The organism is Candidatus Zixiibacteriota bacterium (genome assembly GCA_035574315.1).
In the GTDB taxonomy this organism is placed as follows: Bacteria; Desulfobacterota; Binatia; order UBA9968; family UBA9968; genus DATLYW01.
The window spans coordinates 1-56,828 of record DATLYW010000042.1 but is presented as its reverse complement, the minus strand read 5'-3'; the positions used below and the strand labels follow the sequence as shown (position 1 = coordinate 56,828).

Annotated in this window: 53 protein-coding genes and 1 pseudogene (1 of these 54 running past the window's edge); 9 read left to right on the top strand and 45 right to left on the bottom strand. The window is 65.2% G+C overall.

Features of this window, described 5'->3' with window-relative positions; genetic code table 11:
* The 6 genes in view from msrB to VNN77_14765 are tightly spaced (at most 46 nt apart) and all read right to left on the bottom strand, a layout consistent with a single transcriptional unit that may run on beyond the window.
* Positions 1-380 carry the 5' portion of a peptide-methionine (R)-S-oxide reductase MsrB gene (gene msrB / locus VNN77_14790; GenBank protein HXG52660.1) on the bottom strand. It extends 16 nt beyond the left edge of the window, so 380 of the gene's 396 nt are visible here — the first part of the coding sequence; the start codon lies at positions 378-380; its stop codon lies beyond the left edge, outside the window.
* A 37-nt stretch (positions 381-417) separates the two neighbouring features.
* A complete protein-coding gene (locus VNN77_14785) occupies positions 418-909 on the bottom strand; it encodes a YajQ family cyclic di-GMP-binding protein (protein ID HXG52659.1) in 492 nt (163 codons plus the stop codon).
* Between the two features lie 24 nt (positions 910-933).
* Positions 934-1,437, bottom strand: a complete 504-nt coding sequence (locus VNN77_14780; GenBank protein ID HXG52658.1) for a CBS domain-containing protein — start codon at positions 1,435-1,437, stop codon at positions 934-936.
* Positions 1,434-2,339, bottom strand: coding sequence for a TraB/GumN family protein (locus VNN77_14775; protein ID HXG52657.1), 906 nt, complete (start codon positions 2,337-2,339; stop codon positions 1,434-1,436). Before VNN77_14775 ends, VNN77_14780 begins: the two co-directional genes overlap by 4 nt.
* Positions 2,340-2,385: 46 nt before the next feature.
* A complete protein-coding gene (locus VNN77_14770) occupies positions 2,386-2,709 on the bottom strand; it encodes a Rieske 2Fe-2S domain-containing protein (protein HXG52656.1) in 324 nt (107 codons plus the stop codon).
* 3 nt (positions 2,710-2,712) lie between these two features.
* Positions 2,713-4,410, bottom strand: a complete 1,698-nt coding sequence (locus VNN77_14765; protein HXG52655.1) for an amidohydrolase family protein — start codon at positions 4,408-4,410, stop codon at positions 2,713-2,715.
* 299 nt (positions 4,411-4,709) lie between these two features.
* On the opposite strand from VNN77_14765, the gene VNN77_14760 reads away from it, so the two are divergent.
* Entirely contained in the window at positions 4,710-5,327 is a 618-nt protein-coding gene (locus VNN77_14760) for an ABC transporter substrate-binding protein (protein ID HXG52654.1), read from the top strand.
* A gap of 79 nt (positions 5,328-5,406) precedes the next feature.
* Here the strand turns inward: VNN77_14760 and VNN77_14755 are convergent, their stop codons facing one another.
* Complete coding sequence (locus VNN77_14755; GenBank protein HXG52653.1) at positions 5,407-6,429, bottom strand: class I fructose-bisphosphate aldolase; 1,023 nt, start codon at positions 6,427-6,429, stop codon at positions 5,407-5,409.
* Positions 6,430-6,543: 114 nt separating this feature from the next.
* Between VNN77_14755 and VNN77_14750 the strand changes: the two genes are divergently transcribed.
* Positions 6,544-6,882: a phage holin family protein gene (locus tag VNN77_14750; protein ID HXG52652.1), complete on the top strand. Its 339-nt coding sequence runs from the start codon at positions 6,544-6,546 to the stop codon at positions 6,880-6,882.
* Here VNN77_14750 and VNN77_14745 read toward each other — a convergent pair.
* Both VNN77_14745 and VNN77_14740 read right to left on the bottom strand, forming a co-directional pair.
* Positions 6,879-7,763 carry an ABC transporter substrate-binding protein gene (locus tag VNN77_14745; protein HXG52651.1) on the bottom strand — a complete coding sequence of 295 codons (885 nt, stop codon included), beginning with the start codon at positions 7,761-7,763 and terminating at the stop codon, positions 6,879-6,881. The two genes, VNN77_14750 and VNN77_14745, sit on opposite strands and share 4 nt — an antisense overlap.
* A 113-nt stretch (positions 7,764-7,876) precedes the next feature.
* A pseudogene (locus VNN77_14740) lies at positions 7,877-8,056 on the bottom strand (glutaredoxin family protein).
* Between the two features lie 207 nt (positions 8,057-8,263).
* Between VNN77_14740 and VNN77_14735 the strand changes: the two are divergent.
* The 3 genes from VNN77_14735 (at position 8,264) to VNN77_14725 (ending at position 11,459) form a co-directional block, all read left to right on the top strand.
* Positions 8,264-10,033, top strand: a complete 1,770-nt coding sequence (locus VNN77_14735; protein ID HXG52650.1) for a M20/M25/M40 family metallo-hydrolase — start codon at positions 8,264-8,266, stop codon at positions 10,031-10,033.
* 98 nt (positions 10,034-10,131) lie between these two features.
* Entirely contained in the window at positions 10,132-10,737 is a 606-nt protein-coding gene (locus VNN77_14730) for a glutathione S-transferase family protein (GenBank protein HXG52649.1), read from the top strand.
* 8 nt (positions 10,738-10,745) lie between these two features.
* Positions 10,746-11,459 (top strand): CDP-diacylglycerol O-phosphatidyltransferase, encoded by a 714-nt coding sequence (locus tag VNN77_14725; protein HXG52648.1) that lies wholly within the window; start codon positions 10,746-10,748, stop codon positions 11,457-11,459.
* Positions 11,460-11,575: 116 nt separating this feature from the next.
* On the opposite strand, the gene VNN77_14720 is transcribed toward VNN77_14725, so the two are convergent.
* From VNN77_14720 to VNN77_14645, 16 genes are all read right to left on the bottom strand, one after another.
* Positions 11,576-11,908 (bottom strand): c-type cytochrome, encoded by a 333-nt coding sequence (locus VNN77_14720; GenBank protein ID HXG52647.1) that lies wholly within the window; start codon positions 11,906-11,908, stop codon positions 11,576-11,578.
* A gap of 81 nt (positions 11,909-11,989) precedes the next feature.
* Positions 11,990-13,732: a NapC/NirT family cytochrome c gene (locus VNN77_14715; GenBank protein ID HXG52646.1), complete on the bottom strand. Its 1,743-nt coding sequence runs from the start codon at positions 13,730-13,732 to the stop codon at positions 11,990-11,992.
* A 20-nt stretch (positions 13,733-13,752) separates the two neighbouring features.
* The gene (locus VNN77_14710; GenBank protein HXG52645.1) at positions 13,753-15,681 is read right to left on the bottom strand and encodes a cytochrome b/b6 domain-containing protein; all 1,929 of its coding nucleotides are present in this window, start codon (positions 15,679-15,681) and stop codon (positions 13,753-13,755) included.
* Between the two features lie 86 nt (positions 15,682-15,767).
* Positions 15,768-16,850 carry a cytochrome bc complex cytochrome b subunit gene (locus tag VNN77_14705; GenBank protein ID HXG52644.1) on the bottom strand — a complete coding sequence of 361 codons (1,083 nt, stop codon included), beginning with the start codon at positions 16,848-16,850 and terminating at the stop codon, positions 15,768-15,770.
* A 2-nt stretch (positions 16,851-16,852) separates the two neighbouring features.
* The gene (locus VNN77_14700) at positions 16,853-17,314 is read right to left on the bottom strand and encodes a ubiquinol-cytochrome c reductase iron-sulfur subunit (GenBank protein ID HXG52643.1); all 462 of its coding nucleotides are present in this window, start codon (positions 17,312-17,314) and stop codon (positions 16,853-16,855) included.
* A 26-nt stretch (positions 17,315-17,340) separates the two neighbouring features.
* Positions 17,341-18,606 carry a cytochrome c3 family protein gene (locus VNN77_14695; GenBank protein ID HXG52642.1) on the bottom strand — a complete coding sequence of 422 codons (1,266 nt, stop codon included), beginning with the start codon at positions 18,604-18,606 and terminating at the stop codon, positions 17,341-17,343.
* A complete protein-coding gene (locus VNN77_14690; protein ID HXG52641.1) occupies positions 18,603-19,802 on the bottom strand; it encodes a c-type cytochrome in 1,200 nt (399 codons plus the stop codon). Before VNN77_14690 ends, VNN77_14695 begins: the two co-directional genes overlap by 4 nt.
* 132 nt (positions 19,803-19,934) lie before the next feature.
* The gene (locus tag VNN77_14685) at positions 19,935-21,116 is read right to left on the bottom strand and encodes a c-type cytochrome (protein ID HXG52640.1); all 1,182 of its coding nucleotides are present in this window, start codon (positions 21,114-21,116) and stop codon (positions 19,935-19,937) included.
* Positions 21,106-21,363, bottom strand: coding sequence for a hypothetical protein (locus VNN77_14680; GenBank protein HXG52639.1), 258 nt, complete (start codon positions 21,361-21,363; stop codon positions 21,106-21,108). The genes VNN77_14685 and VNN77_14680 overlap by 11 nt, the downstream gene beginning before the upstream one ends.
* An 18-nt stretch (positions 21,364-21,381) precedes the next feature.
* Positions 21,382-22,716, bottom strand: a complete 1,335-nt coding sequence (gene nrfD / locus VNN77_14675; GenBank protein ID HXG52638.1) for an NrfD/PsrC family molybdoenzyme membrane anchor subunit — start codon at positions 22,714-22,716, stop codon at positions 21,382-21,384.
* Positions 22,709-23,392, bottom strand: coding sequence for a 4Fe-4S dicluster domain-containing protein (locus VNN77_14670; protein ID HXG52637.1), 684 nt, complete (start codon positions 23,390-23,392; stop codon positions 22,709-22,711). Before VNN77_14670 ends, nrfD begins: the two co-directional genes overlap by 8 nt.
* 1 nt (position 23,393) lies before the next feature.
* Positions 23,394-25,808 (bottom strand): molybdopterin-dependent oxidoreductase, encoded by a 2,415-nt coding sequence (locus tag VNN77_14665; protein HXG52636.1) that lies wholly within the window; start codon positions 25,806-25,808, stop codon positions 23,394-23,396.
* Positions 25,809-25,815: 7 nt separating this feature from the next.
* Entirely contained in the window at positions 25,816-26,310 is a 495-nt protein-coding gene (locus VNN77_14660) for a cytochrome c3 family protein (protein HXG52635.1), read from the bottom strand.
* Between the two features lie 495 nt (positions 26,311-26,805).
* The gene (locus tag VNN77_14655; GenBank protein HXG52634.1) at positions 26,806-27,186 is read right to left on the bottom strand and encodes a cytochrome c; all 381 of its coding nucleotides are present in this window, start codon (positions 27,184-27,186) and stop codon (positions 26,806-26,808) included.
* Between the two features lie 122 nt (positions 27,187-27,308).
* On the bottom strand, positions 27,309-29,417 hold the full coding sequence (locus tag VNN77_14650) for an MtrB/PioB family decaheme-associated outer membrane protein (protein ID HXG52633.1): 2,109 nt from the start codon (positions 29,415-29,417) through the stop codon (positions 27,309-27,311).
* 141 nt (positions 29,418-29,558) lie between these two features.
* On the bottom strand, positions 29,559-30,509 hold the full coding sequence (locus VNN77_14645; protein ID HXG52632.1) for a DmsE family decaheme c-type cytochrome: 951 nt from the start codon (positions 30,507-30,509) through the stop codon (positions 29,559-29,561).
* Positions 30,510-30,739: 230 nt separating this feature from the next.
* Here VNN77_14645 and VNN77_14640 point away from each other — a divergent pair, with 230 nt between their 5' ends.
* Together VNN77_14640 and VNN77_14635 are read left to right on the top strand one after the other, a co-directional pair.
* The gene (locus tag VNN77_14640) at positions 30,740-32,026 is read left to right on the top strand and encodes an anaerobic sulfatase maturase (protein HXG52631.1); all 1,287 of its coding nucleotides are present in this window, start codon (positions 30,740-30,742) and stop codon (positions 32,024-32,026) included.
* Positions 32,027-32,128: 102 nt separating this feature from the next.
* On the top strand, positions 32,129-33,016 hold the full coding sequence (locus VNN77_14635; protein HXG52630.1) for a DUF6282 family protein: 888 nt from the start codon (positions 32,129-32,131) through the stop codon (positions 33,014-33,016).
* 7 nt (positions 33,017-33,023) lie between these two features.
* On the opposite strand, the gene VNN77_14630 is transcribed toward VNN77_14635, so the two are convergent.
* The 19 genes from VNN77_14630 to VNN77_14540 all read right to left on the bottom strand — a co-directional run bounded on the left by VNN77_14630 (position 33,024) and on the right by VNN77_14540 (position 54,633).
* A complete protein-coding gene (locus VNN77_14630) occupies positions 33,024-33,434 on the bottom strand; it encodes a DUF393 domain-containing protein (GenBank protein ID HXG52629.1) in 411 nt (136 codons plus the stop codon).
* Entirely contained in the window at positions 33,431-33,811 is a 381-nt protein-coding gene (locus tag VNN77_14625; GenBank protein ID HXG52628.1) for a 2Fe-2S iron-sulfur cluster-binding protein, read from the bottom strand. Before VNN77_14625 ends, VNN77_14630 begins: the two co-directional genes overlap by 4 nt.
* A complete protein-coding gene (locus VNN77_14620) occupies positions 33,804-35,504 on the bottom strand; it encodes an FAD-binding protein (protein ID HXG52627.1) in 1,701 nt (566 codons plus the stop codon). Before VNN77_14620 ends, VNN77_14625 begins: the two co-directional genes overlap by 8 nt.
* A gap of 27 nt (positions 35,505-35,531) precedes the next feature.
* Positions 35,532-36,230: a ribonuclease III gene (rnc, locus tag VNN77_14615; protein HXG52626.1), complete on the bottom strand. Its 699-nt coding sequence runs from the start codon at positions 36,228-36,230 to the stop codon at positions 35,532-35,534.
* A gap of 194 nt (positions 36,231-36,424) precedes the next feature.
* Complete coding sequence (gene mtaB / locus VNN77_14610; GenBank protein HXG52625.1) at positions 36,425-37,840, bottom strand: tRNA (N(6)-L-threonylcarbamoyladenosine(37)-C(2))-methylthiotransferase MtaB; 1,416 nt, start codon at positions 37,838-37,840, stop codon at positions 36,425-36,427.
* A 1-nt stretch (position 37,841) separates the two neighbouring features.
* Positions 37,842-38,942 (bottom strand): tRNA 2-thiouridine(34) synthase MnmA, encoded by a 1,101-nt coding sequence (gene mnmA / locus VNN77_14605; GenBank protein ID HXG52624.1) that lies wholly within the window; start codon positions 38,940-38,942, stop codon positions 37,842-37,844.
* 22 nt (positions 38,943-38,964) lie between these two features.
* Positions 38,965-39,735, bottom strand: a complete 771-nt coding sequence (gene cysE, locus VNN77_14600; GenBank protein HXG52623.1) for a serine O-acetyltransferase — start codon at positions 39,733-39,735, stop codon at positions 38,965-38,967.
* A gap of 39 nt (positions 39,736-39,774) precedes the next feature.
* A complete protein-coding gene (gene cimA / locus VNN77_14595) occupies positions 39,775-41,355 on the bottom strand; it encodes a citramalate synthase (protein ID HXG52622.1) in 1,581 nt (526 codons plus the stop codon).
* Positions 41,352-42,575, bottom strand: coding sequence for an aspartate kinase (locus VNN77_14590; GenBank protein ID HXG52621.1), 1,224 nt, complete (start codon positions 42,573-42,575; stop codon positions 41,352-41,354). The genes cimA and VNN77_14590 overlap by 4 nt, the downstream gene beginning before the upstream one ends.
* 22 nt (positions 42,576-42,597) lie before the next feature.
* Positions 42,598-43,116, bottom strand: a complete 519-nt coding sequence (gene tsaE / locus VNN77_14585) for a tRNA (adenosine(37)-N6)-threonylcarbamoyltransferase complex ATPase subunit type 1 TsaE (protein ID HXG52620.1) — start codon at positions 43,114-43,116, stop codon at positions 42,598-42,600.
* 53 nt (positions 43,117-43,169) lie between these two features.
* On the bottom strand, positions 43,170-44,726 hold the full coding sequence (locus tag VNN77_14580) for an NAD(P)H-hydrate dehydratase (protein HXG52619.1): 1,557 nt from the start codon (positions 44,724-44,726) through the stop codon (positions 43,170-43,172).
* A 234-nt stretch (positions 44,727-44,960) separates the two neighbouring features.
* Positions 44,961-45,689, bottom strand: a complete 729-nt coding sequence (locus VNN77_14575; GenBank protein HXG52618.1) for a pyridoxine 5'-phosphate synthase — start codon at positions 45,687-45,689, stop codon at positions 44,961-44,963.
* The gene (gene glmM / locus VNN77_14570) at positions 45,686-47,140 is read right to left on the bottom strand and encodes a phosphoglucosamine mutase (protein HXG52617.1); all 1,455 of its coding nucleotides are present in this window, start codon (positions 47,138-47,140) and stop codon (positions 45,686-45,688) included. The genes VNN77_14575 and glmM overlap by 4 nt, the downstream gene beginning before the upstream one ends.
* A 31-nt stretch (positions 47,141-47,171) precedes the next feature.
* Positions 47,172-48,101, bottom strand: coding sequence for a CdaR family protein (locus VNN77_14565; protein HXG52616.1), 930 nt, complete (start codon positions 48,099-48,101; stop codon positions 47,172-47,174).
* A complete protein-coding gene (gene cdaA / locus VNN77_14560) occupies positions 48,101-48,856 on the bottom strand; it encodes a diadenylate cyclase CdaA (protein HXG52615.1) in 756 nt (251 codons plus the stop codon). Before cdaA ends, VNN77_14565 begins: the two co-directional genes overlap by 1 nt.
* A gap of 7 nt (positions 48,857-48,863) precedes the next feature.
* Positions 48,864-49,754 carry a dihydropteroate synthase gene (gene folP / locus VNN77_14555; protein ID HXG52614.1) on the bottom strand — a complete coding sequence of 297 codons (891 nt, stop codon included), beginning with the start codon at positions 49,752-49,754 and terminating at the stop codon, positions 48,864-48,866.
* Between the two features lie 157 nt (positions 49,755-49,911).
* Positions 49,912-51,753 carry an ATP-dependent zinc metalloprotease FtsH gene (ftsH, locus tag VNN77_14550; protein ID HXG52613.1) on the bottom strand — a complete coding sequence of 614 codons (1,842 nt, stop codon included), beginning with the start codon at positions 51,751-51,753 and terminating at the stop codon, positions 49,912-49,914.
* A gap of 66 nt (positions 51,754-51,819) precedes the next feature.
* A complete protein-coding gene (tilS, locus tag VNN77_14545; protein ID HXG52612.1) occupies positions 51,820-53,244 on the bottom strand; it encodes a tRNA lysidine(34) synthetase TilS in 1,425 nt (474 codons plus the stop codon).
* Positions 53,245-53,493: 249 nt separating this feature from the next.
* Positions 53,494-54,633 (bottom strand): lipocalin-like domain-containing protein, encoded by a 1,140-nt coding sequence (locus tag VNN77_14540; GenBank protein ID HXG52611.1) that lies wholly within the window; start codon positions 54,631-54,633, stop codon positions 53,494-53,496.
* A gap of 22 nt (positions 54,634-54,655) precedes the next feature.
* Between VNN77_14540 and VNN77_14535 the strand changes: the two genes are divergently transcribed.
* Positions 54,656-55,507: a sulfurtransferase gene (locus VNN77_14535; GenBank protein ID HXG52610.1), complete on the top strand. Its 852-nt coding sequence runs from the start codon at positions 54,656-54,658 to the stop codon at positions 55,505-55,507.
* Between the two features lie 17 nt (positions 55,508-55,524).
* A complete protein-coding gene (locus VNN77_14530) occupies positions 55,525-56,079 on the top strand; it encodes a YbhB/YbcL family Raf kinase inhibitor-like protein (protein ID HXG52609.1) in 555 nt (184 codons plus the stop codon).
* An 85-nt stretch (positions 56,080-56,164) separates the two neighbouring features.
* On the opposite strand, the gene VNN77_14525 is transcribed toward VNN77_14530, so the two are convergent.
* The coding region (locus tag VNN77_14525) for a methyltransferase domain-containing protein (protein ID HXG52608.1) at positions 56,165-56,828 on the bottom strand (664 nt) is incomplete at its 5' end.

Sequence of the window (56,828 nt, the reverse complement as noted above, 5' to 3'; positions counted from 1 at the left end):
AGCTTCAGAGCGGCCGAGTTGATGCAGTAGCGAAGCCGCGTCGGCGCCGGCCCATCGGGAAACACGTGTCCTAGGTGCGCGTCGCACCGGCTGCACAGAACCTCGATCCGGCGCATGAACAGGCTGTTGTCCTCTTCCGTTTTGACGTTCTCTTCGGCGACGGGGGCCCAGAAGCTCGGCCACCCGGTGCCCGAATCGAACTTCGTCTCCGAGCTGAAAAGCTCGTTGCCGCAGCAGATGCAGCGGTAAATCCCCTTTGCGTGGCAGTTCCAGTAAGCGCCGGTAAAGGCCCTCTCCGTCCCTTTCCTGCGGGTGACCTCGAACTGCTCGGGCGTCAATTGCTTGCGCCACTCCTCCTCGGATTTCCGTATCTTCTCCATGCTCGCCTCTCTTGCGCCGCGGCGCACGACGCTCCCGCTAGCGCTGCAGATTGACGAATTGCAGGGGTACCGGCAGACCGGCGCCCCGCAAAAGCCGGATGATCGCCTGGAGATCGTCGATGTTCTTGCCGCTCACGCGCACCTGGTTTCCCTGAATCGCCGCCTGCACCTTGAGCTTTTGTTCCTTGATCATCTTGACGATCGCCCGGGCGGTCTCGTCGTCGATGCCTTCCCTGATGTCGATTTCTTGCTGGATCATCCCGCCCCCGGCCGCGCGAGCCGGCTTCGGATCCAGGCATCGGCGGTCGACCTTGCGCCGGACCAGATTTTCCACCAGGGTCTCCCGGACCGCCCTCAACTTCATGTCGTCCTCGGTAGCGATCCGGATTTTCTTTTCTTTCTTGTCGAGGAGGACCTCGGTCCTGGACTGGCGGAAGTCGTAGCGTGCGAGAATCGCCTTACGGGTGATGTTCACGGCGTTGTCGACCTCCTGGAGATCGACGCGACTCACGATGTCGAACGAAGCCATGGTTCCGGGTTGCGAGCCGCGGCGTCATCGGTGGGGCTCGCGCTTTGAGGACTTGCGTGGCGCAGCCCGCTGCCGGCTGCGATCCCGGACCGACCCGCCGCTCAGGACGAAATCGAGGATATCGCTGCGGGTGATGATTCCCACGAGCTTTCCGGCCTTGACCACCGGGAGCGAGCCGATGCGGTGGCGCCGCAGCAGCTCGACCGCGGTCAGCAGCGGCGTCTCCGGCTGGACGGTGAGAATGTTGTGGGTCATGACCTCCTCGACCGTGTACCTTTCCGCGAACCGATCGATCTCCCGCGCCCGCCCGATGAGCATGCTGGTCGGGTAGGCGTCCCGGATATCCCGGTCGGTGACGATGCCGACCAGCCGGTCATTGTCGAGCACCGGCAGCTGGTTGATGCGGTGCTTCGCCATCAGCTGGCGCGCGGTGTTGAGGCTGTCGAAAACCTCGACCGCGAGCACCTGCTCGCTCATCCAGTCCGCCACCCGAATGGTCTTGCGGGATTTCCAGCCGTCGTCCGTCACTTTTGCTCCACCCGGTAGCCCCGAGCCCTCAACAGCTCCAGCACGCCGGCCTCGCCGACGAGATGAGCCGCCCCGACGACGACGAGAGCATCGTCTCCCTCCGCCAGCAGCCGCTCGATCTGCGGTACCCACCGCCGGTTGCGGTCCTCGATGAGCTTACGATGCACCTCGGGGTACTGCCGCATGCTCGCCAGCATGAGGTCCGCCAGCGCCGCGGCGTCTCCGGTACGCCACGATTGTACGATCCGCTCCACGCTTTTGTCGAGCAGGTCCATTTCCCTCAGCGTCTGCAGCAGCATCTGCTCCTGTTCGCGCGCGGAAAACCCGTCGAACAGGGCAATCTGGAACTCGGCCGTCTCCAGCCCCGCAAGCGGTTTGTTCGCTTCCTTCGCCCGCCGCGCCAGGTAGCGGTCGACGCCCAGGCTCGGGTCGTAACCGAGCTTCTTGAGCTTCAAGCTGGCAAGGGTCAAAGCCACCACCCACGGTTTGAACGGCTCCAGCGTTTCCACATCGACGCCCAGCTCCTTCGCCCGGCTACGCGCCAGCTCGTAGGTTTCCGGGGCGACGCTCTGCCGGAGAGTCTTGCCGTTCCGGAAGAGCCCCTTTTCCAGCGTGAGCTGCTGGATCCTCTCGGGAGCCGCGCCGTCGAGTTCGATCTCCAGCACGACCTTCTTCGCGCGCGCGAAGCTTTCCTCGATCGTCTGCTGCAGCGGGTAGTCTTCCCCCCTGAGGAAATGGATCGAGCCCAGCAGGAAAACGCGGCTGCGGTCCGAGCGCACCTCCCAGAGAAAACTCTTCCCGGAGCTCGCGGGGGCCTGGGCCCCGGCGAGCGCCGGCAACAGGAAGAGAAGACAGAGAAGCCGGGCCGCCGCCGGGAGCCGGACGATCCGGTTTGTCCTCATCCCGAAGCACCCGCGCCGCATGCCGGCTCCGCCAACGAGCCTCCCGCTACCATTCCAGGCGAATGCAGACCTCCTCCCCGCGCTCCTCGACGGCCAGCACCGTCAGCGGCGGACCGCCCTGCGGCACCAGGCAGTCTCCGGAGTTGAGGTCGAAGCAGTAGCCGTGATTGTTGCATCTGAGCTTCTCGCCTTCCAGCAGCTCTCCTCCGTTTTTCAGATCCGCACCTTCGTGCGGGCATTCCCTGGCGAACGCGAAGTAGCGGCTGGCGGTGCGCGCGATCACGACGGCCCGGCCTCCGAGATCCACCTCCTTCATCGCGCCGACGGCCAGCTCGCCGGCGCGGGCCACCGGAACGTAGGCGACCCCCATGGCTCAGGCGGCCGCCCTTTGCTCGCGGTAGAGCGCTCCCCGGAGCACGTGCCCCGGAAGCTCCCCGGTCATCCGTCCTTCTTCGTGGATGACCCTGCCGTTGACGATCGTGTAGTGGACACCCCGCGAGCGTTGAATGAGACGTTTCGAATTCGCGGGATAGTCGTTCGCCCACTCGGGCTCGTCCGCACCGACCGTTTCGGGATCGAAGATCGCGAGATCGGCCGCGTATCCCGGCCGCAGCAGCCCTCTCCTGCCGAGCCCGAAAATCGAGGCTACGTGGAACGTCAGCTTGTAGACCGCCTGCTCCAGGCTCATGATCTGCCGCTCGCGCACCCAGAGGCCGAGCAGGGTGGTACCGTACCCGAAATCCGCGCCGAACTGCACGTGGGCGCCCGCATCCGAGGTTCCTACCAGGACGTAGGGGCTGCGCAAGATCTCGCCCATCGCACGGGGGTCGCCGCCGTTGTTCGCGTTCCAGAACACGGTGGAAAGATCCTCTTCCAGCGAGAGATCGAGGAACGCGTCGAGAGGGTCCTGCCCGCGCATCGCCGCCACCTCGGCGATGGTTCTTCCGTTGTAGCCGCGGTTTTCGGGCCGGGCGGTCTTCTCGACCCGGAGAATGTCCCAGCGACGGTGGAAATTCGTCGGGCGCGGATCGGCGAGATCGGCCCGCAGCTTCGCGCGGGTCTCCGGATCACGCAGCGCCTGCTTGCGGACCTCCACGGGGAGGAACATCAGGCTTTTCCAGGTCGGAAACTCGTCGAAGACCTGACAGTTCTTCAGGTCGAAATGGCGCACCAGCGGAACCGTGTGCGACAGGCCGTAGGCCTGGTAGCCGTCGCGAAAGATCCCTTCCACCGCGTCGAGCTGCTCGCGCCAGAGGTTCGGCTCGGCCCAGCGGTGCTGCAGGCTTTGCCACAGAATCGGTCTCTGCGTCCGGCGCGCGAGCTGATGGTAGAACTGGAAATGCTCGATTTTGTTCCGCCCCAGGATCGTCTCGATCACGCCGGCGTTGTGCTCGGCCAGCACGTCGCAGAGCGCGAACAGCTCCTCGTCGTCCGCCAGCCGGCTGGCCACGGGCTTGCCATCCTCGCGCATGTGCCGTTCGTTACGGTTCGTGGAGATCCCGAGCGCGCCGCCCTGCATCGCCTCGAGCACCGCCGCCCGCATCCGCTGAACTTCTTTCGGCGTCGCGGCGCGCTCCACCGCCTCTTCGCCCATGACGTCGTGCCGGAGGGCGATATGGCCCACCAGCCCGCCGACGTTGATCCCGACCTTGCCTTCGAAATTGTCGAGATAGTCGCCGTAGCTGCGCCACGCCCACTTCACTCCCTGCTCCAGCGCGAACCGCGGGATCGCCTCCACGCGCACGAAGCTCTTGACCAGCGCGTCCTCACCCCCCGCGCTCACCGGGGCCAGCGTGAGGCCGCAGTTTCCCATGATGACGGTGGTGATCCCATGCTGCGGCTCGCAGGTCCCGTAGGGGTCCCATAGCATCTGGGCGTCGAGATGCGTGTGATGATCGATGAAGCCCGGCGCTACCGCGAGACCTTCAGCGTCGATGGTCCTGGCCGCGGCGCCCGTCAGACGCCCGATCTCGACGATCTTCCCGTCCCTGACACCGAGATCGGCCACGAAGGAAGGCAGTCCTGAACCGTCGACGATCCGGCCGCGCCGCACGAGCAGGTCGTATTCCATGGGGAGCTCCTCCTTCCCGGATATGCTCCGGTTGACAATACGCAAAGGCGTGGATCAAGTCAAAGCCATTTCGCCGCCGCCCTGAGGCCGTCCGGATTGTCCGTGTTCGGCCTACTTCGGCCGGAGTGTCGGCGAATTCCTACAGGCCGACTTTCTGGACGTTTCCGCACGGCCGTAAAAGCCTTCGGCTTCCGCGCGCTTCATGAATGTCGCCGTCGGTGGCATGAGCGTTGCGTCGTCCGGCCGTGACCGCGCTGCTCTGGCGGCGCGGACCTTCGAAGGGAGGAAGAAAGAGCGTTATGACACCGAACAGATCGATTCTCCGGCTTTTAATGATCGCCGTAATCCTCGTGCGGCCGGCTTCCGCAACGGCTGGCAGCGCCGCGGATCGGCTCAGGCAATCGATCGACAAGATTCTCGCCGTCCTCGCGGACCCGTCGCTCAAAGGGGAAGCGCAAAACCAGCGCCGGCGGGAAAAGCTGCGGCAGATCGTTTACGAGCGGTTCGACTTCACCGAGATGGCCAAGCGCTCGCTCGGACCTCAGTGGCAGAAGCGAACCCCCGACGAGCAGAAAGAATTCGTCAGGCTCTTCAGCGACCTCCTCGAGAGCGCTTACCTGGACCGGATCGAATCCTACAGCGGCGAGAAGGTCCGGTTCGTCTCCGAGCGGCAGGAGAGCGGATTCGCCGAGGTGAAGACCAGGATCGTCAATCCCAAGGGCGAGGAGCTATCCCTCGACTACCGGTTGCATGAAGTAGGCGGTGACTGGAAGGTCTCCGACGTCGTGATCGAAAACATCAGCCTCGTGAACAACTACCGCTCGCAGTTCAGCCGCGTGCTGGCCAGATCGTCCTACGAGGGCTTGATCCAGGCGATGCGGCAGAAGAAACTGAGCGCGCCGGGAACGAGCACCTGAAGCGGACCCGAGCCGGTTCGGCTGTCCTTCCTCCCGGGGGAAGGACAGCCGCTTTATTGACGGCGCAGGTGCCCGGCCCTCACGCCGCTTGAGCTTCCATCTGCTTGGAATACGTCCCGCTTCGCGCCGCGCTGTTGCACTTGGCGCGGTGGTAGAAAATCCTCTGTGCCGCGGGAACGTTGGCCGGCTCGCCCTTCCACGCTTTCAGCGCCGGGTCCTGCAAGGCGCGGGCGTAAGAAAAGCTTACCTGCCAGGGGTGCGGGCCCATGGCGTTCATGGCGTTGAGATGCTCGGTTGCGCGCTCGGCGCTCTGGCCGCCGGAGAGGAAAGCGACGCCGGGGACGGCCGCGGGCACCGTTCGCCTGAGGCACCGAATCGTTCGCTCCGCCACCTCTTCCACTCCGGCCTGCTTCGGGCAATCCTTGCCCGAAACCACCATGCTCGGCTTGAGAATCATCCCTTCGAGAACCACCCGCTGCTCGAACAGCTCGGCGAAAGTCGCTTTCAGTGTCGCTTCCGTCACCTCCTGGCATCGCTCCACCGTGTGCGAGCCGTCGAGGAGCACCTCGGGCTCGACGATCGGCACGAGCCCGCCTTCCTGGCACAGCGCCGCGTAGCGACCGAGCGCGTGGGCGTTGGCCTGCAGACAGGCGGCCGTGGGTATGCCGTCGCCGATGCTGATCACGGCGCGCCACTTCGCGAATTTCGCCCCCAGCTCGCGGTATTCCTTGATCCGGGCGCGAAGACCGTCCAGCCCTTCGGTGACGACCTCTCCCGGGAAGCCCGGCAGGTCGACGGTTCCCTTGTCGACCTTGATCCCGGGAATGACGCCCTTGCGCGCGAGCAGCTGGGGAAACGGCGTGCCGTCGCTCGCCGACTGGCGCAGCGTCTCGTCGAAGAGGATCACTCCGCTGATCGCCTCCTCGATGCCCTTCGTGGTAAAAAGCATCTCCCGATACGCGCGGCGGGTGTTCTCGTTGGACTCGATCTTGATGCTGTCGAACCGTCTCTTGATCGTGCCCAGGCTCTCGTCGGCGGCGAGGATGCCCTTGCCGGCGGCGACCAGGGCCTGAGCGATGGACTCGAGTTCTCCCCTGGACATGGCTTCGTACCTCCTTTCCTTCGACCCCGGTCATTTTACACCGGTCGAGACCGCTCGCAAGCGGGCGGGCTTGCCGGAGTCGACCGCGTCGTGGTATCGGTCGCGTGGGTTGCGATGTCCGCCCTAATCCTTCACTGGCTGATCAGCGCGGCGAGCCTGATGATCGTCGCCTACCTCTTTCCCGGCATCCGGTTGAGCGGCTGGGCCGCGGCGTTGATCGCCCCGATCGTGATCGGCCTGGTCAATGCGACCCTCGGGCTGGCGCTCAAGATACTCACGCTTCCGCTCAGTCTCCTCACGTTCGGGATATTCCTGCTGGTGATCAACGCCTTGATGCTGCAGCTCGCCGCGGCGCTCGTGCCGGGTTTCTCGGTCGCGGGTTTCTGGTCGGCGTTTTTCGGCTCGATCGTGCTCAGCCTGGTCGGCTTGCTGCTGCGTTCGCTGCTCGGCTAGACAGGCGCAAGCCCGGTCGCTTCCGACCAGTAGCTCGAGTCGTAAAAGCGCTGCGGCGGGTCGTAGGGCGGCTTGTAGACTCCCATTTCCTTTCTGAGCTCCAGCACCGCCGCGAGCCCCTCCGGATCGATCCGCGCCTTGGGCACCACCTTGCCATAGGCCTGCTCGGCGCTCGCGCGGCCGAGCTTTTCTTTTTCCATGATCAGCTCGATTGTCTCCTCGCGGTTTTCCGGAGCGAGCAGCCAGTCCGTCGCCGACGCCCACGCGCGGATGAACCGCACGACGAGGGAACGGTGCTCCAGGAGCCAGCGCCGCAGCGCCCATCCGCAGGTCAGCGGCCACCGCGGAACGTAATCTTCCGCCGAAGCGAGCAGCACCGCTCCCGCCCGCAGAGCGGCTTCCGAATGAGGCGGCGTCAGCATGGCCGCGGCGACACGCCCGCGGGAAAAAGCCTCGAAACGTTTCGGCGAGCTGCCGATGATCTCCACCCGGTACTCGCTTTCCGCCACGCCGTGAACCGAAAGAATCTTCTTGCGGATCAGGTCGAGGTTGGAGTCTCCGGGGTCGCCCGCGAGCAGCTTGCCCCGCAGCTGCTCGATGGAGCGAATCTCGGGCTGAGCCACGAGATAAGCGCTCAGCCCTTTCTCGGCCTGCATGAAGAGCAGGTAGTCGACTCCGTCCGTGGTCGTGCGCGCGATCATCGTGTCGGCGCTGCTCAGCGTGAAATCCCAGCGCCCTTCCGCCATTCCGCGGTTGTGGTCGGGCGCATAAGTAGCCTCATGAAAGGCCACCTGTAGATTTTCGCGCGCGAAAAATCCTTTGTATTCGGCAACCAGATGGGCCGGCCGGCGATGATAACCGGTCGTGTTCAGCAGCTCCATGGTGCTTTCTCCTCGTTCCGTCCGGCGTCCCGGGTTCGAGGTCCAGGGTTGTGACGACAGACCCCGGACGCTGGACCCGGGACATCGGGATGCCGGACATCGGATTCCATGCGCTACAGTCCCAGGAGCTCCTCGATCTTCGCTTGATCGAATCCGACCACCGCTTGGCCGTCGATTAGAGTCACGGGTGTGCTTCGATAGCCCATCGCCAGCAACTCCTTCAAGGCCTCCGGGTCGGCCCGGACGTTCTTATCGATGAATTCCACGCCCTTTTGAGAAAGAAACTCCTTCTCTTTGTGGCACGGGCCTCAACCCGGCTGTGTGTAGACGATCACGCTCTTAGCCATGCGCTTACCTCCTGAACGAGTTGCTGCCGATCATACTAGCATGGACGCAAACCCGGCTTCAAAAGAGCGGGGGCATCTGTTACGTTGAGCCGCATGCCGAATCGAACGGGTCCTTTTCTGCGGCGGCCGGCGGTTTCCGCTCTCGCAGCGGCTATGATCCTCGTTGCCGCGTTTTCCGGCCGGGCGCCCGGTGCGGCACGACCCGCTCCCGCCGAGGTTCTCGAGGCGCACGTCCGCTATCTGGCGTCCGACCGACTTGCCGGCCGCGCGGTGGGAACCCCCGGTATCGAGCTGGCGCGCGACTACATCGCGGCGAGCTTCGCCCGTTTCGGGCTCCTCCCCGGCGGCGATCACGGGACTTACTTCCAGAGGTTCGAGGTCGGCGCCGGAGTCGCGGTCAAAGAACCGGCCTTCCTGCGAATCGGCGAGGCGAGCCTTCGGCTCGACGACGACTGGTTTCCGCTGCCGTTTTCCGCTTCGGGCCACGTCAACGGCGAGCTGGTTTTCGCGGGATACGGCATCACTGCAAAAGAGTACGGCTACGATGACTACGAGGGCCTGGACGCAAGAGGCAAGATCGCCATCGTCCTGCGCTACGAGCCCGCGGGACACCCGTTCCCCGGCTCGCCGCGCTACTCCCCGCACGCGGCTCTGCGCGCCAAGGTCGCCAACGCGCGCGAGCACGGGGCGACCGGGGTGATCCTGGTCGACTTGAGCCGTTCCGCCGACGCCCTGGAGGGATTCCCGGTTCCCGGAATGCCGGGGCGGGGGGCCTCCGGGACCGTGGCGGTCCAGGTCAGGGCCGCCGCGATCGAACCCTGGCTTCGGCGGCGGGGGATCTCGCTCCGGGCCCTGAAGGAGCGGATCGACCGCGAAGGGAAACCGGCCTCGCTTTCCCTCGGCCTGACCGCTTCCATTGCGGCGGCACTGCAAGAAATTCGCGCTCCGGCCGAAAACGTGATCGGCATCCTGCCCGGCGCCAGCGACCGGATGAAGGACGAGGCGATCGTGATCGGAGCCCATTACGACCACATCGGCACCGGTCGCTACGGCACGCGAGATGCCGGCGCCCGGGGACAAATCCACCATGGCGCCGACGACAACGCCTCGGGAACGGCGGTTCTCCTGGAGGCGGCGCGACGTTTGGCCGGGACGGCGCCGCGACTTCCGCGGACGATCGTTTTCGTGGCTTTTTCCGGGGAGGAGCTGGGCCTTCACGGGTCGCGGCGCTACGCGGAGAACCCTCCGATGCCTCTGTCCTCGACGGTCGCGATGATCAACCTCGACATGGTCGGCCGCCTGCGCGACGGCCGCCTCACCGCGTACGGAGCCCGCTCGTCGGCGCAGCTGCGCGATGCGGTGTGGAAGGTTGCCCGCCGGTTGGGGCTGGATCTCAACGAGCGCGACGGCGTCGGCCGAAGCGACCATCTATGGTTCTACAACGGCCACGTCCCCGTGGTCCACTTCACGACCGGAGTTCATGCCGACTATCACCGGCCGGGCGATACCTGGGACAAGCTCGATTTCGCCGGCATGGAGCGCCTAACGGGCCTCGTGGTCTCGACCGCCTCGACGCTGGCGGTCCGGCCCGAGCGGCCGGTTTTCGCGAGCTTGCCGGCGGCGCGCCCGGGGTCCGGCAACGCACCGGCGTCCCGGACCGACGTCTATCTGGGCGGCGTCCCGGCCTACGGAGACGACGCCCCGGGCGTCAGGCTCGCGGCCGTCTCTCCCGGGAGCCCGGCCGCCGCCGCCGGTCTGCGCGCCGGGGACGTGATCGTGCGGTTTGCCGGAGCGAAAATAGAGTCCGTCGAGGACCTGGCGGCGCAACTCGCAGGGCGGAGCGCCGGCGACGAGGTCGAGATCGTAGTGCTCCGCGGGAACCGGCCCCTGGCCCTGAAAGCGGTCCTGCGCGAGCGCACGTGATCCCGGGAGCTCTCGCAGCCGGCGAAAATTACCGAGAACTGTTAGCGGCGGCGCATCGCTTGTGTTAAGATGTGGCCAATTTTGCGGAGGCCGCCATCATGATCAAACTTTACACCTTTCCCCTCTCAAGCAACTCGCGCAAGGTGCGGATCGCGCTGATCGAGAAGGGCCTGGAGTTCGAGCGCATCAACATCGATCTGACGAAGCGCGAGCAGAAGAGCCCGGAATATTTGAAGATCCACCCCTTCGGCCAGGTTCCCGCCCTGGACGACGAAGGCTTCATTGTCTACGACTCGACGATCATCAACGAATATCTCGAGGACGAATACCCCTATCCGCCCCTGTTGCCGAAGGACTCGGAAGGGAGAGCCCGGGCCCGAATGTTCGAAGATCTGAGGGACAGCTATTTCAATCCCTACTGCGTCCAGCTCATTCGCGAGATACGCAAGCCGGAAGCCGAGCGCGACGCCCGGGTGATCGAGCAGGCGAAAGCCGATATCGCAAAGTGTTTCGAGCGGATCGAAGCCCAGCTCCAGGGCCGCGAATATCTGGTAGGCGCTTTCAGCCTGGCGGACATAGCGTTCATGCCCAACATCGACGCGCTGGAGCGGCTCCAGATTCAGGTCGATCCTAAAAACACCAATACCCTCGCATGGATAGCGCGCTTGAAAGCGCGTCCCAGCTTCGCCGCCTCCGTTACCTGAACCCCTGAATGGGCCGCGTTGCTCTCGCCTGGCTGGTGCACCTCTACACCGCCTCGGGCGCCGTCATCGCTCTGCTCTCCATCCTCTACCTCGAGCAGCTCAAGTTTCAGGCGGTTCTCTGGCTGATGTTCCTGGCGCTTGCGATCGACGCCACCGACGGCGTGCTGGCTCGGGGCGCCCGGGTAAAGGAGCTGATTCCGTGGTTCGACGGCGCCCGTCTGGACGACATCGTCGACTATCTGAATTACGTGCTCGTGCCGGCGCTTTTCATGCTCAAGGCGGAGCTGCTCCCGCCGCGCGACGCCCTCTGGCTGGCTGCGGTCCCGCTCGTCGCCAGCGGATACGGGTTTGCCCACAAGGAAGCGAAAACGGCCGACCACTTCTTTCTCGGTTTCCCCTCGTACTGGAACATCGTGGCCTTTTATCAGTTCGTGCTGGCAACGCCCACATGGGTCAACGGCTTCGCCGTGCTCGGGTTCGCGCTGCTGGTGTTCGTCCCCATCCGCTATGTCTACCCCAGCCGGACCCCCTGCTATTCCTTCCTAACCAATGCGTTCGGCACCCTCTGGGTCCTTTCAGCCGTCTCGATCGTCTATCTGCTCCCGAGACCGCCCCGACCTTTGGTGCTGGCCTCGCTGTCGTTTCCGGTCTACTACGTAGCGCTTTCGCTGTGGCTGGAGTTACAGCGCAGACGCGGCTTTCATCCCGGAACCGGCCGCTAGGAAGCCCGAAAATCGCCGATCGCGGGAGCGGGTTCGAAACAAAAAGAGCGGGAAACAGCGCGGACCGGGCGGCAATTGCTCGAACGGAAGCAACCGCCCGGCCCGCGCAAAAAAGCCTACTTTGCGAGCGAGCGGACGTGGCTTAGGACCTCTTTGACATCTTTTTCGCTCAGCCCCTTGGTCGCGGGCATCTTGCCGGAGCCCTCGATGATGATCTTCGTCAGCTCCTTGTCGGACTTTTGCTTGGTCTCCTTGGTCGTGATGTTGAGCCCTTTCTCCCCCAGGACCTTGGCCATGGCCGGGTTGCCTTTGCCGTCTTTGCCATGACAGCTGGCGCAGGATTTCTCGAACAGGGCCTTGCCCCCGCCGGCGTCGGCCGCCAGCGCCGGCACGGCCCAGCCGACGGCGATTCCCATTCCGAGCGCGATTGCCATTGCTTTCGTTTTCATCCTCGATTCTCCTTTCCGCGGTTTCTGCCTCGCATCTTCCCTTGGTTTGACGATTTCCGAGCTCGTTTCCTTCACTCTACGTCAACCGTTTTTCCCTGGAGCGGGCAAAGCGCCGGCCGGCTTTGCCGGAGCCACCTTGGCCGTCGCGCGAAAGGCGTGGCAGGTCTGGCAGGTCAGGGGATCGTGATGTGCCGACTTGTCCTGGTGGCAGCCGAGACACGTGCTCCGCTCCGCCGCGGCCAGCCTGGCGCCGTGACAGGTCTCGCAAGGCACCGCGCCATGGGCGGGTCGCTGGTGCAGCTCGGCCCTGGCTTCGTGGCACGAAGCGCAGTCGCCCTCCAGTCCGCGTCCCCGGAAGTGACACTGGTTGCACCTCAGCTCGGCGTGCTTTCCCGCGAGCGGCCAGGGATGCTCGAACTTTTCGGCCATCTCGACTTCGGGCGAGGCGACCGCGCGCGCTTCCTGGCCGATGATCGTGTGGCACAGAGAGCACTCGTTGCGGATCACCTTTCCCTCGGGGCTCACGTGCTTGCCATCGTGACACCGAAAACAGCCCGGAAACAGCGTGTGCCCGATGTTGTCCGGGTGGGTCCGCCAGTCGACCTTCATTTCGGGAAAAATGTTCGTCAGATAGATCTTTTGCACCTCCGCGATCGCCTTTTTGATCGATTCGCGCTTCGCCGGGTAGAGCTTCGGATAACTCGTGAGATAAAAGCGGTCCAGCGCCGTCGCGATCCCTTCCCGGGCTTTTTCCTTGCTCGGGTAAGCCGCGCTCAAAGCGCGCACGGCTTCTCGCTTGATGAAGGGGAGCTCCCCGTCGATCAAGCCTGTCAGCAGCGCCAGATCCACCGCGCCGTCCGGGTCGCGGAAGATATGGCTCGGACGGTTGTGGCAGTCCATGCAGTCCATCCTGCGGATCTCGAGCTTTTTGGCTTGCTCCGGCGTGAGCGGCGCCGTGCGGTCGAAATACTCGGTCACTCTGCCCTGAGTGTCCTTGATCCGTACCCAGGGGATCCTTTGCCGCTGCCGGTCCGCGGCGCCGTAGAAGACCTCGTTGGCAATGTTCATGTGCCAGTGGATTCCCGCCGTGATACCGGTCGTCGGGCTGCCGCCGCCGGTCCGCAGCAAGGTGCGGATCTGCCGCGCGCTGTTCTTTTCGTCGTGCGCGAACCGGGTGATGACCTTCAGTTGCGCGCCGAAAAACTTCTCCGGCCAGTGGCACTGCTCGCAGGTCTCCTGAGCGGGGCGGAGGCTGTGGACGGGCGTGGGGATGGGTCTCGGGTATTTTTCGAACAGCACCGAGTAGATCTGGTAGGCACCGGCGAGCTTGGAGCGGACGTACCAGCCGGCCCCCGGTCCGACGTGGCACTCCGCACAGGTCACGCGGGCATGGGGCGAGGCCTGATAGGCGGTGTACTCCGGCTCCATGACCGAGTGGCAAAGCTCGCCGCAGAAGACGACCGAGTCGGTGAAGTGATAGGCCTGATAGGCCAACGTGGAGATGAACCCCATCAGGAACAGCCCTGAAACGACGATGAAGAACAGCGCGCCGCGGGTCCGGGCGTCGTTGAGATTGATCACAGGATAAGGCGGCAGCCCCTCCCCGCGGGCGCGGCGCCGGCGCTGCAGCGCGGCGCCGACCGGGATCATCACCATTCCGAGCAACAGAAGCGCTGGATAGATCATGTAAATGAACACGCCGATATAGGGGTTGGACCTTCCGGTGATCACCTCGATCACGAACAGGATGGCGATGGAGGCGGCGCTCAGAAGAACCACGCCCGCGCCCGACAGGCTGAGCGGATGGCGCAGCAGGTCACGCATCGGATACTCCTCGCTCGAAGTCAGCGCCCGTCACTTTCCCCTCCATCACCCGTCGGCTCGCCCGCGCCTTCCGCCCGTTCCTTCAGGCGCGCGGCCGGAGAGCGCCCGTGCCACCAAGCGCCGTCCATCGGGTAGACGTCCGGATCGAAAATCACCCAATAAAGATGCCAGACGACGATCGCGAGCGTGGCCAGAACGGCTTCGTAGAAATGCACCGCCGTCGCGATGTCCGCGGCGACTTTCGGCAGGTAGCGCAAGGTCACGTTTTCGAACCAGAGGAGCAAGCCGGTGATCGTCATCACCCCCATGCCCCACAGGAACGCCCAGTACTCGATCTTCTCCGCGTAGCTGAACTCGCCCATTCGCGGCTTCTGCGGCGCCACACCGAGGTTGTAGCGCACCACGAGCCACGCGTCGCGGAGATCCTTCCAGCGAAGCTTCTGCTTTTCGAACCTCGCCCGGCGTGCGGGGCTGACGGCCAGCTCGACCAGATGCCAGGCGAGCGCCGCCACGAGAACCGTCGCCGCCGCACGGTGCAGATAACGGCGCAAGCCGAGCGCTGTTTCCCAGTGCACCAGCGGCGCCGCCCACCAGGCTTCCGGATAGGTCAACGCAAAGCCCGTGTAGGCGAGCAGCGGGAAGCTCACCATGATCAGGCCGTGCTGCCAGCGCAGCGATCGGGACATGCGCTCGGGAACGACGCCCGGCGGCTCGAAGGGCGCCTCCTCGCGCCGCCGCGCCTTTCGGACCAGGTCGAGCGCGTTGTGCAGCGCCATCAGGCCGATGGTCACTCCGATCACCCAGAGATAGATCAGGCGGATCCAGTAAAGGACCGGCGGCCCTCCTGACTGCGGCAGGACGTGGACGGGACCGAGCGCGAAACGCTGGCCGGCTCCTGGATGGCACTTGCCGCAGGTCCGCGCCAGGTTGGCGGAATGAACGTGCGACCGCGGATCCGAAGACGGCCGGATGTCGTGCACTCCGTGGCAGCTCGCGCAGTTCGCCGCGGTGAGCTGGCCCGCGCGCAGCGCCAGCCCGTGAAAGCTGTCCTGGAACGCGGGGACCTTGTCCGGCGGCAGGCCGAAGCGCTCGCTCATGCGCGCGTCTCCATGGCAGCGCCCGCACGTATGCCCGGGAATGTTCGCCGTGAAAACCGGAGAATCGGGCTCCGCCGGGCCGAGGATGCGGTGCTCCCCGTGGCAGTCCGTGCACACCGGGGCGCCGCGCACGCCGCGCGCCGCCGCCTCGCCGTGCACGCTCTCGCGATACAGCGCAACGACCGAGCCGTGGCACTTGCCGCAGGTCTCGGGGATCTTGGCGTGCGAAATCGGCGACGCCGCGTCGCTCGCCGGCAGAATACCGTGCGAGCCGTGGCAGTCCGAGCAGACGGCGCCGGCTTTCCCGCGCGCGACGGCGCGGGCATGCACGCTCTGGAGGTAAGCCTCGACGGGGCGCACCACCGGGATGCGGAACTTCTCCGCCAGGGCGGTGTCGGCGTGGCAGCGTGCACAGGTCCTGGCGATGTTCTGCCGGTTCGTGGGCGCGGCCGGATCGGCCGCGCGCGCCAGGCGATGGACGTTTCCATGGCACGCGAAGCACGACGCCGCCTCCGGCAGCCGGTCCTTCAGCTTCGCGTGGACGCCGGCCGCGTGCGCGCCCGCTTGCGGGGCATGGCAGGTCGAGCAGGGTGCGGTCCCGGCCTTCGGCGGATGCGGGAACTGCGCCATCGCGGCGTGACAGGCCGCGCAGCCGAGCGGGCCGTGCGGAGTGGCGGCGAACGCTTCCGCGTCGACGTGCAGCGAAACCGTTTTTCCCCCGCGCTCTTTTTCCAGCCCGGGCACTCCATGACACGATTCGCACGGCGCCGCCGAAGGAGCCGCGCCGGCAAGCGTGGCCACGAGCCACCCGCAGGCCGGGAGCAGGGCGAGTATTCGCGGTGCGCGTGCCATTGGAATCGAATCGCTGTCAACCGGGGCCGTTCATGCGTCGAGCTCGGGCCTCGACCTTCGCCTCGTGCTCCAAACGCGGCAGAAGGTCATTTCGTCGGACTCATGGTGTAGCCCAGAAAAGTGAGAACCACCATGTAGACGAGGAGCGTGATCCCGAAAACGGCAGGAAAGCGGCTCGGCCGCTCGCCGGCGCGAGTGTCCAGGAAAGGCAATGCGATCAACAGCAGGCCGACGACTCCGAACCCGAGCACGCCCAGCAGCTCCCCTTCGATTCCGAGAATATGGCCCGGCAGGAGCTTCAGCGTTTGAAACATCGCCATGAAGTACCATTCGGGCTTGATCCCCGCCGGAGCGGGCTGGAACGGGTCCGCTTTCTTGCCCAGCTCCGCCGGAAAGTAGGCCGCCAGGGCCGCGAGCACCGCGAGCGCTGACAGCCATCCCACCAGATCGCGCAGGAGAAAATTCGGGAAAAAGGGCATTGAGCGCTTCGGCCCCTCGCGCTCGACTCCCGGGGGAGAGCTCATCCCGTGCTTCTGGACCATGAAAAGATGGACGGCGAGAACCACGGTCGTGAGCGCCGGCAGGACGGCGACGTGGATCCCGTAGAAGCGGGTGAGCGTGGCGCCGGTCACGTCGTCGCCCCCGCGCAGCAGCCGACGCAGGAAAGGGCCGACGAGGGGAAGCACCCCGGGAATTTCCGTTCCGACGCGGGTGGCGAAGAAAGCCAGCTCGTTCCACGGCAGCAGATACCCGGTGAAGCCAAACGCCAGCGTCAGACCCAGGAGCCCGCTCCCCGACAGCCAGGTGATCTCCCGCGGCGCGCGGTACGCTCGCAGCAGCAACGTGCTGAAGAGATGGATGAACATGGAGAAGACCATCAGGTTGGCCGACCACGCGTGGATCGAGCGCACGAGCCAGCCGAACTCTACCTCCGTCATCAGGAACTGGATGGACTCGAACGCCTCGTTCGCGCTCGGACGGTAGTAGAGCAGCAGCAGGATGCCGGTGACGACCTGGATCGCGAACAGAAAGAGCGTCATTCCCCCGAAGTAATACCACACGGTGTGGCGGTGCACCGGCACCTCTTTTTTCTTCGCGAGCCTCGCCAGATCCTCGAGCCCGATCCGCTCGTCGAGCCACCGCCAGAGCCTTTCGCGCGCGCGCTCCACCGTCAGCTCCTCTTGCTCACCACGATCTGATCGCCCTTGGCGTTCACCGCGTACTCCTCGAGCGGCTTCGGAGGAGGACCTTCGATGTTTTTTCCGTTCAGATCGAAGTGCCCGTTGTGGCACGCGCACCAGATATGGCTGATGTCCGAACGGTACTGGACGATGCACGCCAGGTGGGTGCATACCGCCGAGAACGCCTTCAGCTCGCCCGCCGGCGTCTTCACCAGGATCGCCGGCTGGCTGCCGAAGCGAAAAATCTGACCGCTGTTGGGTTTCAGCTCCTGGGGCTTGATCGAGAGCGTCACCGTGTGAGCCGTCGACTCCTCGACCTTGGGGGGAACGAGATAGCGGCTCACGGGATAGAGGACCGACGCCGCGAACGCTCCGGCGGCTGTTCCGAGAAACCAGTTGAGAAAGTCTCTCCGTGCTCGATTTTCACCGGGGGACAAAACGTCGTTGGCCATCGCGTTATTCCGTCCTGAGCCGCTGGCTACCGCCCTCGCTCCATGCGGCGAATTTTTACCACCAGCCCGCCGATCAACGCCAGGATGATCGCGACCGACACGGCCAGCCCCCGCCGGCGGAACCGGATCTCCTCGAGCGCGCTCGTCCCCCGCGCCTGGGCTTTACGGGCGATCTCCAGCCCGGGCTGGATTTCCTTTTTTACGCTTTCGAGGTCGAAGCCGTGCACGGACGCGCGCGCTTTGACGAGCGCGGTTTTCGCTCCGTTCAGCTCGAAGAAAGCCTGGCTCACCTCCATTCCGGCATGCTCGGCCTTGGACAGCGTGGCACGGGCCTGGTCGTACAGCCTGGCGAGCTGTTCGATAGCGTCGCGCATGGCGGCTGCGGCCCGGCCCCCGGTATCGTCGGCGGAATGGCATCCCGCGCACACGGCTCCCTCGCCGACGCCGAGCATCGCGTCTCCGGTCGCGGCGATCTCGTGGTTGCTGTGGCAGCTTGCGCATCCCGGAATTCCCATCTGCACGAAGATCTTGCCGTGCCGACTCTTGTTGAACAGCTCGGCGTTGATCGGATGGCACTGGCCGCAAACGTTGCCCACCCACGAAATTCCCGGCGGCGCGGCGCCGTGATTGCCGTGGCAGTCGTTGCAGGTGGGCGCCGAGAGGTCGCCTTTGACGCTCAACAGATTCCAGTGAATGCTGCGCTTGTACTTTTCGACCTGGTCCGTGGCGATCTTGTACGGAGCCATCCGCTTGGCGTCGGCGTGGCACGCGCCGCACGTGTCGGCGACGTTCAGCGGATAGACCGAGGAGCGCGGGTCGGTGGGGGGGCGGATCGAATGCGGCGTGTGACAGCTGGCGCAGGTCGCGACGTTGGCATCCTTCTGCTCCCGGAGCCGTCGGCCGTGGACCGAGGTGAAATACTCCGCGACCTGATCGACCCGCATCGCGGGATTGTACCGGCGCATGAACTGCGGGTCCGAATGACACCGGCCGCACACCTCGATGACCTGTGCCGGGGACGGCTTGCCGATGTAGCCCTTGGCGCGATCCATCGCCTCCATTCCCGCGGCGGTGCCGTCCCCGCCGTGGCAGGAGACGCAGCCAAAGCCTTTCCTCGAATGGATATCCTGGCTGTATGTCTGGGCCGGCCGCCCGAGCGGGGTATCGCCTAACGCCTGATGGCAGGTCACGCAGCTTTCGGCTTGTGGCTGCGCACGGAGCCCTGCGGGCGCGAGCAAAAGAAAAAAGAGGAGCAGACAGACACGGACAACCGGGCGGCCGATCGCGCTCATCGCCGGCCGCTCCCCACGGATGCGAGAAAAGCAACGATCTGCGCCATTTCGTCGCCTTTCAAGATCGGCCAGGCCAGCTGCTGCTCGCGGGTCTTCTGCGCCATGGCTGCGCCGTGGTTCCACATGGCCGAAACCACGTTGGCTGGTTGCTCCAGGCCTCGAATCCTGGCGAAATCAGGAGCCGTGCGAGCGCCTTTTCCTCGAACGGAGTGGCAGAGCAAGCACCCTTTCGCGCTGATGACCTCTTCGCCGCGGCGCGGGTCGCCACGCCCTGCGAAGTAATCCACGGAGTACAAGAAACCCACGATGTCCGCCAGCTCGTTGGCCTGAAGCGCCGGAACCGCCACGCTCCGTCTTTTCATCTCGCGCTCCATGACAGGGCCCTTGTTCCACATGGCCGCCGCGAAATCAAACAAGCTTGCATATCGGTTTTGGCCTGCGAGCGGCGGCCCGACCGGCCCCCCGGTGCCTTTGATTCCGTGGCAATCCACACACCCGCGAGCGGCAAATAATCTCTCGCCCTCGGCCGCCGTGCCCGGGAGCACGCGGATCGGCTGGTCGCCGCGCGCACGCGAGACCGATTTGATGTAGGCGGCCAGATCCCGCAGTTCCCGGCCGGTGAAAACGGGCCTCGTGATTCCACGCGACCGCATCGCTTCGGCCATGGCCGGCCCGTGGTTCCACATCGTGGCAGCGAAAAAAATCGGCCCGAACTGGACCACCGAATCGAGACTCGGTCCGAACACGCCGCCGACCCGCTCGATTTGGTGACAGACCACGCATCGCTTTTCGGCGAAAACCCTTTTCCCGACCCCGGGATCTCCGGCCGGATCAAAGTAATCGACCGCGGCGAGAAACGCGATCAAATCGCCTGCCTCACGCGGGCTCAACTGGGGCGGGGTCCTGCCCTTTTTGCGCAATTGGGCCGACATTTCGGGGATGTGGTTCCACATGGCGGTGGCAAGATCGTAGAAACTCCGCGCTCCCGGGACGCGGCCCAAATCAGGGGCCGATTTGCCGCCGACCCCGTTCACGGCATGACAGCCCGAGCACCCTTTGGCCCCGAATACGCGGGAGCCGGCAAGCGGATCCTGGGGGAAAACCGCCGGCGGACGGAACAACCCCGCTGGAGACGAAAACAGCGGGATCACGACCCCGAAGACGACGATCATGAGTTTCTTTGCGGCGCGTTTCATCGTCCGTCCCCTCGACCGACCCACGTCACAGCACTTGACCGGCAGCCAGGCGCGACCGCGTACGGTCCCGGTTCGCAGTCTCGTGCGGCTCTGCAAGACCGAGCCGTCCTGATCCGCCTGCGGGCTTGCAATTCACGGGGTGGCCCGAAGAGAGAGCAAGTAGGCAATCAGATCCGCCATCTCGCGTCCTCTAAAGACCGGCCATTCGACGGCTTCCTCCAGCATCTTCCGCTCCATGGTGCTCGCATGATTCCACATTTCCGTAACCACCGCCAGGGGAGTGGCGAGCGTCTCGGCCTTCGCGAGATCCACGGCGGCTCGCGCTCGTTTCCGGTCCGCCGACCCGTGGCAATTGGCGCATTTTTTTTCCTGGAAAACCACGCGACCCCTGGCCGCCGTGCCGGGCGCATCGACGAACTGAACGAAGTACAGATAGCTGACGAGATCGGACATCTCGTCGGCTGTGAGCGACGGCACTTGGATTCCGCGCTCGGCCATCTTTTTCCACATCCCCGGGCCGTGGTTCCACATCGCGCCGGCGATTCGCATCAGGCTCCCCTTGAGCCTCCCTCTCAGATTCGGCCCGATCCGCCCCCCCTGGCCGTCGACGGAATGGCACTGGATACATCGCTTCTCCGAAAAGAGCTTTTCGCCCCGCTGCGGGCTTCCCGGTTGCAGATAGACGCGTTCCACGCTGCCGCCGACGCTTCGTATATAGGCGAAAAGATCGACGATATCGTTCTTTTCGAAAGTCGGGCGCGGGATTCCCAATGCCTGCATGATCCCCGCCATTGCTTTCCCGTGGTTCCAGAGCCCGACCGTCAGGTAAATCGGAGACGCGTACCGCGCATAACCGTCGAGCCTGGGGCCATACCGCCCGCCCTTGCCGCCCAGCGAATGGCAGGTTCGGCAGGATTTCTCTCGGAAAACACGCTCGCCTGCGGCCGCATCTCCGGGAGGATCCAGGGAGCCGATGTAATACAGAAAGGACAGCAGGCTCGCCATCTCCGGCGGTTTGAAAAGCGGTCGCGCCGCGCGCCGTTCCGCCAGCAGATGAGCCATCCCCGGCGAATGATTCCACATCACCCCGGCTATATCCAGGAGCGAACGCTTCAGGATTCCCTGGCCCAAATCCGGTCCGCCAACCCCCCCGACTCCGTTGATCGCGTGGCAGCGCAGGCACCCCTTCTCGGCAAAGAGCCGGCTTCCCTCCAGCGGGTTGCCCGGCAGGACCGGCGAAGCGACTTCGGCATGGAGGGGCTTGGCAAAAGCGCCCGCCAGCGCCAGGGCGATCAAGGCCGCCTTAACGTTCACGACGATCCCCGCGAAGCGCGACGCCCCAGAAGACGTAAAAAACCACGCCCATAAAAACCAGGAAAATGGGTATCGCGACGATCGATATCCCGATCGAAGCCGACGGAACGTCCCCCAGGGTCCAGGCCGTGAGGATCAAATGAACGATCCACAGGATGATCCCGCCGACCAGGACAAAAGCGCCTCCCAACCACACCCATTGCAGCGCCTTCACGAGCCTGTCCGACACCTCGGGTCCATGATCCATGCGATTTCCCTCTGGCCGTCAGGATTCTCCTTCGGCTCCTCCGGGAAGGTAGCTCGCGATCCTTTCTTCGACTTCCCTGAGCGCCATCTCGCGGCCTTCGCGAATCTCCCAGATCGAGACGATCGGGAAAAACTTCGTGAAAAGAAGGTAGAAAAGCGCGAACAAACCGAAACTGCCCGCGGTTTCACCCCACTCGACCCAGGTAGGCCAGTAAATGCCTTCGGGGAACGGCAGGCGGGGCAGGGACAACGTCGGGACAACAATGATGAAGCGTTCCAGCCACATGCCCAAGAGCACGGAGAGGGAAGCGACCAGTACCTTTCCCACGGTGTGCCGCTTGAGATTGACCAGGCAGAGAAGTGGAATCGCGAAATTGCACAGCACCATGGTCCAGAAGAACGGCCAGAACGGTCCGCTGAACTTGGCCCAAAACACCTTCAGCTCCTCCGGCTCCGCTCCATAGTAGCCCGTGAGATATTCGGCGAACGTGAAATAAAACCAGAGAAGCGCCATGATCAGCAGGAGCTGCCCCAGATACCGGAAGTGGATCGGTTTGAGGTAGTAGTGGAGCCGGTAGGCTCTGCGAAAAATAATCATCGTGACGATCAGCCCGGCGATGCCCGAAAAAATGGCGCCGACGACGAAATACGGCCCGAAAATCGTCGAGTGCCACGACGGTTGCAGCGTCATCGAAAAGACGAAAGATACCACCGAGTGAACCGAGACGGCGATCGGAATCACCAGCACCGCCATGACGGCGATGGCGCGGTTGAGAACCCGCTGCTGATGTTCCGTTCCTGTCCACCCCAGCGCTAGAACGCTGTAAAGCAGCTTCCGTTTTCCGAGCCGGTCTCGCAAAATGGCGATGTCCGGAATCATCGGCAGGTAGAGGTAAGTCAGGCTCGCCGTCAGGTACGCGCTGATGCTCGTGGCGTCCCACAGGAGGGGCGACTGATAGCGCCCATGGCGAATCACGTTCATGATCCGGTCGGGCCGCCCCAAGTCCACCAGGATCTGGCCGGCTCCGATGAAAATCACCATGCAGGTGATCACCTCGGCCATGCGAGTGATCGGCCTCCTCCATTCGGCCTTGGAGAGTCGGAGGATGGCGGAGATGAGCGTGCCGGCGTGGCTGATGCCGATAAAGAAGACGAAGTTGGTGACGTAAAAGCCCCAGCCGACAGGTTGGTGGAGACCCGTCACCCCCAGACCGCTCGTGAACTGAGCCCAGTAAGCGACCGCTCCCCAGGCAATCAGGACGCCGAGCAGGGCGACCGCCCAGTAGAAGCCCGGCCCGGTTCGTTCGATCGGGGCGAGAAGAATTTCCTCGTGGGGATCGCCCGCGTCAGCCACCGGCTTCTCCCTCCGTCAGATAAAAGACCTTGGGTTTCGTCCCGAGCTCTTCGAGCAGCCTGAAGGCGCGCGGGCTGTGCGCGAGTTTCGCGACTTCGCTCGCCGGATCGGAAAGATCCCCGAAAACGATGGCCTGCGCGGGGCACGCCTCGGCACAGGCGGGAACATACTCCGCCGGATCGAATTCGCGTTTTTCCGCTGAGGCCCGCTCGCGTGCACGCTGCAAGCGGTGATGGCAGAACGTGCACTTCTCGACAACCCCCTTTTCGCGCAACGACACATCGGGGTTCTGGCCGGGTGCCTCTTTTTGGTACGTGTGCCAGTTGAAGTACTTGGCGTTATAGGGACAGGCCGCCATACAAAAGCGGCAACCGATGCAGCGAGCATAGATCTGGGCGACGATCCCTTCGGGGTTGCGGTAAGTCGCGTAAACCGGACAGACTTTGGTGCAGGGCGGGTCATCGCACTGGAGACAGGGACGTGGAATAAATCGCATTTTCGCGCCGTGCTGGTCCTCGCCGGTCTCGGTAAGCACCTGCATCCAACTGATGACGCGCTCCTTGTGCGCTTCTTTCATGCCGACGGCCGGAATATTGTTTTCCGCTTTGCACGCCATAACGCAGGCCTGGCATCCGGTGCAACGGTCCAAATCGATGACCATGCCCCACAGCGCCACGTCACGCCCTCCTGACCCTTACTTGAGTATGGTTGAGCACGCCGAACCCCCTCGAGACGTCCTTCTCGTTCGCTATCAGATCGTTGGGATTCGGCCCGTTGCCCCCGAACAGTGGAATGTGAACGACGTCGCGGACCGTACCGGCGTAGAGCCGGGCACGCAGCTTGATCCGTCCTTTGCTCGACTCGACCCAGACCCAGTCGCCTTCCGCGACTCCCAAGGCAGCGGCGGTCTCGGGGTGTATTTCGACCCACGTCTCCCAGGACGCGCGGACGTGAACGGCTGGCTGCTCGAGAAGCCACGGCTGGTTTCTACCGCCGCCTACGGGTCGGCTGATCAGCCGGTAAGTGTTGAGGCGAAGGGGGAAGGATTCGCTTTTCCTGGGACCTGGAACCCTCGCGGCGGGCATGGCGAGCGAGTCTTCGGCCTTTTCGCCGCCGATCGACGAGAGAACGGCTCTCCGCCCCGCTTCCGTGGTAATCGCACGATCGATCAAATCCTTGAGCCTGAAGGAGTAAAACTCGAACTTTCCCGAGGGCGTCCCCAGCAGCGCCTTTCGGCTCAGCGGAAGGCCGCTGGGGTCCCACCAGGCGCCGCGTTCGAGCAGAGCTTTCCAGAACGCCTCGTAGTCCGGAAATTCCGGTACCCAGTAGCCTTGGCGCTCCATCACTTTGCGCAAGGCTTCCTGGGCATGGGTCGACACGATGTAGCCTCGCCGCGACGCGTAGAGCCCCTCGGCCCCGCTGCGGATGATGTCTTCGAATGTCTTCCAGGGCAGACTTTTCGCTACGGAGCCGCCGAGCGCTTCGGCCAGCTGAAGCACGACGTCGGCGCTGTTGCGCGTCTGGTGAAGAGGCCTGGAGGCCGGCCTGGCGACGCTGAAGCAAGTGAAGCCGGCCACGTGGTTGACCGGGTCGTCCTGCCATCGCTCGAGATAGGTATGATCCGGCAATACAAGGTCGGCCATCGCGCTCGATTCATCGAGAAAAGGTGAAAAGCTGACAACCAGCGGAACCTTTTTCATCGCCGCGATGAACGCCTCTTTCGCCGGATGATTCGCCGCCGGGTTGGTCGCGAACAGAAACAAGGCATTCACGGGATACGGTTTCCCGCTGAGAATTCGCTCCGGGAGAGCCTGAGGTACATCAGTGGCCAGGAAATATTCCCCTTCGCCCGCCCCGTCGATCCTCGGTTGAGCCAGGCCTCTTCTTGCCGCGGCATCCTCGACGATCGCCGGCAAAGATGCCAGCGGAAGTTCGCCCTGGATTCGCAGCCCGCCCGCGACCCCGATACTGCCCGCCAGAGCGTTCAGGCTGTGAATCGCCATGCGGCTGTGCAGATCGTCCGGACCGTAAGCCGGACCGCGCTCGCCGATGACGACCGCCGGTTTCACCGCGGCAAGATTTCTTGCGATTTCGATGATGTCCTTGACCGGGACTCCGGTGATCGCGGAAACGCTGAAAAGCCCGTAGTCTCTCAAGACCAGATTCTTGAATCCCAAGTGAAACCGGCCCGAACTATCCACCCAATCCTCGAATCCCGACGTGTACTCCTCCACGAAGCTCTCGTCGTACAGGCCTTCCCGGATCATGGCATTCGCGATGCCGAGCGCCAGGACACCGTCGGTTCCGGGGACGATGGGAATCCATCGATCGGCCTTGACCGCGGTCGGTGAACGTCGCGGATCGACATGAAAGAACAACCCCCTGGGCCGATCCGGGCTTCGGCGCAGGCGCGCGTACGCCTGCGCCGCGTGCACCGGCCCCAGCCAGGATTCCAAAAGGCCGGCGCCAAATGAAAGGATGAACTGAGCGTCCGCCAGATCGTAGGAAACCGGAACGGCCACGCCCTGCATGAGCCGGTGAGCCGGAGCCGGTCTTTCCGGAGAGAAGCAGCGGAATCGAATATAGTTCGGCGTTCCGAAAGCCTGCGCGAACCGGCTCCACAAGACGTCGCGATAACCCCGGTACTGCCCCCCCAGGATCACGAGCGTATGCGCGAGGCCTTTTGTCCGCAGATCCGACAACCTCGTCGCCAGCGTCCTCAAGGCCTCGTCCCAACCGATGGCGCGGAAACCTCCGGCCTCGCGGGACCGAATCATGGGGCCTCGAATTCGCCTCGGGTCGTAAAGCAATTGAAGCCCGCCGAAGGCCTTGGGACACAGGGCTCCGCGATTGATCGGATGAAGCGGGTTTCCCGAGATCCCGGCCACTTCTCCGTCGAGCGTGCGCACCAGCAAACCGCAGCCGCCCGGGCACTGCTGACAGATCGAAGGAACCGGCACCTCTTCGGGTCTTGCCCAACGCTGAACATCGCTGCTTACCTGGCCAACCGCTGAGAGCTGATTCCTAGCCAGGGCAGCCGCCCCGGCGGCCCCGCCTAACGCTTGAATGAACTCTCTTCGCGTAAAACGCATTGGCTCTTCACCGATGGCAGACAATACAATCGCTGCTAAGCTGCTGCGCGCGCACCTTGGACAGCTTCGCTCCTGCTGCCCTGTCTGTCGCCAACTTCCGCTCTGTGTGGCAGGCGATGCAATCGCTCATCGTGAGTATCTTGAGCGGCCGCGGCGGTGGGCGATCGAGATTTTCCATCGGACCGTGGCAGGTTTGGCAGCTTATCTTGGCTATGGCTACGTGAATGCGGTGGGGGAAGAAAACGTGGGAAGGCAAACGCCAAACGCGCCGCCAGGGGATTTCCTCCCCCTTCTCGGCATAGGCTTTGAGCTTCGCGATTTCGGGGTCTTTGGTGTCGCTGGCCGCGTGACAAGCCGCACACAAGGCCGTAGGCGGCCGCCCGGCAGCCGATCCTTTCTCGGCTTGCTGATGGCATCCGGTGCACGGAACCTTCAGCGCAATATGAGTCTTGTGGGGAAAGGCGATCGGCTGTTCGACCCCCGGACTGACCCACCCTGCCATATGCATTCCGGACAGCGCTACAGTTGCCGCTACAACAGCCGGAACAAGCCGCCTCACCCGTGATCCCCAGTGCTATTGCTGTAAACCGGCCATCCAATCACGTCCTGATCTGAAGTCACAGCACGCGTCGCCTGTGAAGAGTTACTGACGGTGGTAAGGCAATATGTATGCCATGGGTTTTCCGGCTTCCCGGGCGAAAAAGAAAGGCCAATTCGCAGGGACGAGAATAAGTTCCCGCCGGCCGTCCTAAAAATCAGAATTGCCGGGAGGCAGAGAAATCCGAAATCCCGGAGGCCGTGTCTTCGAGCAGTCCGGCGCACTCGTTCGTGGGCAGGAGCACCCGCGGCGGTTCCGTGCATTTACCACGCGACCAACGGACGAGGGCCCCATCGCGGAAAAGCCCCACGGATCTCCAGAGGCGGTCAAGCCCCCTACCGCTCGAGCCTGTCGTCCCTGCTAACGAAGCTCGTTTTGGCGGGCGGGTTGTGAGCTCTACTATTTCGCCGGCTTGTAAGGCGGCTTGGCGAGACTGCGAATGTAAGCGACCAGGTCCCAGATCTCCTGGTCGGTCAGCGTTTTGGAGGCAGGCATAACCGGGGATTTCTTCACTGCGGCGCCGCCGTTTTTGATGATATCGAACAGGTACTTGTCGCTGAGGGAATTCATGATCTTGCCGTCGGTGTGATCTTGCGGCTTCGGGTTCAATGCGGCGGCCGCCGGACCGTCGCCTTTACCGCTCGTGCCGTGGCATCCGGCGCAACTGGCATCGTATCTTTTCTTCCCTGCTTTTGCGTCCCCTTTGGTCTGAGCAGAGCCCGAACCGGAAACCAGGAGGAAAAGAAGCATACCGGAACCGACTAGCAATCCAGATTTCATCCTTGTGTCTCCGTTGTTCGCCGGAAATCACTTGTCCGTCTCTCGGCCCGGCCGAGAGCAAAGAGCCGCTCTCGAACTGCCGCTGACTTTGTCTCCGCTTCTCAGGTGATTTACGCGTTTCGCTAAAATTTCACCCTCAGCCCCAAAAATCCGATGTGGGCGGTGTACGGGCTTTTGACTTTGTCGCCCAGAAAGATCGACCGCTGGACGTTGGCTCCCGTGTCCACGTCGCCCATCCACGGCTTCATGATGTCGACTCCGAAATCCTTTCCGTTGAAGCGGTTGTAGTAATAACCGAACCTCAACCCCAGATTTTTGTGAATGTCGTACTCGAAACGCGCCAGAAATTCGTGCCAGCGATTGGTGAGCGCGGGATAGTTCGTGGCGGCGGTCCCCACCGGATTGCCGCTGGCCCGGACGAAGCTTCGCGCGTCGGAGAACGTGTACTGGAGCCGAAGACCCAACAACTCCTTGATCAGTTTGACGTCACTGCCGAGACTGAACGTATGTATCTGATCCCTCCCTCTGCTGGTCCAGAGTCTGCCGGGGCTGTTCGCCGGATCCTGGGTGACGGCCGACCGCTCCATTGCGCGCATCTTCCAGTCGAACCTTTCCCAGTTGTAGTCGCCGAAGATGCTCAACCAATCGATCGGGGCGTAGACGAATCCCACCGACGGGCTGTAGTTGACGTCGTCCTTGACGCCGACGACCGAGCGGGGGAAGCGATCGTTGACGAACTCGAATCCTCCGTGAAGCGTCAGGTTGGGCAGAACGCTGATCTGTGTAAAAACACTAAATTTGTCCCGGTTTCTTGCCGCCTCGTCGAACTTTCTCAGGTCCTCGAGAAGCTCCTCGCGCAGGGCCTCCGGGGTCTCGCCGGGGTGCAAAACCACCTGCCTGCCGGCATCGTAGTCATGAGCGTCTCGGATCTGGCGCCGGTAGCTCATGCGCAGAAGAAGCCATGAAGCGGGAGTGATATCCAACGTCGGGCCGAAGATGTGTTCGTTGGAGTCGAGAACTTCCCTGCGCTCGCGGTGCATGTTTTCCCACACGTACCCGACTTTCAGGCTCGCCCAGCGGGCGAACCTGTACCCCGCATCGAAGCCGATGTTTTGCTTGGAATAAGCGTAAGGGAAAGATTTGAACTCGCCGGACACGACCGACGAATCGTTGGCGACATAGCCCGTCGGGAGATCGACTTTCTTGCTACGGTTGTCCAGATCGTAGAGCCGGTAATAAGCCTTGAGATCCACACGGTCGATAAAATGATTGACGACCGTTGCATTCACCATCAAGGGCCGCACATCGCCGTCCAGGTTCCGGCGTGTGAGCGTCGGCGCGGAAATTGCGCCGTTGATGGTGAACGGGAGGAAGGGATCGTTCTGGAACCGCCAGCCGTAGGAGACGGTCCCCAGGAAGCGGCTCTTGAGCGGCAGCGCGGCCGTCCCCGAGAGCGTGATCGAATGGGCGTGATTGCTCGGGTAGAGATCGAACCGGCCGCGGCAGGGCCCCGTGCCGGCGGCGCCGTTGTAGGTTGCTTCTTCGGTGCAGGCTCCGCCGATGCCCGGATTGAGAGGATTGTCCCAGACCAACGTGCTCACGTTGTTGTGGAACAGCGAGCCGTTGTATTTGAGACCCAGCGACCAGCCGTTGCCGGCATACTCGCCGCCCAGCTCGATGTTGTGCGTTTGATAGTCCAGGGGCTCGGCCAGCTCGGTGATGTTGTAGCTTCCGGGCGAAGGGCCGAACAGGGCCCCGAACGCTCTCTTGCCCGTCACGTTCTGCGACCAGTAGTTGCCCGTGAAGCTCCAGTTGGGCGTCGGTGTGTACCGCAGCTTGAAGCGTCCGATTCCCTGGAGGAGCTTGAGATCCAGCGGCGCGGCGTTCGCGTTGACCCAGTCGCGCACGGCGGTTCCCGTCGTCGAGGCGGGCTTGCTCGGCAGCGTGTAGGTGCCGCCTCCTCCGTCGCGAGCGAAGGGCGTGCGGGCGACGTTGTGGCTGAAAAGGTGGGGGATCTGATCCCACTCGAATTCCATGTCCAGAAGTCCGTACCGCCCCACGCGCAGCCTGTAGTTCTGGTCGTCGAGCCCGAGCTTGCTGGAGTCGAATTCCAGGAAGAAGTCTTCCTTCTTCCCCCCGATCATGAGCTGAAGCTGCGGGACGATGACGCTCTCCGGAAGGTCGCGGTACTCCTGGAACTTGGAGTCCTGGCCCTCCTTGTGCCGGGGCATTCCGCTGATTTCGGCCTCGCCCCGAATGGTAAAATTGCCGAGCTCAATCTGAGCCCGACCCGGCGAAGCCGACAGGATGGTCAAAACCAGACTCGCAGTCCAAACGAAACAAGTTCCGGTGCGTTTCATCTTGGACCTCCCCTATCGCTGAAAGCGACGTCCTGACGGATGGTTCGACCCGTGCACCTGGCTGTGGCAGTTCGTACAGCTCCGGTTGAAGAAAAAGACCGAGGTGCTGCCGCGCGGCGTGCCCGGGTGACGCGTGGCGATGTGACATTGCGTGCAGAGCCGAGGATCGGTCACCTTGAGAAGCCGATCATTGACCGAGCCGTGAGGCTCGTGGCAGTTGGCGCAGTTCTCGAGCACCGGAGGATGCTCCCAGAGAAACGGACCGCGGCGCTCCGCGTGGCAGGTGTAGCAATTTTCGTTTACGCTTGCCTGCTTGAGTTGGGCGGGATTAGGAGTCCCGTGCGGATTGTGGCAATCGGTACAGGTTATCTTCCCTTCCCTCACAGGCATGTGCGAAGAGCGCATGAGCTGCGCCTTTCTCTGCAGATGACACTGGCCGCAAACCTCGGTCTGCGCGCGCTTGTTGAAAAAAGGTGTCCGGTCGCCGACCTTCGCCAGTTGGAAGCGATCGGTCGTCTTCTCCATGAGGGTGTGGCAGTTGACGCAGGCGATTCCTCGGCTGGCGTGAGGGCTTGCCTCCCAGTAGGTTTGCACTCCGCGCTGATGGCAGGTGAGACAGGGCTGGTTCTGGACCTCGGCCGATTCCCCCGAATCCTTTCGGAACGTGATCAGCCCGCCGACCCCCTTGCCGCCGCCGGCCGCGACATGGGCGCTTCCCGGACCGTGGCAGTTCTCACAGGCTTGTTTTTCGGTTTCGTTGCGCGCGTTGAAGAGAAAAATTTTCCCCATCATCGTGTGGGAAAACTTCTCGAACGCGGGGGCGTGGCAGGCTTTGCAGACCTCGGTGCCGACGTAGGTGGGAGCGGCGGGTTTCGCCGCCTCAGGCTGCGCCGCCGAAGCGGCGGAGGTGCGGACCAAAAGGAAGCCAGCGCCAACCAAAACGACGAGCATCGAGCGCCTCATACGTCCTCCCTCTCGTTCGCACGAGCCTTCGGCTACCGAGGGTGCTTATATCATCCTCGCTCCGGGCCTGTCCATCGGCCATTTGGCCCATTTTTCGAGCCCTGCCGAAACGCGGGCGCCCCGGGGAACCCGGGGACGGCCGCTGCGGCCGGGGGCGCAGGGTAGTGACTTCGCTCGGTTTTTTAAGTACAGTCCCGGAAAACGAGCTCGGTCGGGTACAGGAAAGGCCTGTGGAAACTGCGGCGCGCGAATTCCAGATCATGGTGAAGACGGTCGGGGCGATCTGCAACCTCGACTGCGACTACTGCTATTACCTCAAGAAGGAAGATCTCTACCCGAAGGGCACGAGCTTTCGGCTCAGCGACGAGACGCTCGAGCGCTACATCGCCCAGCACATCCGGGCGACGCCCAAGGAGATCGTGAGCTTCTCGTGGCACGGAGGGGAGCCGACGCTCCTGGGCGTCGATTTTTTCCGCAAGGCGGTCGCGCTGCAGAAAAAATATCTTTCCCCCGGGAAGCAGCTCGTCAACGGCATCCAGACCAACGGGACGTTGATCGATGAGGAGTGGTGCCGGTTTCTCGCGGCGGAAAACTTCTACGTGGGCCTGAGCCTGGACGGCCCGCGCGACCTGCACGACCGCTATCGGCTGACCAAGGGCCGCAAGCCGACGCATCGCGCCGTCGTCCAGGCGTTCCAGCTCCTCCGGCAGCACGAGATCCACGTCGATTTGCTGTGCGTCGTCCACGAAGCCAACGTCCGCCACCCGATCGCCGTCTACCGCTTCCTCAAGGAGATCGGCGGACAGTACCTGCAGTTTCTCCCGCTGGTGGAAAAAACCGCCGACCCGATGGCCCCGGTTCACCCGCGCTCGGTGCCGGCCGACGCCTACGGCGATTTTTTGTGCGCGGTTTTCGACGAGTGGGTGCGCAACGACATCGGCAGGGTTTTCATCCAGCTCTTCGACGAGGCCGTCCGACCTTTTCTCGGCATGGAGCACGCGCTTTGCATCTTCCGCGAGACCTGCGGCGACGTGCCGGTCGTCGAGCACAACGGAGACTTCTACTCTTGCGATCACTACGTCGAGCCCGCGCACAAGATCGGCAACATCTACGAGCGGACGCTGGCGGAGCTGATCGAGGACCCGGCGCAGCGCGAGTTCGGCCGGCGCAAGTGGACGGCCCTGCCCCGGTACTGCCGGGAGTGCGAAGTGCGGGACATGTGCAACGGCGGCTGTCCCAAGGACCGGCTGATCCGGACCCCCGACGGCGAGGAGGGCCTCAACTATCTCTGCGCCGGCCTCAAGCGGTTCTTCACGCACAGCAAGCCCTATTTCCAGGAATTCGCGCGATTGGTCGAGGCGGGCGAGCCCGCGGAAAAGCTGATGGAGATCGTGCGGGCCCGGGATGCGCGGCGGCCGGGAGCGGGAGCCGGGCGTAACGATCCGTGCCCGTGCGGCAGCGGGAGGAAATACAAACGCTGCTGCGGCGGCGCGGCCAAGGCTTCTGCTGCGCGATAACCCGCCCGCGACGGTCACCAGGATCAAGGGAGTGCCGGGCGTGGCGGAACCCCTTTTCTTCTTCCGCCGGATTCGTCCCGTTTACGATCCCAAGGAGCCGCTATGTCCCTTTACGATGACCTGATCGAAGGAGCGATCGACGTCCACTGCCACGCCGATCTCGAATTTTCCGCGGAAGAGCGCAAGCGCGAGCCGGAGATCGCCTGGCTGCCGAAGGCGGAAGCGATGGGCCTGCGCGGCGTGGTCTTGAAGTCGCACTGGTGGCCCACCGCCAACGTCGTTCCCCACATCCTTACCGCGGTGCAGACCCGGGTCGCCCTCTGGTCCAGCGCCGCGTTGAACATCGTCGCCGGCGGGCCCAATGCCTGCGTGGTCGAGGCGTGCGCGCGGCTGGGAGGGAAGATGGTCTTTCTTCCCACGTGGAGCGCGCGCAACGACGTCGAGCGCCGCGGCTTCAGCAGCCGCATCCCCCAGTACTACAGGGATCACGCGCGCCTGGAAAACCCGGCCTACTATTTTCTCGACGACCGCGGCCGGCTCGACCGGCGCGGGCACGAGATCCTGGAATGCTGCAAGGCCTGCGACCTGGCGCTCGGCACCGGCCACGTCTCCTGGCAGGAATCGCTTGCTTTCATCGAAGCGGGGCGCGATATCGGCTTTCGGCGGATCGTCGTCAATCACGCGCACAGCCACATCATCGCCATGCCGCTCGACGCCATGCGGCGGGCCGCCGAGCTGGGCGCCTTCGTGGAAGTGTGCTGGAACGCGCTCGCGCCCGGGCGCATGGACTCCTTCGAGCTGGTCCGCCAGCTGCGCGAGATCGGCCTCTCTCAGGTGGTGGCGAGCACCGACTATTTCCGACCCTACAGCCCGAATCCCCCCGAGCTTTTCCGCATGTTTTGCGGCATGCTGCACGAAGGGGGCTTGCGCCCCGAAGAGGTGCGGCAGGTCGCCTGCGCGAACCCCGCGCGGCTCATGGGGCTCGCCTGAGGCGCGCTCAATCGGGCGTTTTTTTTCGGTCGAACGAGGCGGGAAGGCGGCACGCGCGCGAGATCCGGTACCGATTGTCGGCGAAGGCGCGGTAGGCCCCGTCGAACAGCAGCCGCAAGCCCGGCAGGATCGAGAGCGCGTAGAGAGGCGTCGCCCACCAGATGCGTCTCATCAGGTAGCGGTACGCCTCGGTCCCGCGGAGCTCGGCTCCGCCCGCCAGGAGCAGGCGCAGGTCCGGTCCGGCGTCGCCGTCGCGAAGCCCCAGTCTCTCGGCGACCCAGCCGGCCTGCAGCGGGGCGATGCGAAAGCCTCGCTTTTCGAGCGTCTTTTCCCAGTACGGCACCCACCGGCTGCAAAAACCGCAGGCGCCGTCGTAAAGCACCCAGCCCCGGGGCTCCTGTTCCTCTGGACCGCTCATCGGGCACCGTTCCGTTTCCGAGGTTCTTCTTCCTCGTCGAGCTTCTCGTCGTCGGGCACCGTATCGGCCACCAGGTCGCGGATCCATGGGCGCTTGGGAAGCGGCTCCACGGTGATGGGCCCTGGCGTGAGCTTCGCGGTGCAGGTGTATTCGACCTCGCCGTTGACCAGCGCCATGCAGGTCTTGCAGGCGTTGGCGTTGATGCAGCTGTAGCGCACCGCGAGCGTGCCGTCACGGTGGATGCGAATCCAGCGGAGCGCGTCCAGGACCGACATGCCGTCCTCGTACGGCACCTCGAACCGTTCGTAGCGGGCCGCCTCCGCGGCCGTTCCCCGGCGGATCAGCAGAACGGCTCTCCGGTCGTTGCGCTCAGCCACGATCGGCCTCCACCCGCCCCATCGGGGTGATCCAGCGCGAGCACAGCCTGCCGTCCCGAAGCTCGAGCACCTGGTTGCGCTCCAGCTCGGGTCTGGTCTCGGCGAAGTCTTCCCGCTGGTGCGCGCCCCGGCTTTCCCGCCGGGCCAGTGCCGATTGCACGACGCATTCGGCTGAGAGCAGCATGGCCCGCAGCTCGAACCAGTCCTGGATGTCGAGGTTATAGGCGCCCGCGGCGCCGACGCGCAAATCGGGCAGCTCGTCGCGCATCTCGCGGATCCGCTCCAGCGCCGCAGCCAGCTTGCCCCCGGTCCGAAAAGGGCCGGCGTTCTCCCACATGAGCCGCTGCAGCTCGCTCTGGACCATGGCGGGCCAGGCCGCTCCGGGCGAGCCTTTCCCCTTTTTCAATGCGTCGAGCCGCTCGATCGAGGGCTCCGCCAGCGACGCCTCCCACGGCGGCGCTCCGCTCCTCGCGCGCGCCGCCGCGGAGCGGCCCGCGCGCTCGCCGAAGACCAGCGCTTCCGTAATGGCGTTGCCGGAAAGACGATTGGCCCCGTTGGCGCCGCCGACCGCTTCTCCGGCGGCGTAGAGCCCTTCGATCCGCGTCTCCATCTTTCCGTCCACCCGAATCCCGCCCATGTGATAGTGGGCGATCGGTCCGACTTCCACGGGGGTTTTGGTCAAATCGATCCCGTTGGCGAGCAAGCGGTCGATCACCGGCCCGAACGCTTCGCGCAGCCGGGCCTCTCCGATATGCCGGAAGTCGAGATAGGCGCCGCCGTGCGGGGAGCCTCTGCCGGCCTCGACCTCCTTGAGGATCGCGTAGGAAGCCAGGTCGCGCGTGGCGGTGTAGCGGCCGAAGTCGGTGCCGCCGTAGCGATCGACGAACTCTTCGAGCCTGCCGTTCAACAGCCTGCCGCCGAGCTTGTAGCGAAACGGATCCCACATGATCGGATCCATGCCGACCAGGCGCGGCGCCAGGTGGCCGATGGGAAAGAACTGGACGAACTCCATGTCGACCAGCTCCGCCCCGGCCTCGAGCGCCAGGGCACAGGCTTCGCCCCCCATGTTCGCGGAGGCGCTGTTGCGCGCATAGAGCCTGGTCAGGCCTCCCGCGGCGAGAACGACCGCACCGGCGTGAAACGTCGCGAGACGGCCGTCCCGAACGCTGAGGCCGACCGCGCCCAGCGCGCGCCCGCCCTTCACCGCGATCTGGACGACGGCGACGTTGCTGATCCGCCGGATCCCTGAGGTCTCGCCCACCTTGCGGCGCAGCGTCCCGGCCACCGCCGGGCCGGTGGCGAGAAAATCGACGTAGCAGCAGCGCTTGCGGCTGTGTCCCGGCGCCGTTTCCTGTTTGATGTGGCCCCCCTCGCGCGCCCAGCGCGTTCCCCACGCGTCCATCTCCAGGATTCGCTCTGGACCCCCGCGGCAGAGCAGCTCCGCCAGCTCCTCGTTGCACAGCCCGCGGCCGGCCTTGAGCGTGTCGGCCAGATGAAGGGTCCAGTCGTCCGGCTCCTGATGCCCGAGCGCCGCCGCCACGGTCATCTGCGCCATGACCGTGGCGCCGCCGCGGCCCACCAGACTCTTGTCGAGCAGGACCACGGACGCGCCCGCGCGCGCCGCGGCGATGGCGGCGTACATGCCGGCGCCGCCCGCGCCGACCACCAGGACATCGCTTTCGAGATGAGGCATGGTCAACGAGCGACCTGCGGGCTTCGGTCAATCGTCCGGGCCGCTCCTCTGCAGCTCGCGCAGCGCTTTTCTCGCCGCTTCCTGCTCCGATTGCTTCTTGCTCCTGCCCTCGCCCGTCCCGAGCACCCTGCCGCCGACCGAGATCTCCGTGACGAAATATTTTTCATGGTCCGGCCCGGTCTCCGAAACCAGCCGGTAGCTCGGCGGCTCCCGGAACAGGAGCTGGCTGATCTCCTGCAGCCTGGTCTTGTAGTCGCGAAGCCCCAGCCTTCTCGCCCGCACGTCCGCGGCGAAATAGCGCTCTACCGTGCGCCGGGCCGCCTCGTAACCGCCGTCGCGATAGATCGCTCCCAGCAAGGCCTCGAAAGCGCCGGCGAGAATCGACTCCTTGGTGCGACCGCCGCTGCGTTCCTCCCCCTTGCCGAGCCGCAGCAGCGCGCCGAGCTCGAGCTGGGCAGCCTTCTCGGCCAGGACGGCGGAGTTCACCAGCGCGGCTCGCATGCGCGAAAGGTCCCCTTCGCTCCGCCGCGGATAATTCCGGATCAAGAGATCGCTCACGGCGAGGTCCAGTACCGCGTCGCCGAGAAACTCGAGGACCTCGTTGTGTCCCTCGTCCCGATCGCGGCTGTAAGAGACGTGCGTGAGCGCCCGCACGAGCAGGGAGGGATCGGCGAACTTGTAGCCGATTTTCTCTTGAAGCCGATCGAGCGACGGGTTGTGAGCCAAGCGAAACCTGTTCGACCTGCCGGAGGCTGCGGCATTGAACCGCAGCTTCAGCCCGGATTGCCCGGCCGAGCCGCCAAAGCGGGCGGCAACCCTGGAGCTGGGAGAACGCAGAGAGGCGAAACTTCGAAGTCTCCGCGCTTCGAGACGCCGAGCTTCATTTTCGAGCCCCGGCTTTCATCGAAGTGTCCTGATCGCTACCTGCTCGGCGGCATCGACCCGTCGTCTTCGCCGCCCAGGGGTCGCCCGCCGCGTCCGGCGGCGATCGAGCTGCGGAATCCGCTTTCAATGGCCCCGGAGGCCGCGCCGTCTCCGGCCGGCACCGGGACGCCGCGCAGCATGCCCCGCTCCACGCTCTCGACGAGAACGTCGATCTCGCGGTTCACGGCGACGGTGCCGCTCACCGTTACCCGGAGGTAGTTGCGGCTCAGCCCCCGGTTGCCGCCCGTTCCGGGATCCGTTTTTTCCTCGATCAGCACCGGCAGCACCCGACCGCGAAATTTCTCGTAGAACTCGGCCTTCTTGGCCGCGCCCAGCTCGCGCATGCGCCGGGCGCGCTCCTTTTTCACGGCCGACGGGACGGGGTCCGGGAGAGTCGCCGCAGCGGTGCCGCGCCGCACGGAAAAGGGAAACACGTGGAAATAGGTGAGCGGCAGCGACGCGAAATAGTCGAGAGAAGCCTCGAATTCCCTCTCGGTCTCTCCCGGAAACCCGACGATGATGTCGGTCCCGATCGCCGCTTCCGGCAGCCGTTCACGCACCCTCCACACCAGCTCGCGATAGTAGCCGCTATCGTAGTTGCGGCGCATCAGCCGCAGGATCCGGTCCGTTCCGGCCTGGGCGCAGACGTGGAGATGCGGGCAAACCGCTCCGCCGTCCGCCATGAGGTCCAGGAGCCGGTCCGAAACCTCGCGCGGATCCAGAGAGCTCAGCCGCAGCCGCGGCACCAGACTCTCCTCGGCGATCGCCGCGACCAGCGCCGCAAGGTCGAGCCGCGGCTCCAGATCGCGCCCGTAGCCGCCGAGATGAATTCCCGTGAGGACGATCTCACGGTAACCGGCCTCGGCAAGCAGCCGAACCTGCTCCAGCACCGAACGCGGCGCGACGCTGCGACTTCGCCCGCGCGCCTCGGGAATGATGCAGTACGTGCACGAATAATCGCAGCCCTCCTGGACTTTGAGGAACGCGCGCGTGTGCCCGGGGAGGGCCCGCGTGCCAAGGACGGGAATCCCGCGCTCCCTTCGGACATCGCCGACGGCGACGCGCTCCGCGGGCGGCGGGCCGGAACGCTCCACGTACCGGAACAGATCCTCGAGCCGGTTCAGTCCCACCACGTAGTCGACGCCCGGAATGCGGGCCGCCTCGGCGGGGCTGACCTGCGCATAGCAGCCGGTCAGGATCACCCTTGCGGCGGGGTTTCGGCGGCGCGCTCGGCGCACCAGCTGCCGCGCCTCCCAGTCGGCGCGGTCCGTCACCGTACAGGTGTTGACAATGTAGCAGTCCGCGGCCTCCTCGAACGGCACGAGCGCGTGCCTCTCCGCCGCGCGGCTCTGAATGACCGCGCTGTCGTACTGATTGATCTTGCAGCCTAGCGTCGCGATCGCTATCCGCATGCTACACGTGCGCGGGCCGTCCCGCGCTGGGCTGAGCCCGAAGCGCCGCCTCGATCCAGCCTCCGCCCAGGACCCGATCGCCGCGGTAAAAAACCGCCGCCTGCCCCGGAGTCACCGGAGCGTGGGGTCTGCGAAACGAGACCTGCCATGAGCCGTCGGAGCGGCGCCGCACCGTGCACGGCGCCGGCGGTGAACGGTAGCGGATCTGCACCTCGGCCTCGATCGGCTCCTCCGGAGGCGTGTCGATCCACCGGACGTCGCGCGCCAGCAGGCCCCGGCAGGCGAGAGCCTCCTTGCCGCCGACCACGATCCGCCGCGTCGCTTCCTCGATTCCGAGCACGTAGAGCGGGCGGGAAGCGCAAAGCCCGAGGCCTCTCCGCTGGCCTACCGTCACCCCGTGGATGCCCTGATGCCGGCCGAGCACCCGGCCGGCCTCGTCGACGATCTCTCCGCCGGCAAGCTCCCCTTCGCTCGCGTAGGAGCGCACCAGAGCGCGGTAGTCGCCGAAGCAGATATCCTGGCTCTCGACGCGGTCGGCGACCGGAAGCCCGAGCCGCCGGGCTTCCCGGCGAACCTCGCTCTTGCTGAGCTCGCCCACGGGGAACAAAGTGCGGTCGAGCTGCTCGCGCGAGAGCGCGAAAAGGAAATAAGACTGGTCCTTGGACCGATCCGCGCCGCGCAGGAGCGCCCGCCGGCCGGTGCGTTCGTCGGCCGCGATCCGGGCGTAGTGTCCGGTCGCGACGTAATCCGCGCCCCGGCCGAGCGCCCAGTCGAGCAGCTTTCCCAGCTTGAAATCCCGGTTGCAGCTCACGCAGGGATTCGGCGTGCGGCCGCGCAAGTATTCCCGCGCGAAAGGCTCGACCACCCGCTCGACGAACTCGGCGCGCAGGTCGAGAAGCTCGTGAGGAATGCCGAGCAGCTTCGCCACCGCCCGGGCGCCCCCGAGGTCGGTGCAGTTGCGCGGCCCGAGCCCCTCCGCCTCCCACATCCTGAGCGAAACGCCCACCACCTCGTGCCCCTGTTCCTTCAACAGGGCGGCGGCAACGGAGCTGTCCACTCCGCCGCTCATCGCCACCACGATCTTCTTGCTTCCACCCGTCATTGCTCGATCCGCTCCCGCGGCCCTAGCTTCCCGCGTTCTTCAGCAGCTCGCGGACCTTGTTCAGGACCTCGCTGTCCTCGGCGCGCCGCTCCTCGACCGCCCCCTGGCGGGCGCTCAGCTCGTTCACCCTCTCCTCGAGCTTTTGAATGTAATCGGCGAGCCCCGTGATCGCCTTCGCGATCGGGTCGGGCAGCCGGCCGTGCTCGAGATCGATCAGGTGCGCGTGCGGATCCCTGGGCGCGCTCTGGCTCTCCACGACGCGGCCGGGGATACCCACGACGGTCGAGTGCGGCGGCACCTGGCTGACGACCACCGAGCCCGAGCCGATCTTGCTGTTGTGGCCGATCGTCACGGGGCCGAGAACGGTCGCGCCGGCGCCGATCACGACGAAGTTCTCCACGGTCGGGTGGCGCTTTTCCTTTTTCAGGCTCGTCCCGCCGAGGGTCACGCCCTGATAGATGGTGACGTCGTCCCCGATCTCCGCGGTCTCTCCGATCACCACTCCCATGCCGTGATCGATGAAGAACCGCCGGCCGATCTTGGCTCCCGGGTGGATCTCGATCCCCGTGAAAAAGCGTCCGAGGTGGCTGATGAAGCGGCCGAGCCCCTTGAACCCGTGCGACCAGGCCGCGTGCGCGACCCGGTAGAAGAACAGCGCGTGGAATCCCGGGTACGTGAGCACGATCTCCCAGACGTTGCGCGCTGCCGGATCGCGGTCGAAGACGACCTGGATGTCTTCTTTGAGGATATTCCACATCTGCGGGCGCTCGCTTTTAACCGGCCTCGCTTTCAGTGAATCCCCTGGCCGCCTGCGGCGCAAGCCGGGCCGTCCTCATCCCCGTGCCTTCTTCGAGTCCTTGTAGAGCTTGTAGTCGATGCTGTCGCACAGCGCCTGCCAGCTCGCCTCGATCACGTTGTGGGAAACGCCGACCGTGCCCCAGCGGTCCTTGCCGTCCCCGGACTCGATCAACACCCGGACCGAGGCGGCGGTTCCTTCGCCCGAGGAGAGAACCCGGACCTTGTAGTCGAGCAGCTCCACCTCGCTCAGCGCCGGATAGAACTTGGTGAGCGCGCGCCGGAGCGCCTGGTCGAGGGCGTTGACCGGTCCGTTGCCCATCGCCGCGGCGTGCTCGACCACCCCGTCGACCTCGACCATGATGGTCGCCTCGGAGATCGGCGGCTCCCCTTCCTTGCGCTTCTCGTCGATGACGCGGAAGCCGAGCAGCCGGAAGTTCTTCCGCTTCTTCTCCAGCGCCTCCTGGATCAGCAGCTCGAAGGAGGCCTCGGCCGCCTGGAACTCGTAGCCCTGGCTTTCCAGCTCCTTGATGCGCCTCAGGATGTCGTGCACCGCCTGGTCCTTGTCGGTGAGATCGATGCCGTACTCCTTGCCCTTGTAGATGATGTTGCTCCGGCCCGCGAGGTCCGAGACCAGCACCCGCTGACGGTTGCCGACGAGGTCCGGGTCGATGTGCTCGTAGGTCTCCCGGTTCTTCAGCACTCCCGAGACGTGCAGGCCCCCCTTGTGGGCGAACGCGCTGTCGCCGACGTACGGCTGGTGCTTGTTCGGGTGGATATTCGCCAGCTCGTAGAAGAACTGCGATACCTCCCTCAGCTTCTTCAACTGCGCCGGCGACACGCACCGCTTGCCCATCTTCAGCTGCAGGTTCGGAATCGCCGAGATGAGGTTCAGGTTGCCGCAGCGCTCCCCGAACCCGTTGATCGTTCCCTGCACCTGCCGGGCGCCCATCTCGACGGCCGCCAGCGTGTTCGCGACCGCGAGCTCGCCGTCGTTGTGGCAGTGGATGCCGAGCGGCGTGGCGATCGTCTCGTTGACGCGGGCCATCGCCTCGCGGATCTCGCCCGGCAGCCGGCCGCCGTTGGTGTCGCAGAGCACGATCCAGTCGGCGCCGCCGTCGCGCGCGGCCTGCAAGCACTCGAGCGCGTACTCGGGGTTGCTGCGAAAGCCGTCGAAGAAGTGCTCCGCGTCGAAGATCACCTCGTCCACGTGGCGCTTCACGTATGCGATCGAATCGGCGATGATCTCGAGGTTCGCCTTCTTGCTGATGCGCAGGTCGTCGCGCACGTGCAGATCCCAGGTCTTGCCGACCAGCGTCACCACCGGCGTTTCCGCGCTCAAAAGCACCTTGAGGCTGGGATCCTGCGCGGGCTTGGAGGTCGGCCGGCGCGTCGTGCCGAAGGCCGCGATCCGGGTCTTCTTGAGCTTGAGCTTCTTGACCTCCTTGAAGAAGTCGGCGTCCCTCGGGTTGGAGCCCGGATAGCCGCCTTCGAGATAGTCGACCCCCAGCTCCTCGAGCTTTTCCGCGATCCGCAGCTTGTCCTCGAGAGTGAAAGAGATGTCCTCGGCCTGGCAGCCGTCCCTCAGCGTCGTGTCGTAGATCAGGACGTCCTTCATGCGTTTTCCCCGCTTCCGACGAACGCGTCGTGCAAGACCCGAACCGCCAGCTCCGCGTACTTCGAAGCCACCACCACGGAAATCTTGATCTCGGAGGTGGAGATCATCTCGATGTTGATGCCCTCGCGCGCCAGGACCTCGAACATCCGGGCCGCCACCCCGGCGTGCGTGCGCATGCCGACCCCGACGACCGACACCTTGGCGATGTCGGTGTCGAGCCGGACGCCCCTCGCCCGCACCTCGGGCGCAGTCTTCTCCACGATCGCCATCGCCTTCTTGTAGTCCGCCTTGGGCACCGTGAACGTGAGATCGGTCGTCCCGTCCTCGCTCGCGTTCTGAATGATCATGTCGACGACGATGTGGGCCGCAGCGATCGGCCCGAAGACCTGCGCCGCCAGCCCGGGCCGGTCCGGCACCCCGAGCAGCGTGATTTTAGCCTCGTTCTTGTCGCAAGCCACTCCGGAAACCAAAACGTCGTCCATGCTCGGATCCTCCTCGACCAGCCAGGTCCCCTCGGCGTCGACGAACGTCGAGCGGACGTGAACCGGCACCGCAAACTTCTTGGCGAATTCCACCGAGCGGATCTCCAGCACCTTGGCTCCGGTGCTCGCCAGCTCGATCATCTCGTCGTACGAGATGCGGCTGAGCTTGCGCGCGCTCGGGCAGATGGCCGGGTCCGCGGTGAACACGCCCTCGACGTCCGTGTAGATCTCGCACGCCGCCGCATTCAGGAACGCCGCCAGGGCGACGGCACTGGTGTCGGAGCCGCCGCGCCCCAGGGTCGTGATGTTGTCCGCTTCGTCTACCCCCTGAAAGCCGGCGACCACCACGACCTCGCCGGCGGCGAGCGATTGGAGAATCTTCGCGGAATCGATGTTGCGGATGCGGGCGCGGCCGTAGGCGCTGTCGGTCTCGATGCGCACCTGGTGCCCCAGAAAGGAGCGCGCCGGCTGGCCCAGCTCGCGCAGCGCCAGGCTCAGCAGAGCGACCGAGACCTGCTCCCCGGAGGCCAGCAGCACGTCGCGCTCCCGCTCGTCGGGGAACTCCGAGATCTCGTGGGCGAGCGCGAGCAGGCGGTTGGTCTCGCCCGCCATCGCCGAGACGACGACCACGAGGTCGTTGCCCGCCGCCTTGGCGGCGCGCACCTTTTCCGCGACGCGTTTGATGCGCTCGATCGTTCCGACCGACGTTCCGCCGTATTTCTGGACCAGCAATGCCATCCGTTCCGGTTCTCCGGCCGCTTCAACCGGCCGTCTTGGCGCGAGCATCGTCTCTCGATCCCGCGCGAAAGCCCTCTTCCTTCAACCGCTCCAGGGTCTCCTCGTAGCGTCCGCCGTGAGCCGTGAAGGTCAACCGGCGGCCGGTCGGGCCGCAAAACTCCATCCGGACCTCGATATATTCGTCGACCTCACCCGACGGCAGCCGTTCGAACCACTCGATCACGCTCACGCCGTCCGAGTACAGGCACTCCCGAAGGTTCAGCCCGTCGAGCTCTTCGGCCGTGCCGATGCGATAGAGATCGATGTGATAGATCGGCACGCGGCCGTGATACTCGTTGATCAGGGTAAAGCTCGGGCTGCGGATCCATGCTTTCTCGCCGACCCCCGCGCCCTGCACCAGGCCACGGACGAAGCAGGTCTTGCCGGCTCCCAGCTCGCCGACGAGCCCGACAATCTCGCCCCCCTCGAGCAACTCCCCCAGCCTTTGCCCCCATGCGGCGGTCTGGCGCGGGGAGCGGGTGACCACGCTCCAAGAAGCCATAAGATCACGGGTAATATAGCCACAACTAATATATTTTCGGGGCGATTTCGAGCCTACCCGGCGGCGTCGCGAAGCTCCCGGATCGCCTCCGGCAAGCCCTCTATGAGATCGGAGGCGATCAGCCCGATCTCGCCTTTGCGCGCAGCGATCCGGTCGCCGACGTAGCCGTGCAGGTAAACGCCGAGCCGCGCGGCCTCCCCCGGGGGGAACCCCTGGCTGAGGAGAGCGCCGATCATCCCCGCCAGCACGTCGCCCATCCCGCCGCTCGCCATCCCCGGATTGCCGGTGGGATTGATGGATACTCTTCCTTCGGGGGTGGCGATCACCGTCCTCGCGCCCTTGAGCACCAGGTAGCACCGATGGGCCGCGGCGAAAGAGCGCGCCGCACCGACGCGGTCCCGGCTGATCGCCGCGGTTTCGACCCCGAGAAGGCGCGCCATCTCTCCCGGATGCGGGGTCAGGATCGGAGCGCTTTTCGCCTTGGCCAGGCGGTCGATCTCGAGCGCGAGATTGTTCAAGCCGTCGGCATCGATCACCCAGGGAGCCTCCAGGTTGCGCAACAGCCAGCGGATCATCCTCCGCGTGGCGTCGGTCACTCCGATCCCGGGGCCGAAGACGAGCGCGCTCTTGCGCTGAAGCAGCCGGCGCCACTCCTCGTCATCCGGCGACTCCATCTCCTCCGCCGCGTTTTCCTTCAGCGGTTCGGTCATCGCCTCGACCAGCGCGCCCGCGAGGATGTCGTTGAGGGACCGCGGCGCGGCGAGCGTGACCAGTCCGGCTCCGGTTCGCATCGCCGCGCGCGACGCCATGATCGCCGCTCCGGTCTTGCCGCGCGAGCCGGCCACGATCAGCAGATGGCCGTAGGTCCCCTTGTGGCTGTCGGCTTCCCTGACCGGGATGAGGCGCCCCATTTCGCCCGGCTCCAGAAGCTCTGTTTTCCCGCCGACCTCGGCCGCGGCCCGGGGGTCGATCCCGATGTCGGCGATGGCGAGGTCTCCCGCGTAGTCGATCCCCGGATGGATGACGAGCCCCAGCTTCGCAAACCCCAGCGAAACGGTCATCTCGGCCTGGATCGCGACGCCGAGCGGCACTCCACGGTCGGCATCCAGGCCCGAGGGAACGTCGACGGCGACGATCGGGACGCCGCAAGCGTTCATGAGCGTGATCGCCTCCGCGTAAAGCCCGCGCACCTCGCTCTTCATGCCGGTGCCGAGGATCGCATCGAGCAGCAGCCCCTTGCCTCGCAGGCAGGCTTGCAGCCTGTCCAGCTCGCCGCTGCCGATCTGCGTGACCTTGCCCTTGCTCCTGACGAACGCGCGAAAATTGTGCGCGGCGTCGGCAGAGAGCTCTTCTGGTTTGGCCAGCAGCGCAACCTCGCACGGGATCCGCTTCTTCCTGAGCAGGCGCGCCGCCACGAAGCCGTCCCCGCCGTTGTTCCCCTTGCCTGCCACGACGAGCACGCCCTTGCGGGCGCAGGGCCGGTAGCGTTCCAGCACGGCTTCGACGATCCGCTCGCCCGCCCGTTCCATCAGCTGCAGGCTCGGAACGCCGTATCGCTCGATGGTCAGCCGATCCATCTCGCGCATCTCTTCAGCGGTCACGACCCACATGGTTCCAGAATCCTAAGTGGTTCCAGGTCGTTTAACGAAGTCCGTCGGCCCTCGGTCATCTCTGCTGTCCCCGGCTGCCTCCGGCACGGCTCGAGCCGCAGAGCCGGCGGCTGGGCCGCTCCGCGCCGGGTCAAAAGCTCAACGGAGAGCACCGCAAAGCAGCCAGAAGCCGGAAACCAGAAACCGCCTTCGGCGTCGTGCGCCGGTTCGACAGGAGAAGGCCGCCGAAACGGCCTACCGCTCACCCCTGACCTTCGTGAAGATGGCCTTCATCTCCCGGACCGCCTGCTCGATACCGACGAGGATGGCGCGCGCAACGATGCTGTGGCCGATGTTCAGTTCCACGATCTCCTCGATTTTCGCCACGGCCGCGACGTTCTCGTAGTCGAGGCCGTGGCCCCCGTGAACCTCGAGTCCCTCGCGGCGCGCCAGCGCGGCGATCGCCGCGATCTCCGCGAGCTCGCGCTCGCGCGCGGCTCCCGCGGCCTCGCAGTAGCGCCCCGTGTGGATCTCGACCCCGTGGGCTCCGGTCTCCTTGGCCGCCTCGATCTGCCGCCGGTCGGGATCGACGAACAGGTTCACCCGCAGCCCGCGGTCCTGCAGCCGGCGGACCGCGTCTCGGATCCTGGTTTTGCGGGCGGCGACATCGAGCCCGCCCTCGGTGGTCAGCTCTTCTCTTTTCTCCGGGACGAAGCAGGCGTCGTCCGGACGGAACCGCTCCGCCAGCGCCAGCATGGCGGGCGTTACCGCCATCTCGAGATTGAGCTTCGTCCGCACGCGCTCGCGCAGCCGTTCGACGTCGCCTTCCTGGATGTGACGGCGATCCTCGCGCAGATGGACGGTGATGCCGTCGGCGCCGCCTTTCTCTGCCGCCAGCGCCGCTTCGACAGGATCGGGAACCCGCGCGCGCCGCGCCTGGCGAACGGTGGCGACGTGGTCGACGTTGACGCCGAGGCGGATCATGACGGCGCTCCGACCTCGGCGCGGATCGCGGCGGCGATCTCCTCGGCCATTTCCCGGATGCGCGCCTCCTCCTCCCCTTCCAGCATCACGCGCGCGAGCATCTCCGTCCCCGAATAGCGCACCAGCGTCCGCCCGCGTCCGTTCATGGCGCGCTCGACGTCGGCGATCTTCTTGGCGACGGCCGGCATCGACCGGAGGTCCCTCTTTTCCCTCACCTTGACGTTGATCAGGACCTGCGGCAGCCGCTCCATTACCTTCTTGAGCTCCCCCAGGCGCCGGCCGCTCTCGACCATCAGCGCGAGGACCTGCAGGCACGTGATGGCGCCGTCCCCGGTCGTGTTGTGGTCGAGAAACAGGATGTGACCGGACTGCTCGCCGCCGAGGTTGTAGCCGCCTTCGAGCATCTTTTCGGCCACGTAGCGGTCGCCGACCTCGGTGCGGACCAGGCGGATCCCGCTGCGCTTGAGCGCGAGCTCCAGGCCGAGATTGCTCATGACGGTGGCGACCACGCCGTTCTTCTTGAGGGCTCCGCGCTCGTGCATGTCCTTGGCGCAGATCGCCAGAACCTCGTCGCCGTCGACGACCTCGCCCTTCTCGTCGACGAAGATCGCGCGGTCGGCGTCTCCGTCCAGCGAAACGGCCAGATCGGCCTTCTCGCGCAGGAGGACCTCACGCGCCGTCTCGGGGTGCAGCGCGCCGCAGCGCCGGTTGATGTTTTCTCCGTCCGGCTGAACCCCGACCGGAATCACCTCGGCCCCGAGCTCCGAGAGCGCCTCGGGCACGACCTTGTAGGCCGCCCCGTGGCCGCAATCCGCCACGATCCGCAGCCCCTCCAGCGTGAGATGGCGCGGAAAGCAGTTCTTGAGAAAAACCACGTAGCGCCCCAGGGCGTCGGCGATCCGGAACGCCTTGCCGATCTTGGAGGCGGTGGGGCGGTCACGCTCGGTCTCCCCGTTGAAGATCATCTCTTCCATGCGCGCCTCGACCTCGTCGGGCAGCTTGAAGCCATCCCATGAGAAAAACTTGATGCCGTTGTCCTGGTAGGGATTGTGCGACGCCGAGATCACCACGCCCGCGTCCGCCCTCATGCTGCGCGTCAGGTAAGCGACGCCGGGAGTCGGCAAGGGACCGACCAGAAGCACGTCGGCTCCCATCGAGGTGATGCCCGAGGCCAGGGCGGTCTCCAGCATGTAGCCGGAAAGCCGCGTGTCCTTGCCGATGAGAATCTTGTAGCGGTGCCCTTTGTCCCCGCCGAGGATTTTGGCCAGCGACGGCGGACGGGAGCGGCCGTCGGCCGGGCGGGCGACCGGATCCTGCAGCACCCGGGCGATGGCCCGCCCGAGCTTCAGCGCCATCTCGGAGGTCATCGGCTCCTGGTTGGCGATCCCCCGAACCCCGTCGGTACCGAACAACCGGCGCTGCGGCTTGTTCCTGGCGGTTTGCGGTTCCATGACTGTCGTGCTCCTGCGGCGCGGCCCGTTCTCAGGACGCGGCTTTCTTGATCCGGACCTTGAACTGCTGCGGTTTGGCTTCCACGACTTTGACCTCCGGCGGCAGGTCGAAGCTCAGCCCGACCACGTGCTCTCCCGCATCGAGCCCTTTGAGATCGAGATAGACGCGATCCGGAGTCGGCTCGAGCTGCGTGATCAGCCGGCGCGGGCCGGCGAGCCGGAGAAAGACCGTCGAGGGCTTAACGGTGTAAGCGCCTTCGAAATCCTTCGCGCGCACCTGGACGGCGGTGAAGTCCCGCGTCACCTGCTCTTCCTTGAGCGTTACCGTCACCGTGACCTGATCCGGAGAAAACTTGAGCGGCTTGCCGTCGGCCGAAAGGCGGACTCGCCGCCGCGTCATGTTGCGGTCCTCTTCCAGGTCGACGGGAAGCGTCTCGACGAACGCCAGCTTGCGCACCTCGTCCACCGGACCCTGCACCGACACCGTGTGCGGCTCGACGGCGGTGGCGGCGACCACGTAGCCCTCCGGAACCTTCCCCGCGAAGCGCACGACGACCGGAAGCGACCGCACCATCATGGGCTCCAGCCGCAGGTTGATGACCGGCGGCGTGATCCGGGCTACCGTGACGCCGCGCGGAATGTTGAACGAGCTCGAGCTCAGGGGGTAGTTGGCGACGCCCGGCTTGGCGTCGCTCAAATCGAGCGAGAGCTTGAGCTCGTCCGAATCCAGGGTCGAAACCAGCGTGCGCGGGCCGGCCACGCGCAACACGACGTAATCCACGTGATTTTCCACAACCATAAGATCCGGAGGTATGTTGCGGAACTCGACCGGCACCTCGATCGTGCGCTCGATGTCCCGATGGCCCGCAAGCCAGAGCCCCAGGGCGATGACCACCGCCAGAACCCTGAGGCCGAGATTGCTCGCGGCGAGCGCGACCAGTTTTTCCCAGAGCCGGGCCATCACCTCATGAGCTCACGCAGCGCCCCGCGCAGCCGCGGGCCGTCCAGGTTCTCGGTCACCCGCCCGCCGACGACCAGCGCGATCGTCCCTTCCTGCTCGGAAACCACGATCGCCACCGCGTCGGTTTCCTCGGTGACTCCCAGAGCCGCGCGATGGCGGGTCCCCCACTGCTTCTTGAGATTCGGGTTGGTGCTGAGCGGCAGCAGGCAGCGGACCGCGGTCACCCTTCCCTTCTGGATCACCAGGGCGCCGTCGTGGATCGGCGAGTTCGGCAGGAACACGCTTTCGAGGAGCTCCCGGCTCACGCGCGCGTCCAGCCTCGTGCCGATCTCCATGTATTCGTTCAGGCCGACCTCGCGCTCCAGGACTACGAGCGCGCCGACCCTCCTTTCCGCCAGCGCCGCCACCGCCTGAGCGACCTCCTCCACGATCTCCTCGCGCCCGGGCGTCAGTCTTTCCGCGGAGCCGAACAACGGCGCCGTCCCCACCTGCGTCAGGGCGCGCCGGATATCGCTCTGGAAGATCACCACGATCACCAGGATGATCGACCCCAGGAAATTGTCCAGAATCCAGCTGAGCGTGAAAAGCCCCAGCATCCGCGCCGAGGCGTAGGCGGCGAGCAGCACCGCCAGCCCGATGATCATTTGCATGGCCCGGCTGCCGCGCACCATCTGGAGCAGGCGATAGATCAGGAACGTCATGATGCCGATGTCCAGACCGTCCTGCCACCTGAGCTGGCCGATCATCTCGTTCATGGCTTCCCTACGGCTCGCGCGCTCCGTAACGGATCGCGTCCGCGATCGCGACCGCCCGGCGCGTGGCCAGAACGTCGTGCGCCCGCACGATCCGGGCGCCCGCCAGGACCGCAGCGGCGGCCGCCGCCAGGCTTCCCTCAAGGCGCTCCCCGGCCTCCAGCCCCAGAATCCGGCCGATGAACGCCTTGCGCGACACGCCGACGAGCAGCGGGGCGCCGAGGCTCGCCAGAGCGGGAAGCCCCCGCAGCAATGCGAGGTTGTGCTCCAGAGTCTTGCCGAAGCCGATGCCCGGATCGACGATGAGATTGCGCTCGGCGATGCCGGCGGCGAGCGCGGTGCGCATGCGCTCGGCGAGAAAGGCGCGCACCTCGGCCACGACGTCACCGTATCGGGGCTCCTTCTGCATCGTTTGCGGCGTGCCCTGCATGTGCATCAGCACCACCGGCACCTCCTCCGCCGCCGCAAGCGCCGCCATCGCGTCGTCGAACCGCAGCGCGCTGATGTCGTTGATGATGTCGGCGCCCTCGGCCAGCGCGGCCCGCGCCACCTCCGCTTTGTAAGTATCGATCGAGATCGGGACCGCAGCCGACCGGCGCAGGCCGCGGATCACCGGCAGCACCCGGGCCAGCTCCTCCTCGACGCTCACCGGATGCGCTCCCGGGCGCGTGGACTCGCCGCCCACGTCGACGATGTCCGCCCCGGCCTCGACCAGCCTCAGCGCATCGTCGACCGCCTTGGCCGGGTCGGTCCGGCGGCCGCCGTCGTAGAACGAATCGGGCGTGACGTTGAGGATTCCCATGACCGCCGTGCGGCGGTCGAGATCGACTGTGCCGTGACGGGTGACGATCGCGCCGGGTCCGGGGATGGGCTCGAGAACGGAGCTGCCGGGGTCTGTCATGATCGCTCAACTGAAACGCCTTCGGAAGGCGCCGTGGTGTCTCGCCGCGGGCCAGAAAGCCCGGGGGAGTCGATCGAAGCCGCGGTCTCGGGCGCGCAACGCGTCATCCGGGCCGCGCTCGGGAACCGGAGGGTGGGCTTGGTCCGCGCGGGCCGCTTTACACAGCGGCGATCGTCGCCGCCGCCTGGCTCAAGGGCTCTTCGCCGTTCCCGTTGAACTCCCTGACGATGGCGTCGATTTCCGATCCGTCGAGGACCTCTTTTTCGAGCAGCCGTTCGGCCACCCGGTGCAGCAAGGCGAGGTTGCTCTTCAGCAGATCCTTGGCTTTCTCGTAGCTCTCCTGAATGATGCGCCGCACTTCCGCGTCGATCTCGATCGCGGTCTGCTCCGAATAATCCTGCCGCTGCGTGAAGTCGCGCCCGAGAAAGATCTCCTCTTCCTTCTTTCCGAACGTCATCGGTCCCAGCTTCTCGCTCATTCCCCATTCGCAAACCATCCGGTGCGCCAGCTCGGTCGCCTTCTCGATGTCGTTGCCGGCGCCGGTGGTCATGTGGTTCAGGACCAGCTCCTCGGCGACGCGCCCGCCGAAGAGGATCGCGAGGTTGTTCATCAGGTACTCGCGCGGGTAGGTGTGCTTCTCGTCCATCGGGAGCTGCTGCGTCAGACCGAGCGCCATGCCGCGCGGGATGATCGTCACCTTGTGGATCGGATCCGCTCCCGGCAGGAGCTTGGCGACCAGGGCGTGGCCGGCTTCGTGATAGGCGGTGTTGCGCTTCTCCTCGTCGCTGATGATCATGCTGCGGCGCTCCGCCCCCATCATCACCTTGTCCTTGGCCAGCTCGAAATCGTGCATGTCGACCTTGTCCTTGTTGCTGCGGGCGGCGAGCAGCGCGGCCTCGTTGACCAGGTTTTCCAGGTCGGCGCCGGCAAAGCCCGGCGTGGCGCGCGCGAGCAGGCTCACGTCCACGTCCGGCGCGAGCGGCACCTTGCGCGTGTGCACTCTGAGAATCCCTTCGCGGCCCTTGACGTCGGGGCGCGGAACCACGACGCGCCGGTCGAAACGACCGGGGCGCAACAAGGCCGGGTCGAGAACGTCCGGCCGGTTGGTGGCGGCGATCAGGATCACGCCTTCGTTGGCCTCGAAGCCGTCCATCTCGACGAGCAGCTGGTTGAGCGTCTGTTCCCGCTCGTCGTGGCCGCCGCCGAGGCCGGCGCCGCGGTGCCGGCCGACGGCGTCGATCTCATCGATGAAGATGATGCAGGGCGCGTTCTTCTTGCCCTGGACGAACAGGTCGCGCACGCGGGAGGCGCCCACGCCCACGAACATCTCAACGAAGTCCGAGCCGCTGATGCTGAAGAACGGCACGCCCGCCTCGCCTGCGATCGCCCGGGCGAGCAGCGTCTTTCCGGTGCCCGGCGGGCCGACCAGGAGGCAACCCTTCGGGATTCGCCCTCCCAGCTTGGTGAACTTCTTGGGATCCTTGAGGAACGCGATGATTTCCTGGAGATCGTCCTTGGCTTCGTCGACGCCCGCCACGTCGTTGAACGTGACGCGGTGCTGATTTTCGGTGAGCAGCTTGGCCCGGCTCTTGCCGAACGACATCGCCTTGCCGCCTCCGACCTGCATCTGGCGCATGAAGAAGATCCACACCCCGATCAGCAGCAGCATCGGGAACCAGTTGAGCAGCAGGACCATGTACCACGGCGACTCGTCCTCGGGCTTGGCCGCGATCTTCACCTTCTTGTCGCGCAGGTTCTTCACCAGTTCGGGATCGTTGGGAGCGAACGTCCGGAACCGCTCGCCGTTCTTGTACTTGCCCTGGATGTTGTGCCCCTGGATGACCACTTCCTGCACTTCACCCCGCTCGACCGAGCCCATGAACTCGCTGAAGACGATCTCGGGATCCCGGCCGGCCTGCCTGCTAAAAACGCTGAAAACGGCAAGCAAAACGAGCAACAAGACGAGCCAGAGCGCAATATGCTTGGATGATTGACTCAACCAGATCCTCCCTCGGTCGAAAAACAGCAAAAGTCTAACACACGCGCCTAGTTAGATCAACATTTGTTATCTGTTTCCGTGCGCCACCGGACGCGCCGAAAAACGCGCGATTTCCACGGTGTTGCGCGTGATCCTGGCCCGGTCGCTTCGCCCGCACCCGGGAATCCAAAGGATCTCATCCGCGGAGACCAGGACGGGCATTGTGGCCCGCGCCGAAAGGGGCACCTTCTTTTCCATGAAGAGATCCTTGAGCTTTTTGTGCCCCGACATACCCAGGGGTTGAAAACGGTCGCCGCGACGATAATTGCGCACCCACAAGCGATCCGGCAGCAAAGCCGCGTCGAAAACCGCCGCCTCCAGGTCTTCGGGGAACGCCTCGGGGGTCTCCCGAAGGAGCTCGCTTTCGATCACCACGCCGGCCTCCGGAACGGCTAGGCTCTTCCCGATCTCGATCTCGTAAGCATAGCATGCCTGGCGCCGGCCCGCGCTTCTTTCCAGGGCGAGAGCCTCGTATTCCCGAACGACCTCCCAGCCGCCGGGAATCGCCGATCTCCCCTGCGGCCTTTCCCCGCCGATCACCGCGAGCGCCGCTTCCACATGATCATACCCGAGCCCGCGCAGGTGACCGCGTTTCTCCTCGATCCAGCAGCGCACGACGGCACGCTGCAGGGCGGGTGCCTGGGCTAGAAAAAGCTTGCGGTCGAGCCGGTCATCTATCCGGATTTCCTCGAGTCGCTTCCGCGCGAGCGCGGAGATCAGCCGCTCTTCGTCGCGCGCGATCTCGGCCTGCCGGCACAGCCGGGACGGAAGATCCAGGCCGAACCTCGTCTGCAGCTCGGGGATGAGATGGAGCCGAAGCCAGTTTCGAAGCAGCGTCGGGTCCTCGTTGGTCGCGTCCTTCCGGTAGGCCAATCCGCGCGCCTGGAGATAGCGGAGGATATCGGCCTTGGCGACTTCGAGAAGCGGTCGGATCACCTTCAAGGGCGCGCCTTCTCCGGCCGCCGAGCGGTCCAGGATCCGCACCGGAGCCATCCCCCCCAGCCCTCTCAGACCGGCGCCGCGCAGAAAGCGCATCAGGACCGTTTCCGCCTGGTCGTCCAGCGTGTGAGCCGTGGCCACGGCCGCGAGATTTCGCCGCCGTGCAACCTCGGCGAAAAAGCGGTACCGCTCTGCGCGCGCGAGCGCTTCGACGTTGCCTTTGCCGGCTCGCGATTTGAGCTCCGGCAGGTCGACGCTTCCGAGATGAAACGGCAGCTCGAGGCGGCGCGCGAGCCCTTCGACGAACGCCGCGTCCGCGGCCGACTCTTTCCCGCGCAGCCCGTGCTCCAGATGCGCCACCTCGAGGCCCAGCTCCAGCTCGGCTCGCAGCTCGTAGAGCAGCTGGAGGAGCGCCGTCGAGTCGGGGCCGCCCGAGACGGCGACCAGAATGCGCTCGCCCGGCGCCGCAAGCCGGTGCCGGCGGATCGTTTTCTTGACCTGTTCCGCGAGCATCACACGGGAGCTCGAAGAATTGTCCGCGGTTTATGCCGCCAAATCAAGAAGGTGGTCCGGCGCGGGAGCACCGGCGACGGCGGCGAAGCCTCCGGAACGAAGCTCCCGGGAACGTCCCGGCCGTCGGACTTCGGCCGCCGGCTGCGTCGAGCGGCGTTTTCGATCGTGCCGACGAACGGAAGCGTGTCAACCGGTGTGTCACCGCTCGCCGGGAGAAATCGCACGCTGGATAACGGCGCCGGCCGGTCCTCAGAGGGAGAGCTTCCCCGCGTAGCCCGTCATCTCCACGTACCCCCGGCCGCTCGCGATCTTGCCCCTGACCTTGCCGCGGATTTCCACCGCTCCTTCCCAGTAGGTCACTCTCGTGCTGCGGGCCGTGACCAGCTCCTGCTCTCGGAACAGAGGGGAAATCTCCAGCTCCATCTGCTCGGACGGAACCGTCACCCTCCACCTGATCGGGTAGGTGGCCCCGCTCTTCGGGCTCTTCCAGTGATCGAGTACCTCGATCCGGTATTCGCCGAGCGCGAGATGCCTCGTTCTCCCTTTCGCGTCCACCCGGGTGCCGCTGGAGTAAGGATCCGCGGAGCCGTCCTTGCGCCGGATGAGGTAGAGCATCAGCTCCGTCTGGTCGTCGAGCTGAATGCTGAACCAGTCCCAGCCCACCTGATTTTCGCCGAGCTGGTTGGTGCCGAACTCGTGGTCCATCCAGCTCTCCCCGGTGACCTTTTCCGTCCTGCCGTCGATCGTCAGCCGTCCCTCGGTCCGCATCCGCGTCAGCGAGTAATAGTGCGACGCGCGTCCCTCCCCCTCGCCCTTGCGGCTGAAGCCGTTCTCGCCGTGCAGGACGGGCGGCTTGAGCGGGACGAGCTTCAGCTCGAGCTTGGTCTCCCGATCGTCGACCTCGATCCGGTGCTCGGTCCCGCTCCCCTCGACCTTCCAGCTCTCGTTCCAGACGAAGTAGCGGTCGGTGGCGGCGCCGGCCTTGCCGCCGTAGCCGCGGTTGATGCGCTCGCGGAAGGAGAATTTTCTTTCCTGGACGTCCGACAGCGCGAAGTGGGCCATGTAGAGATCGGTGAACAAGACCGGATGATCCTTGCTCTCCACGCTCTGTCGGTCGCGCAGCCCGAAGCGAAAGAACGTCACCTGGTAGCCGTAGCGCCTGCCCGACTCGCCGCTCAAATGGCCCGTATAGTACCACCACTCGATCTTGAAATCGGGGTGGGAGGCGTGGTCCGCCGGCAGCGAGATCTTCCGGCCGGGAAGAGCCGGCCTGTAGGTGAAGGCCGCAGCCCCGAGAAAGCAGAACAGCAGGGCGGCAACGGCGAGCCGGGAAGGCGCGGAGAAGGCAGCCGGTCGCCGAAAAGCAGCCTCTCCCCTTTGCGTGTCCATGATTGCAGGAGGGTTTCCGCCGGTGATATACGGTATCCCCATGGACACCCAATACACGCGCGAAAAGCTGCTCACAACCCCGGCGGAGCTCAGCCGGAAGCTCGGGAGTCCCGGCCTTTGTCTGATCGACGTCCGGCCGGCGGAGCACTACGCTCAGGGTCATATCCCCGGCGCCGGCCATCTCGATCTCTACGGCTTGAGCCTGATCGACACCCGCGAAGCGCCGCTCAAAGCCTTCATGCACATGATCCACCATCTGCTCGAGATGCGGGGAGTGAGCGAGGACAAGGAAGTGGTCTTTTACGACGAGAACTCGGGCATGCGTGCCGCGCGCGGCGTCTGGTTCCTCGAGTACTTCGGCCACCCGAGCGGCCGGATGCTCGACGGCGGCATACGGGCGTGGCAAGCGGCCGGTCTCCCGACGACGCGGGACGCCTCTCCGCCCGTGCCCGCGACGTTCACGGTTTCCGAGCGGCGCGAGGTGCTCGCCACCGCCGACGAGGTGCTGCGCGCGCTGAGCGAGAAACGCGCCGCGATCCTCGACACCCGCAGTCGCGGCGAATACCTGGGAACGCACGTTCGCGCCGCGCGGGGAGGCGCCATTCCCGGGGCGGTCCATATCGAGTGGACGGAAAACATTGCGCCCGATGGGAGATTCAAGTCGAACGACGAGCTCAAGGCGATGTACGAGCGAGCGGGCATCACGCCGGAGAAAGAAGTCATCTCGTACTGCCAGGGCGGCTACCGTGCGGCGCACAGCTATGTGGCGCTGCGCCTGCTCGGTTTTCCGCGCGTCCGAAACTACATCGGCTCGTGGAAGGAATGGGGAGACCGGGAGGATCTGCCGATCGAGAAGCCCGCGGAGAAACGCTGACCAAGGTGAGACGGCTCTTGCGGATCGAAAGAGGGCCTTTCTGCACCGCGGTGCTCGTTTCGACTATGATCCAGTTCGCGCTTTCGGCACCCGCCGAAAGCGCCGCTCCCGCGATGGAAATCCGAAGCCCGGCTTTCAAGGACGGCGCCAACATTCCCCGACGCCACACGTGCGACGGAGCCGACGTTTCGCCCGCGATCCGCTGGTCCGGCGCCCCTGCGGGAACCAGAGCTTTTGCGTTGATCGTCGACGACCCCGACGCGCCTGCCGGAACCTGGGTGCACTGGGTGGTGTACGACCTGCCGCCGGAGACCGGAGAGCTCGGCGAAGCCCTGGCCGCCGTCGACACTCTCCCCAACGGCGCCAGGCAGGGAATCAACGACTTCAGGAAAGTAGGCTACGGCGGCCCCTGCCCGCCTCCCGGGCCGGCGCACCGTTATTTCTTTCGTCTCTACGCCCTGGACAAGCCGACCGGCCTCGGGCCTCGCGCCACGAGGCAGCAAGTGTTGAACGCGATCAAGGGGCACGTGCTGGCGGAAGCGACTCTCATGGGTCGCTACCAGCGCAAGTAGCCCGGGTCGGTTCGAGCGCTCGGAATGAACCGATTCCGAAACCGGGCCGGCAAGGCGGGGGACGATCCTGGAGCGGCGACGCGGGTCAGTCAGCAGCGTTTTTCGCAAGCGGCGCTCCGATCTCCCAGAGAAACAGCGTGCGGGTCTCGCCGCTGGAATCTCGGTATGTCTCGGTAATCTTGGGAAGCCAGTCGCCCATGTCGAAACGGTAGGAGACGACGCGGGAGCCGGGCCTGAGCCGTTTCATCAGCAGGGGCTTCAGCGCGTCGTTCGCTTCGCGGGAGAGATAAAGCGTAACCACGGTCGCACGGGAGAGATCCGCGCTCGTGAAATCCTGCTCGCGGATTTCGACCGCTTTCTCGATCTTTTCTCGCCGGACGTTTTCGCGCGCCAGCTTGACCAGGCCGGGGTCGGTTTCAAAGCAGACCGCCCGGGCGCCGAATCTCTTCACCGCCGCGATCGCCACCCTGCCGTCGCCGCACCCGAGATCGTAGAGCACGTCGCCCTTCCTCACCCGCGCCAGAGCGAGCATCCGCTCCACGATCTCGAGCGGAACGGGATCGAACGGCGCCAGCTCGCCCGACAAGCGCGTCCGTTCGGGCGGCGCGGGTGGAAGAAACGGCGGCGGCCGAAACGTCATGCCGGGGTCGAACTGCTCTACGATCACGGTCTCGCGAGCTCGCGGCAGATCGATGATGATCACGGAAGGCCGATGGAAGTCACGGCGGGGGCGTCCGCGAAACCGCCTG

Coding starts and splice junctions, on each gene's coding strand:
- VNN77_14785 (HXG52659.1), bottom strand. CDS start 909: ATGGCTTCGTTCGACATCGTGAGTCGCGTCGATCTCCAGGAGGTCGAC.
- VNN77_14775 (HXG52657.1), bottom strand. CDS start 2,339: ATGAGGACAAACCGGATCGTCCGGCTCCCGGCGGCGGCCCGGCTTCTC.
- VNN77_14770 (HXG52656.1), bottom strand. CDS start 2,709: ATGGGGGTCGCCTACGTTCCGGTGGCCCGCGCCGGCGAGCTGGCCGTC.
- VNN77_14765 (HXG52655.1), bottom strand. CDS start 4,410: ATGGAATACGACCTGCTCGTGCGGCGCGGCCGGATCGTCGACGGTTCA.
- VNN77_14760 (HXG52654.1), top strand. CDS start 4,710: ATGACACCGAACAGATCGATTCTCCGGCTTTTAATGATCGCCGTAATC.
- VNN77_14755 (HXG52653.1), bottom strand. CDS start 6,429: ATGTCCAGGGGAGAACTCGAGTCCATCGCTCAGGCCCTGGTCGCCGCC.
- VNN77_14750 (HXG52652.1), top strand. CDS start 6,544: ATGTCCGCCCTAATCCTTCACTGGCTGATCAGCGCGGCGAGCCTGATG.
- VNN77_14745 (HXG52651.1), bottom strand. CDS start 7,763: ATGGAGCTGCTGAACACGACCGGTTATCATCGCCGGCCGGCCCATCTG.
- VNN77_14735 (HXG52650.1), top strand. CDS start 8,264: ATGATCCTCGTTGCCGCGTTTTCCGGCCGGGCGCCCGGTGCGGCACGA.
- VNN77_14730 (HXG52649.1), top strand. CDS start 10,132: ATGATCAAACTTTACACCTTTCCCCTCTCAAGCAACTCGCGCAAGGTG.
- VNN77_14725 (HXG52648.1), top strand. CDS start 10,746: ATGGGCCGCGTTGCTCTCGCCTGGCTGGTGCACCTCTACACCGCCTCG.
- VNN77_14720 (HXG52647.1), bottom strand. CDS start 11,908: ATGAAAACGAAAGCAATGGCAATCGCGCTCGGAATGGGAATCGCCGTC.
- VNN77_14715 (HXG52646.1), bottom strand. CDS start 13,732: ATGCGTGACCTGCTGCGCCATCCGCTCAGCCTGTCGGGCGCGGGCGTG.
- VNN77_14710 (HXG52645.1), bottom strand. CDS start 15,681: ATGGCACGCGCACCGCGAATACTCGCCCTGCTCCCGGCCTGCGGGTGG.
- VNN77_14700 (HXG52643.1), bottom strand. CDS start 17,314: ATGGCCAACGACGTTTTGTCCCCCGGTGAAAATCGAGCACGGAGAGAC.
- VNN77_14695 (HXG52642.1), bottom strand. CDS start 18,606: ATGAGCGCGATCGGCCGCCCGGTTGTCCGTGTCTGTCTGCTCCTCTTT.
- VNN77_14690 (HXG52641.1), bottom strand. CDS start 19,802: ATGAAACGCGCCGCAAAGAAACTCATGATCGTCGTCTTCGGGGTCGTG.
- VNN77_14680 (HXG52639.1), bottom strand. CDS start 21,363: ATGGATCATGGACCCGAGGTGTCGGACAGGCTCGTGAAGGCGCTGCAA.
- VNN77_14665 (HXG52636.1), bottom strand. CDS start 25,808: ATGCGTTTTACGCGAAGAGAGTTCATTCAAGCGTTAGGCGGGGCCGCC.
- VNN77_14660 (HXG52635.1), bottom strand. CDS start 26,310: ATGGCAGGGTGGGTCAGTCCGGGGGTCGAACAGCCGATCGCCTTTCCC.
- VNN77_14655 (HXG52634.1), bottom strand. CDS start 27,186: ATGAAATCTGGATTGCTAGTCGGTTCCGGTATGCTTCTTTTCCTCCTG.
- VNN77_14650 (HXG52633.1), bottom strand. CDS start 29,417: ATGCCCCGGCACAAGGAGGGCCAGGACTCCAAGTTCCAGGAGTACCGC.
- VNN77_14645 (HXG52632.1), bottom strand. CDS start 30,509: ATGAGGCGCTCGATGCTCGTCGTTTTGGTTGGCGCTGGCTTCCTTTTG.
- VNN77_14635 (HXG52630.1), top strand. CDS start 32,129: ATGTCCCTTTACGATGACCTGATCGAAGGAGCGATCGACGTCCACTGC.
- VNN77_14630 (HXG52629.1), bottom strand. CDS start 33,434: ATGAGCGGTCCAGAGGAACAGGAGCCCCGGGGCTGGGTGCTTTACGAC.
- VNN77_14620 (HXG52627.1), bottom strand. CDS start 35,504: ATGCCTCATCTCGAAAGCGATGTCCTGGTGGTCGGCGCGGGCGGCGCC.
- mtaB (HXG52625.1), bottom strand. CDS start 37,840: ATGCGGATAGCGATCGCGACGCTAGGCTGCAAGATCAATCAGTACGAC.
- mnmA (HXG52624.1), bottom strand. CDS start 38,942: ATGACGGGTGGAAGCAAGAAGATCGTGGTGGCGATGAGCGGCGGAGTG.
- cimA (HXG52622.1), bottom strand. CDS start 41,355: ATGAAGGACGTCCTGATCTACGACACGACGCTGAGGGACGGCTGCCAG.
- VNN77_14590 (HXG52621.1), bottom strand. CDS start 42,575: ATGGCATTGCTGGTCCAGAAATACGGCGGAACGTCGGTCGGAACGATC.
- tsaE (HXG52620.1), bottom strand. CDS start 43,116: ATGGCTTCTTGGAGCGTGGTCACCCGCTCCCCGCGCCAGACCGCCGCA.
- VNN77_14580 (HXG52619.1), bottom strand. CDS start 44,726: ATGTGGGTCGTGACCGCTGAAGAGATGCGCGAGATGGATCGGCTGACC.
- VNN77_14575 (HXG52618.1), bottom strand. CDS start 45,689: ATGATCCGCCTCGGCGTCAACGTCGACCACGTCGCCACCGTTCGCCAG.
- glmM (HXG52617.1), bottom strand. CDS start 47,140: ATGGAACCGCAAACCGCCAGGAACAAGCCGCAGCGCCGGTTGTTCGGT.
- VNN77_14565 (HXG52616.1), bottom strand. CDS start 48,101: ATGGCCCGGCTCTGGGAAAAACTGGTCGCGCTCGCCGCGAGCAATCTC.
- cdaA (HXG52615.1), bottom strand. CDS start 48,856: ATGAACGAGATGATCGGCCAGCTCAGGTGGCAGGACGGTCTGGACATC.
- folP (HXG52614.1), bottom strand. CDS start 49,754: ATGACAGACCCCGGCAGCTCCGTTCTCGAGCCCATCCCCGGACCCGGC.
- tilS (HXG52612.1), bottom strand. CDS start 53,244: ATGCTCGCGGAACAGGTCAAGAAAACGATCCGCCGGCACCGGCTTGCG.
- VNN77_14540 (HXG52611.1), bottom strand. CDS start 54,633: ATGGACACGCAAAGGGGAGAGGCTGCTTTTCGGCGACCGGCTGCCTTC.